At 72.7% G+C, this 55,421-nt stretch carries 59 protein-coding genes and 1 pseudogene (2 of these 60 running past the window's edge); 38 read left to right on the top strand and 22 right to left on the bottom strand.

The window, feature by feature from the left end; genetic code table 11:
- From ACWD5O_RS03490 to ACWD5O_RS03445, 10 genes are all read left to right on the top strand, one after another.
- On the top strand, window positions 1-1,549 hold the 3' portion of the coding sequence (locus ACWD5O_RS03490) for a solute symporter family protein (RefSeq protein WP_449936784.1). Its footprint begins 143 nt before the window's first position; 1,549 of the gene's 1,692 nt are visible here — the last part of the coding sequence; the start codon falls outside the window, past its left edge; the stop codon is at window positions 1,547-1,549.
- A gap of 92 nt (window positions 1,550-1,641) precedes the next feature.
- Window positions 1,642-2,619, top strand: a complete 978-nt coding sequence (locus ACWD5O_RS03485) for an NAD-dependent epimerase/dehydratase family protein (RefSeq protein ID WP_387325047.1) — start codon at window positions 1,642-1,644, stop codon at window positions 2,617-2,619.
- A gap of 76 nt (window positions 2,620-2,695) precedes the next feature.
- Window positions 2,696-3,931, top strand: a complete 1,236-nt coding sequence (locus tag ACWD5O_RS03480) for an LCP family protein (RefSeq protein WP_450084469.1) — start codon at window positions 2,696-2,698, stop codon at window positions 3,929-3,931.
- Window positions 3,932-4,214: 283 nt separating this feature from the next.
- Window positions 4,215-5,408 (top strand): LCP family protein, encoded by a 1,194-nt coding sequence (locus tag ACWD5O_RS03475; protein WP_387325041.1) that lies wholly within the window; start codon window positions 4,215-4,217, stop codon window positions 5,406-5,408.
- A 286-nt stretch (window positions 5,409-5,694) separates the two neighbouring features.
- Window positions 5,695-6,570: an LCP family protein gene (locus ACWD5O_RS03470; protein ID WP_449936790.1), complete on the top strand. Its 876-nt coding sequence runs from the start codon at window positions 5,695-5,697 to the stop codon at window positions 6,568-6,570.
- A 58-nt stretch (window positions 6,571-6,628) separates the two neighbouring features.
- Entirely contained in the window at window positions 6,629-6,964 is a 336-nt protein-coding gene (locus tag ACWD5O_RS03465) for a rhodanese-like domain-containing protein (protein WP_089018477.1), read from the top strand.
- Window positions 6,965-6,975: 11 nt separating this feature from the next.
- Complete coding sequence (locus ACWD5O_RS03460; protein ID WP_354967168.1) at window positions 6,976-7,764, top strand: glycerophosphodiester phosphodiesterase; 789 nt, start codon at window positions 6,976-6,978, stop codon at window positions 7,762-7,764.
- Between the two features lie 56 nt (window positions 7,765-7,820).
- Window positions 7,821-9,275 carry a PAS domain-containing sensor histidine kinase gene (locus ACWD5O_RS03455; RefSeq protein ID WP_449936796.1) on the top strand — a complete coding sequence of 485 codons (1,455 nt, stop codon included), beginning with the start codon at window positions 7,821-7,823 and terminating at the stop codon, window positions 9,273-9,275.
- Window positions 9,276-9,330: 55 nt separating this feature from the next.
- Window positions 9,331-9,747, top strand: a complete 417-nt coding sequence (locus ACWD5O_RS03450; RefSeq protein ID WP_387325183.1) for an ATP-binding protein — start codon at window positions 9,331-9,333, stop codon at window positions 9,745-9,747.
- A gap of 61 nt (window positions 9,748-9,808) precedes the next feature.
- The gene (locus ACWD5O_RS03445) at window positions 9,809-10,696 is read left to right on the top strand and encodes a DUF5926 family protein (RefSeq protein ID WP_449939848.1); all 888 of its coding nucleotides are present in this window, start codon (window positions 9,809-9,811) and stop codon (window positions 10,694-10,696) included.
- 26 nt (window positions 10,697-10,722) lie between these two features.
- On the opposite strand, the gene ACWD5O_RS03440 is transcribed toward ACWD5O_RS03445, so the two are convergent.
- Window positions 10,723-11,952, bottom strand: coding sequence for an arginine deiminase (locus ACWD5O_RS03440; protein ID WP_354967165.1), 1,230 nt, complete (start codon window positions 11,950-11,952; stop codon window positions 10,723-10,725).
- Between the two features lie 163 nt (window positions 11,953-12,115).
- Between ACWD5O_RS03440 and ACWD5O_RS03435 the strand changes: the two genes are divergently transcribed.
- The 5 genes from ACWD5O_RS03435 (at window position 12,116) to pheA (ending at window position 15,616) form a co-directional block, all read left to right on the top strand.
- Window positions 12,116-12,856: a hypothetical protein gene (locus ACWD5O_RS03435; RefSeq protein ID WP_354967164.1), complete on the top strand. Its 741-nt coding sequence runs from the start codon at window positions 12,116-12,118 to the stop codon at window positions 12,854-12,856.
- Window positions 12,857-13,022: 166 nt separating this feature from the next.
- The gene (locus ACWD5O_RS03430; protein ID WP_387325028.1) at window positions 13,023-13,481 is read left to right on the top strand and encodes a hypothetical protein; all 459 of its coding nucleotides are present in this window, start codon (window positions 13,023-13,025) and stop codon (window positions 13,479-13,481) included.
- Between the two features lie 75 nt (window positions 13,482-13,556).
- On the top strand, window positions 13,557-13,946 hold the full coding sequence (locus ACWD5O_RS03425; RefSeq protein ID WP_089018469.1) for an ACT domain-containing protein: 390 nt from the start codon (window positions 13,557-13,559) through the stop codon (window positions 13,944-13,946).
- A gap of 196 nt (window positions 13,947-14,142) precedes the next feature.
- Entirely contained in the window at window positions 14,143-14,649 is a 507-nt protein-coding gene (locus ACWD5O_RS03420) for a hypothetical protein (protein ID WP_387325180.1), read from the top strand.
- Between the two features lie 10 nt (window positions 14,650-14,659).
- Window positions 14,660-15,616 carry a prephenate dehydratase gene (pheA, locus tag ACWD5O_RS03415; protein ID WP_449939843.1) on the top strand — a complete coding sequence of 319 codons (957 nt, stop codon included), beginning with the start codon at window positions 14,660-14,662 and terminating at the stop codon, window positions 15,614-15,616.
- A gap of 48 nt (window positions 15,617-15,664) precedes the next feature.
- Here the strand turns inward: pheA and ACWD5O_RS03410 are convergent, their stop codons facing one another.
- The 3 genes from ACWD5O_RS03410 to ACWD5O_RS03400 all read right to left on the bottom strand — a co-directional run bounded on the left by ACWD5O_RS03410 (window position 15,665) and on the right by ACWD5O_RS03400 (window position 17,432).
- On the bottom strand, window positions 15,665-16,387 hold the full coding sequence (locus ACWD5O_RS03410; RefSeq protein WP_354967161.1) for an AIM24 family protein: 723 nt from the start codon (window positions 16,385-16,387) through the stop codon (window positions 15,665-15,667).
- 114 nt (window positions 16,388-16,501) lie between these two features.
- On the bottom strand, window positions 16,502-16,849 hold the full coding sequence (locus tag ACWD5O_RS03405) for a metallopeptidase family protein (protein ID WP_172899025.1): 348 nt from the start codon (window positions 16,847-16,849) through the stop codon (window positions 16,502-16,504).
- A gap of 151 nt (window positions 16,850-17,000) precedes the next feature.
- Entirely contained in the window at window positions 17,001-17,432 is a 432-nt protein-coding gene (locus ACWD5O_RS03400) for an OsmC family protein (protein ID WP_387325020.1), read from the bottom strand.
- A gap of 131 nt (window positions 17,433-17,563) precedes the next feature.
- On the opposite strand from ACWD5O_RS03400, the gene ACWD5O_RS03395 reads away from it, so the two are divergent.
- The 3 genes from ACWD5O_RS03395 to ACWD5O_RS03385 all read left to right on the top strand — a co-directional run bounded on the left by ACWD5O_RS03395 (window position 17,564) and on the right by ACWD5O_RS03385 (window position 20,152).
- Window positions 17,564-18,307: a hypothetical protein gene (locus ACWD5O_RS03395; RefSeq protein ID WP_449939837.1), complete on the top strand. Its 744-nt coding sequence runs from the start codon at window positions 17,564-17,566 to the stop codon at window positions 18,305-18,307.
- Between the two features lie 211 nt (window positions 18,308-18,518).
- On the top strand, window positions 18,519-19,340 hold the full coding sequence (locus ACWD5O_RS03390; RefSeq protein ID WP_354967158.1) for an HAD family hydrolase: 822 nt from the start codon (window positions 18,519-18,521) through the stop codon (window positions 19,338-19,340).
- Window positions 19,340-20,152: an HAD family hydrolase gene (locus ACWD5O_RS03385; protein WP_354967157.1), complete on the top strand. Its 813-nt coding sequence runs from the start codon at window positions 19,340-19,342 to the stop codon at window positions 20,150-20,152. Before ACWD5O_RS03390 ends, ACWD5O_RS03385 begins: the two co-directional genes overlap by 1 nt.
- Before the next feature lie 10 nt (window positions 20,153-20,162).
- Here the strand turns inward: ACWD5O_RS03385 and ACWD5O_RS03380 are convergent, their stop codons facing one another.
- The gene (locus ACWD5O_RS03380; protein ID WP_354967156.1) at window positions 20,163-20,765 is read right to left on the bottom strand and encodes a bacterial proteasome activator family protein; all 603 of its coding nucleotides are present in this window, start codon (window positions 20,763-20,765) and stop codon (window positions 20,163-20,165) included.
- 84 nt (window positions 20,766-20,849) lie between these two features.
- On the opposite strand from ACWD5O_RS03380, the gene ACWD5O_RS03375 reads away from it, so the two are divergent.
- A complete protein-coding gene (locus ACWD5O_RS03375; protein ID WP_354967155.1) occupies window positions 20,850-21,647 on the top strand; it encodes an alpha/beta hydrolase family protein in 798 nt (265 codons plus the stop codon).
- A gap of 80 nt (window positions 21,648-21,727) precedes the next feature.
- Complete coding sequence (locus ACWD5O_RS03370; protein WP_354967154.1) at window positions 21,728-22,915, top strand: ABC transporter substrate-binding protein; 1,188 nt, start codon at window positions 21,728-21,730, stop codon at window positions 22,913-22,915.
- Between the two features lie 78 nt (window positions 22,916-22,993).
- On the opposite strand, the gene ddaH is transcribed toward ACWD5O_RS03370, so the two are convergent.
- Window positions 22,994-23,827: a dimethylargininase gene (ddaH, locus tag ACWD5O_RS03365; protein ID WP_449939834.1), complete on the bottom strand. Its 834-nt coding sequence runs from the start codon at window positions 23,825-23,827 to the stop codon at window positions 22,994-22,996.
- A gap of 59 nt (window positions 23,828-23,886) precedes the next feature.
- On the opposite strand from ddaH, the gene ACWD5O_RS03360 reads away from it, so the two are divergent.
- Complete coding sequence (locus ACWD5O_RS03360) at window positions 23,887-24,345, top strand: Lrp/AsnC family transcriptional regulator (RefSeq protein ID WP_074315467.1); 459 nt, start codon at window positions 23,887-23,889, stop codon at window positions 24,343-24,345.
- Between the two features lie 131 nt (window positions 24,346-24,476).
- Window positions 24,477-25,433 carry a zinc-binding dehydrogenase gene (locus ACWD5O_RS03355; RefSeq protein ID WP_449939831.1) on the top strand — a complete coding sequence of 319 codons (957 nt, stop codon included), beginning with the start codon at window positions 24,477-24,479 and terminating at the stop codon, window positions 25,431-25,433.
- A gap of 8 nt (window positions 25,434-25,441) precedes the next feature.
- Here the strand turns inward: ACWD5O_RS03355 and ACWD5O_RS03350 are convergent, their stop codons facing one another.
- The 3 genes from ACWD5O_RS03350 to mobA all read right to left on the bottom strand — a co-directional run bounded on the left by ACWD5O_RS03350 (window position 25,442) and on the right by mobA (window position 27,582).
- Window positions 25,442-26,548 (bottom strand): T3SS (YopN, CesT) and YbjN peptide-binding chaperone 1, encoded by a 1,107-nt coding sequence (locus ACWD5O_RS03350; RefSeq protein ID WP_354967151.1) that lies wholly within the window; start codon window positions 26,546-26,548, stop codon window positions 25,442-25,444.
- Window positions 26,549-26,677: 129 nt separating this feature from the next.
- Window positions 26,678-26,944, bottom strand: coding sequence for a DUF6457 domain-containing protein (locus tag ACWD5O_RS03345; RefSeq protein WP_354967150.1), 267 nt, complete (start codon window positions 26,942-26,944; stop codon window positions 26,678-26,680).
- Window positions 26,941-27,582: a molybdenum cofactor guanylyltransferase gene (gene mobA, locus ACWD5O_RS03340; RefSeq protein ID WP_449939829.1), complete on the bottom strand. Its 642-nt coding sequence runs from the start codon at window positions 27,580-27,582 to the stop codon at window positions 26,941-26,943. Before mobA ends, ACWD5O_RS03345 begins: the two co-directional genes overlap by 4 nt.
- 94 nt (window positions 27,583-27,676) lie before the next feature.
- Between mobA and fdhD the strand changes: the two genes are divergently transcribed.
- The gene (gene fdhD, locus ACWD5O_RS03335) at window positions 27,677-28,531 is read left to right on the top strand and encodes a formate dehydrogenase accessory sulfurtransferase FdhD (protein ID WP_450004801.1); all 855 of its coding nucleotides are present in this window, start codon (window positions 27,677-27,679) and stop codon (window positions 28,529-28,531) included.
- Window positions 28,532-28,539: 8 nt separating this feature from the next.
- Here the strand turns inward: fdhD and ACWD5O_RS03330 are convergent, their stop codons facing one another.
- The 4 genes from ACWD5O_RS03330 to ACWD5O_RS03315 form a co-directional block, all read right to left on the bottom strand.
- Window positions 28,540-29,235, bottom strand: a complete 696-nt coding sequence (locus ACWD5O_RS03330) for a GAP family protein (RefSeq protein ID WP_449939824.1) — start codon at window positions 29,233-29,235, stop codon at window positions 28,540-28,542.
- A 155-nt stretch (window positions 29,236-29,390) separates the two neighbouring features.
- A complete protein-coding gene (locus tag ACWD5O_RS03325; protein ID WP_387324994.1) occupies window positions 29,391-29,789 on the bottom strand; it encodes a hypothetical protein in 399 nt (132 codons plus the stop codon).
- Window positions 29,786-30,037 carry a hypothetical protein gene (locus ACWD5O_RS03320; protein ID WP_354967145.1) on the bottom strand — a complete coding sequence of 84 codons (252 nt, stop codon included), beginning with the start codon at window positions 30,035-30,037 and terminating at the stop codon, window positions 29,786-29,788. Before ACWD5O_RS03320 ends, ACWD5O_RS03325 begins: the two co-directional genes overlap by 4 nt.
- 61 nt (window positions 30,038-30,098) lie before the next feature.
- Window positions 30,099-31,145, bottom strand: a complete 1,047-nt coding sequence (locus tag ACWD5O_RS03315; protein WP_450084468.1) for a DUF4192 domain-containing protein — start codon at window positions 31,143-31,145, stop codon at window positions 30,099-30,101.
- Between the two features lie 194 nt (window positions 31,146-31,339).
- Between ACWD5O_RS03315 and ACWD5O_RS03310 the strand changes: the two genes are divergently transcribed.
- The 5 genes from ACWD5O_RS03310 (at window position 31,340) to ACWD5O_RS03290 (ending at window position 38,034) form a co-directional block, all read left to right on the top strand.
- Entirely contained in the window at window positions 31,340-32,254 is a 915-nt protein-coding gene (locus tag ACWD5O_RS03310) for a fructosamine kinase family protein (RefSeq protein ID WP_387324986.1), read from the top strand.
- The gene (gene moaA / locus ACWD5O_RS03305) at window positions 32,251-33,264 is read left to right on the top strand and encodes a GTP 3',8-cyclase MoaA (protein WP_387324983.1); all 1,014 of its coding nucleotides are present in this window, start codon (window positions 32,251-32,253) and stop codon (window positions 33,262-33,264) included. Before ACWD5O_RS03310 ends, moaA begins: the two co-directional genes overlap by 4 nt.
- Before the next feature lie 3 nt (window positions 33,265-33,267).
- On the top strand, window positions 33,268-33,522 hold the full coding sequence (locus tag ACWD5O_RS03300; RefSeq protein ID WP_354967141.1) for a MoaD/ThiS family protein: 255 nt from the start codon (window positions 33,268-33,270) through the stop codon (window positions 33,520-33,522).
- A gap of 14 nt (window positions 33,523-33,536) precedes the next feature.
- Entirely contained in the window at window positions 33,537-34,781 is a 1,245-nt protein-coding gene (locus tag ACWD5O_RS03295) for a metallophosphoesterase (RefSeq protein ID WP_354967140.1), read from the top strand.
- 61 nt (window positions 34,782-34,842) lie between these two features.
- On the top strand, window positions 34,843-38,034 hold the full coding sequence (locus ACWD5O_RS03290; protein ID WP_450084467.1) for a UvrD-helicase domain-containing protein: 3,192 nt from the start codon (window positions 34,843-34,845) through the stop codon (window positions 38,032-38,034).
- Window positions 38,035-38,122: 88 nt separating this feature from the next.
- Here the strand turns inward: ACWD5O_RS03290 and ACWD5O_RS03285 are convergent, their stop codons facing one another.
- Window positions 38,123-38,770: a prepilin peptidase gene (locus ACWD5O_RS03285; RefSeq protein ID WP_450084466.1), complete on the bottom strand. Its 648-nt coding sequence runs from the start codon at window positions 38,768-38,770 to the stop codon at window positions 38,123-38,125.
- A 10-nt stretch (window positions 38,771-38,780) separates the two neighbouring features.
- Window positions 38,781-39,785 (bottom strand): EamA family transporter, encoded by a 1,005-nt coding sequence (locus ACWD5O_RS03280; protein ID WP_450084465.1) that lies wholly within the window; start codon window positions 39,783-39,785, stop codon window positions 38,781-38,783.
- 384 nt (window positions 39,786-40,169) lie between these two features.
- On the opposite strand from ACWD5O_RS03280, the pseudogene ACWD5O_RS03275 reads away from it, so the two are divergent.
- The 3 genes and pseudogenes from ACWD5O_RS03275 to ACWD5O_RS03265 all read left to right on the top strand — a co-directional run.
- Window positions 40,170-40,676: pseudogene (locus ACWD5O_RS03275) on the top strand (LppU/SCO3897 family protein); the annotation flags it as partial.
- 358 nt (window positions 40,677-41,034) lie between these two features.
- Window positions 41,035-41,442, top strand: a complete 408-nt coding sequence (locus ACWD5O_RS03270; RefSeq protein WP_387325177.1) for an LppU/SCO3897 family protein — start codon at window positions 41,035-41,037, stop codon at window positions 41,440-41,442.
- 134 nt (window positions 41,443-41,576) lie between these two features.
- Window positions 41,577-42,818 (top strand): AAA family ATPase, encoded by a 1,242-nt coding sequence (locus ACWD5O_RS03265; protein WP_387324970.1) that lies wholly within the window; start codon window positions 41,577-41,579, stop codon window positions 42,816-42,818.
- A 26-nt stretch (window positions 42,819-42,844) separates the two neighbouring features.
- Here ACWD5O_RS03265 and ACWD5O_RS03260 read toward each other — a convergent pair whose 3' ends face one another.
- On the bottom strand, window positions 42,845-43,393 hold the full coding sequence (locus tag ACWD5O_RS03260) for a GNAT family N-acetyltransferase (protein ID WP_450084464.1): 549 nt from the start codon (window positions 43,391-43,393) through the stop codon (window positions 42,845-42,847).
- 134 nt (window positions 43,394-43,527) lie between these two features.
- Between ACWD5O_RS03260 and ACWD5O_RS03255 the strand changes: the two genes are divergently transcribed.
- Window positions 43,528-44,073: a DoxX family protein gene (locus ACWD5O_RS03255; RefSeq protein ID WP_387324967.1), complete on the top strand. Its 546-nt coding sequence runs from the start codon at window positions 43,528-43,530 to the stop codon at window positions 44,071-44,073.
- A gap of 214 nt (window positions 44,074-44,287) precedes the next feature.
- Complete coding sequence (locus tag ACWD5O_RS03250; protein ID WP_354967133.1) at window positions 44,288-45,733, top strand: glycosyltransferase 87 family protein; 1,446 nt, start codon at window positions 44,288-44,290, stop codon at window positions 45,731-45,733.
- A gap of 4 nt (window positions 45,734-45,737) precedes the next feature.
- Here ACWD5O_RS03250 and ACWD5O_RS03245 read toward each other — a convergent pair whose 3' ends face one another.
- From ACWD5O_RS03245 to ACWD5O_RS03225, 5 genes are all read right to left on the bottom strand, one after another.
- Window positions 45,738-46,166, bottom strand: coding sequence for a molybdenum cofactor biosynthesis protein MoaE (locus ACWD5O_RS03245; RefSeq protein WP_089018440.1), 429 nt, complete (start codon window positions 46,164-46,166; stop codon window positions 45,738-45,740).
- Entirely contained in the window at window positions 46,163-47,422 is a 1,260-nt protein-coding gene (locus ACWD5O_RS03240; protein ID WP_450084463.1) for a molybdopterin molybdotransferase MoeA, read from the bottom strand. Before ACWD5O_RS03240 ends, ACWD5O_RS03245 begins: the two co-directional genes overlap by 4 nt.
- A gap of 53 nt (window positions 47,423-47,475) precedes the next feature.
- The gene (locus tag ACWD5O_RS03235; RefSeq protein WP_450084462.1) at window positions 47,476-47,946 is read right to left on the bottom strand and encodes a MogA/MoaB family molybdenum cofactor biosynthesis protein; all 471 of its coding nucleotides are present in this window, start codon (window positions 47,944-47,946) and stop codon (window positions 47,476-47,478) included.
- On the bottom strand, window positions 47,943-48,434 hold the full coding sequence (gene moaC, locus ACWD5O_RS03230; RefSeq protein ID WP_089018438.1) for a cyclic pyranopterin monophosphate synthase MoaC: 492 nt from the start codon (window positions 48,432-48,434) through the stop codon (window positions 47,943-47,945). Before moaC ends, ACWD5O_RS03235 begins: the two co-directional genes overlap by 4 nt.
- A gap of 113 nt (window positions 48,435-48,547) precedes the next feature.
- Window positions 48,548-48,952 carry a hypothetical protein gene (locus ACWD5O_RS03225; RefSeq protein WP_450084461.1) on the bottom strand — a complete coding sequence of 135 codons (405 nt, stop codon included), beginning with the start codon at window positions 48,950-48,952 and terminating at the stop codon, window positions 48,548-48,550.
- Between the two features lie 465 nt (window positions 48,953-49,417).
- Here ACWD5O_RS03225 and ACWD5O_RS03220 point away from each other — a divergent pair, with 465 nt between their 5' ends.
- The 5 genes from ACWD5O_RS03220 to ACWD5O_RS03200 all read left to right on the top strand — a co-directional run bounded on the left by ACWD5O_RS03220 (window position 49,418) and on the right by ACWD5O_RS03200 (window position 55,186).
- Complete coding sequence (locus tag ACWD5O_RS03220) at window positions 49,418-51,949, top strand: putative bifunctional diguanylate cyclase/phosphodiesterase (RefSeq protein WP_450084460.1); 2,532 nt, start codon at window positions 49,418-49,420, stop codon at window positions 51,947-51,949.
- Between the two features lie 47 nt (window positions 51,950-51,996).
- Window positions 51,997-53,331 carry a glycosyltransferase 87 family protein gene (locus tag ACWD5O_RS03215; protein ID WP_450084459.1) on the top strand — a complete coding sequence of 445 codons (1,335 nt, stop codon included), beginning with the start codon at window positions 51,997-51,999 and terminating at the stop codon, window positions 53,329-53,331.
- Window positions 53,332-53,372: 41 nt separating this feature from the next.
- The gene (locus ACWD5O_RS03210) at window positions 53,373-54,005 is read left to right on the top strand and encodes a phosphoribosyltransferase (RefSeq protein ID WP_387324950.1); all 633 of its coding nucleotides are present in this window, start codon (window positions 53,373-53,375) and stop codon (window positions 54,003-54,005) included.
- A gap of 19 nt (window positions 54,006-54,024) precedes the next feature.
- Window positions 54,025-54,396 carry a TFIIB-type zinc ribbon-containing protein gene (locus ACWD5O_RS03205; RefSeq protein WP_354967126.1) on the top strand — a complete coding sequence of 124 codons (372 nt, stop codon included), beginning with the start codon at window positions 54,025-54,027 and terminating at the stop codon, window positions 54,394-54,396.
- Window positions 54,397-54,508: 112 nt separating this feature from the next.
- Complete coding sequence (locus ACWD5O_RS03200) at window positions 54,509-55,186, top strand: maleylpyruvate isomerase N-terminal domain-containing protein (protein ID WP_450004796.1); 678 nt, start codon at window positions 54,509-54,511, stop codon at window positions 55,184-55,186.
- Window positions 55,187-55,205: 19 nt separating this feature from the next.
- Here ACWD5O_RS03200 and ACWD5O_RS03195 read toward each other — a convergent pair whose 3' ends face one another.
- Window positions 55,206-55,421, bottom strand: partial view of a replicative DNA helicase gene (locus ACWD5O_RS03195; RefSeq protein WP_449936177.1) — the end only. Its footprint extends 2,478 nt past the window's final position; 216 of the gene's 2,694 nt are visible here — the last part of the coding sequence; the start codon falls outside the window, past its right edge — the gene reads right to left on this strand; the stop codon is at window positions 55,206-55,208.

Raw genomic sequence — 55,421 nt, 5'->3', positions numbered from 1 at the left:
CGCGACCGACTTCTACGCGGGCGGCCGGTCCTTCTCCGGCTTCCAGAACGGTATGGCGATCGGTGGCGACTACATGTCGGCCGCCTCGTTCCTCGGCATCGCCGGCATCATCGCGCTCTACGGCTACGACGGCTTCCTCTATTCCATCGGCTTCCTGGTCGCCTGGCTGGTCGCCCTCCTGCTGGTCGCGGAGCTGCTGCGCAACTCCGGCCGGTACACGATGGCCGACGTGCTGGCGTTCCGGATGCGCCAGCGTCCGGTGCGTACAGCGGCGGCGGTCTCGACCATCACGGTGTCGATCTTCTACCTGCTGGCCCAGATGGTGGGCGCCGGCGCGCTGGTCGCACTGCTGCTCGGCATCAAGCCGGGGACCACCTTCCTCGGCATGGACGCGGACGCCGCGAAGATCGCCACCATCATCATGGTCGGCGCCCTGATGATCATCTACGTCACCGTGGGTGGCATGAAGGGCACCACCTACGTGCAGATCGTCAAGGCGTTCCTGCTGATGAGCGGCGCGCTGGTGATGACCCTGCTGGTGCTGGCGAAGTACAAGTTCAACCTCTCCTCGCTGCTCGGCGACGCCGCGGACGCCTCCGGCAAGGGAGCCGCCTTCCTGGAACCCGGACTCCGCTACGGGGTGGAGACACCCGGCGACGCGCTGAAGACCTTCTACAGCAAGATGGACCTGCTCTCGCTCGGCATCGCCCTGGTGCTCGGCACCGCCGGCCTGCCGCACATCCTGATCCGCTTCTACACCGTGCCGACCGCGAAGGCGGCCCGCAAGAGCGTGCTCTGGGCGATCGGCATCATCGGCACGTTCTACCTGCTCACCCTGGCCCTGGGCTTCGGCGCCGCCGCGCTGGTAGGCAGCGAGGCGATCACCGCACAGGACAAGGCGGGCAACACGGCCGCGCCACAGCTGGCCGAGGCGCTCGGCATCGACTTCCTCGGCGGCGACGTGGGTGGGGCCGCTCTGCTGGCGATCATCGCGGCGGTCGCCTTCGCCACGATCCTGGCGGTGGTCGCCGGGTTGACTCTGGCCTCCTCGTCCAGCCTGGCGCACGACTTCTACGCAAACGTCATGCGGAGGGGCGAGGCGTCGGAGCGGCAGGAGGTACGGGTCGCCCGGATCTCCGCCCTGGTGATCGGCGCGGTCTCGATCGCCTTGTCGATCTTCGCGCAGAACCTGAACGTGGCATTCCTGGTGGCGCTGGCGTTCGCCGTGGCCGCCTCGGGCAACCTGCCGGCGATCCTCTACAGCCTGTTCTGGCGGCGGTTCAACACCTCCGGCGCGGTGTGGGCGATCTACGGCGGGCTGATCTCGGCCGTACTGCTGGTGTTCTTCTCGCCGGTGGTCTCCGGGGCGCCGACGTCGATGTTCCCGGAGCACGACTGGCAGTGGTTCCCGCTGTCCAACCCGGGCATCCTCTCCATCCCGTTCGGCTTCCTGTGCGGATGGATCGGCACCCTCGTTTCCAAGGAGCACGACGAGGACAAGTACGCGGAGCTGGAGGTCCGCGCCCTCACCGGCGCCGGCGCCCACTAACCGCGGCACCTTGTTAAGAAGGGCCCCCTGTACAACGCCAGGCGTTAACAGGGGGCCCTTCCTTAATTCCGGGGGTCGGTAGGCTGATCGGCATGAAGGTTGCTGAGCGCTTCGGTTCCGGTCACCGCATTCTCGTCACCGGCGGCGCCGGTTTCGTCCCGTCGCACCTGGTGGACGCCCTGATCGCCCGGGGTTGCACGGTGGTGGCGCTGGACAACTTCGTCACCGGGTCCAAGGAGAACGTCGCCCACCTGCTGGACCGGCCGACCTTCACCCTGGTCGAGGCGGACATCTCCGACGGTCTGCCGACGCACCACCCGGCGCTGGCCGAGCGGTTCGACGCGATCCTGCACATGGCGTCGCCGGCCAGCCCCACCGACTTCGCCCACCTGCCGGTGGAGATCCTGCGGGTCGGCTCGGTGGGCACCCTGCACCTGCTCGACCGCGCGGTCGCCGATGGCGCCCGGTTCCTGATGGCCTCCACCTCCGAGGCGTACGGGGACCCGAAGGAGCACCCGCAGCGCGAGACCTACTGGGGCAACGTCAACCCGATCGGGGTACGCAGCGTCTACGACGAGGCGAAGCGCTTCTCCGAGGCGGCCACCATGGCGTACCACCGCCACCGCGGGCTCGACGCGGCGATCGTCCGGATCTTCAACACGTACGGCCCGCGGATGCGCCCGGACGACGGCCGCGCCATCCCGACCTTCATCTCCCAGGCGCTGCGCGGCGAGCCGCTCACCGTGCACGGCACCGGTAACCAGACCCGGTCCATCTGTTTCGTCGAGGACCTGGTGCGAGGCATCCTGCTGCTGCTCGACTCGACCGAGACCGGTCCGATCAACTGCGGCACCGAGCACGAGCTCACCATGCGGCAACTGGCTGAGTTGATCGTGTCGCTCTCCGACAGCAACTCGGAAGTGACGTACATCACTCGGAGCTCGGATGACCCGGAGATGCGCCGCCCGGACCTGACCCTCGCCCGCGAACTGCTCGGATATGAGCCGGCCGTGGCGCCCGAAGACGGCCTGCGACGCACGATCGAGCACTTCCGGGCGCGGCTAGGGTAACCGGCCGGCGACGCACGACAGCTGGCTGAGTGTCGCCTGAGGGCGGTAGTGGCTCGTCCTACGTACCCTGAGTTACATGTCAGCGACCTCGTCTGCCGGCGTTCCGCACCCGTACCTGCACCGCAGCGCCGGGCGTGCCTCCGTGCCCGGCCCCGACCGGGGCGCCTCCGGACGTGCCCGTCCGAGCGAGACGCGCTGGTACCCGTCGCCCGATGAGGAGCTGCCTCGGCCGGGCGGCCCGGCGGGGCCGCGGGGGCCCGGCGGACCGGGTGGGCCGGGTGGCGCCGGCGGGCCGGGCCGGCGCGGCCCACGGCCGCGCTGGGGTCGGATCGGCCTGGTCGCCGGGATCGCGGTGCTGGTGCTGGCGCTGCTCGGCGGCATCGGCGCCTGGCTGTACGCGCGCAACCTCGACGGCGACCTGGCCCGGACCGATCCGTTCGCGGAGATCACCGGTGGCCGGCCGGCCAAGACCGTCGACGGCGCGCTGAACATCCTGCTGGTCGGCAGCGACTCCCGGGACCCGGACGCTCCGGTCGACACGAAGAACCAGTGGCGGGCCGACACGATCATCGTGATGCACATCCCGGCCGACCACCAGGAGGCGTACCTGGTCTCCATCCCTCGTGACCTCTACGTGCCGATCCCGCAGAGTGCCGGCGCGGACTGCGGCTCCGGCCAGCGCGCGAAGATCAATGCGGCGTTCGCGTTCGGCGGGCTGCCGCTCGCGGTCCGCACCGTGGAGTGCTTCACCGACGTCCGGATCGATCACGTGATGGCGATCGACTTCGCCGGCTTCAAGCAGGTCACCGACGCCCTCGGCGGGGTCGACCTGAAGGTGGAGCGGACCATCACCTCGATCCACAAGCCGTACCGGACGTTCACCAAGGGCACCAACCACATGGACGGCGCGGAGGCGCTGGACTGGATCCGCCAGCGCAAGCAGTTCCCGGACGGCGACTTCGCCCGGATGCGGCACCAGCAGGAGTTCCTCCGGGCGCTGCTGGACAAGGCGGCGAGCACGGGCACGCTGGCGAACCCGAAGAAGCTCAACGGCTTCCTCCAGTCGGTGACCGCGGCCGCCACCGTCGACGAGGGTTTCTCGGTGACGGACATGGCCCTGCAGTTCCGCAACCTGCGCGGCCAGAACCTCACCTTCGTGACCAGCCCGAACTCGGGCAGCCAGACGATCAACGGCGAGTCGGTGGTGGTCTCCGACCGGGAGAAGGCGCTGGCGATGTACCGGGCCATGTCGGCGGACACCATGGCGGACTGGGTCAAGGCCAACCAGCCCAACGGCACCGAGGGCGGCTGACCCGCGGGACGGCCGACGATGGGTACGACCCGTGGCGACCGGGCCGGCTGCCCGAAAGGCAGCCGCCCGTTCGGGTCATCAGGTGTCGATGATCGACCGACCTCGGCGAAATCGGCGTCCGGATTGACCCGGGATGAACTCGCCAAGTCGAATCGATGTACGTACAGTGGTGCCGCCCCCCTCCTGATCACGAGCTGGAGCACGCATGCCGGTTCAGGCCAGCCGTCGCCCTTCGTCTACCGGGTCCGCCGTCCCCAGCGGCCGGATCGCCTCGTCCATTCCGATGCAGCCGGGCCCCGCGGGCGGCGGCCCGGGTGGTCGCCCGCCCGGCGGCGGTGGCCGCTCCAGCGGCGGTGGCCGCTCGGGCGGCGGGCCGGCGAAGAAGCGCCCGAAGCGCAGGGACCCGCTCTGGGCCCGACTGACGGTGATCTTCGGTGCCGTGCTGATGCTCAGCAGCGGAGTGGGCATCGTCGGCAGCAAGGTGCTGATCAGCCAGGCGACCGGGGACATCGCCCAGCGGAACCTGCTCGGTGACGCCAGCAAGTCCGACGCCGAGGGCGGCGCGAGCCTGGACGGCCCGATCGACATGCTGCTGCTCGGCGTGGACGCGCGGGAGCGCTGGGCCGCGGACGACGTCCGGTCGGACAGCATCATCATCCTGCACATCCCGGCCTCACACGACCAGGCGTACCTGATCTCCATCCCCCGGGATACCGAGGCGCAGATCCCGGCGTTCCCGACGAGCGGGTTCGACGGTGGCACCGACAAGATCAACGCCGCTTTCCAGGCGGGCGCCCGCAACGGCGGCGGCTGGGAGGGTGGCGCCCAGCTGATGGCGCAGACGATCAAGCGGCTCACCGGAGTCAGCTTCGACGGTGCGGCGATCATCAACTTCGGTGGCTTCAAGAACGTCATCGACACCCTCGGCACCGTGAAGATCTGCGTGAGTCACGAGGTCAAGTCGAAGCACATGTCGTTCGTCGACGGCGAGCCGATGTGGAACGCCGACGCCAAGAAGACCGGCAAGCAGATGACCACGGTGGTGCACAAGAAGGGCTGCCAGCAGATGGAGGGCTGGGCGGCCCTGGACTACGCCCGGCAACGCTACGGGCTGCCCGGTGGCGACTACGACCGCCAGCAGAACCAGCAGCAGCTGATCAAGGCGATGGCCCGCAAGGCCACCGACGGCGGCATGCTGACCAACCCGGCGAAGCTCCAGCAGCTGACCAAGGCGGCCGGCAAGGCGTTGGTGCTGGACACCGGCGGTGTGCCGATCGAGAAGTTCATCTTCACCCTGCGCGGGGTGGCCGCGAACGACCTGACCATGCTCAAGACCAACAACGGCACGTTCAACGGCAACGCCAACAAGCGCGAGGCGTTGAACGAGGAGACCATGGAGATGTTCCGGGCGATGAAGCAGGACAAGCTGGGCGAATTCGTCTTCGCCCACCCGGAGATGATCTCCAGCCGGAAGTGACGGGTCCTTCCGCAGGCGGCGGCCGACCGAAAGTCCCGGAAAGCCGGCGACCGTCCCGTCACCGCCCGTAGCCTGACGTGAGCAGGTTTCACGTATCGGCTGCGGGGAGGCGGTCACGTCCAGGTCGGGGCGGAACGAGGCGGACCGGGCCGACGAGGCCGGAGCCGCCCGTCGGCGCCGCGCCCGTGGGTCGCGGATCCTGCTCGGCATCGGCCTGGCCCTCGTCCTGCTGGCCGGGCTCGCCGTGGTCGGGCTCAAGACGCTCAGCCACCGGTACGACCGAGCGGTGGCCAAGGAGATCCTGCTCGACCTCGACGCCCGCACCGACCGGACCGATCTGCACGGGCCACTGAACTACCTGCTGGTCGGCTCCGACCGCCGGCCCGGCGGCAGCGGGCCGGACCAACGTTCGGACACCATCCTCATCGTGCACGTACCCGCCGGGCGCAGGGAGGCGTACCTGGTCTCCATCCCGCGTGACCTGCTGGTGGCCATCCCGCCGACGAACGGCTTCCCCGGCGGCCAGGACAAGATCAATGCGGCGTACGAGCACGGCGGAGGCGGGCAGGCCGGCACACGGTTGCTCTCCGCCACCCTGACCCGACTCACCGGGATCCGGTTCGACGGTGCCGCGCTGATCGACTTCTCCGGCTTCCGGAAGGTGATCGACCTGCTCGGTGGGGTGCGGATGTGCGTGGACACCGAAGTCCGCTCGATCCACACCAACCGGGTCTTCCCCACCGGCTGTCAGCAGATGGACGGCGCGCAGGCGCTGGACTACGTACGGCAGCGCTACGACCTGCCCGGCGGCGACTACGACCGGCAGCACCACCAGCAGCAACTGCTCAAGGCGATGCTGGACCGGGCCGGCCAGGCGGACCTGCGCAGCAACCCGGTCAAGCTGGACCAGGTGCTCCGGGCGGTCGGCGGCTCGTTGACCGTCGACACCAACGGCGTACCCCTGGAGGACCTGCTCCTCGCGCTGCGCGCGCTGCCGGCCGACGGGTTGCGGGGTGTCCAGGTGCCCTCGTCTCCGCAGACCATCGGCGAGGTCTCGTACGTGATGCTGGACAACGGCGGCAGCGGGCTCTTCGAGGCCGTACGCGGCACCAGGGTGCCGGCCTGGACTCAGGCCAACCCACGGTGGGTGACCCGGTTGTGATGGTGCCGACGGCCGGGTCGATGCCGATCCGGCCGACGAGGATCTAGTGTTGGTACCTGTGTTCGGACCCCAGGTTCCCACCGTGCCCGTGACCGAGATCGCCGACGACACCTACCTGCTCGATGTGCGGGAAGACGACGAGTGGGCGGCCGGCCACGCTCCCGGCGCCCACCACCTGCCGATGATGGAGCTGCCGGCGCGGCTGGCCGAGGTGCCGACCGACCGGGACGTGGCGGTCATCTGCCGCTCCGGCGGGCGCTCCGCCCAGGTCGTCGCCTACCTGGTCAACAACGGCTGGGAGCAGGTGCGCAACGCCGACGGCGGGATGCGCCAGTGGGCCGCCGTCGGCCGCCCGGTGGTCGACGCCAACGGGCAGCCCGGCCAGGTCATCTGAAGGCGGCCGGGATGGGCGGGCCTCTGGTCTTCGCGCACCGCGGCGCCTCATACGACCTTCCGGAACACACCCTCGCCGCCTACCTGCGTGCCCTCGACGAGGGCGCCGACGGTCTGGAGTGCGACGTCCGGCTGACCCGGGACGGGCATCTGGTCTGCGTGCACGACCGCCGACTGGACCGCACCAGCAACGGTCGCGGCCTGGTCAGCGCGCGTACGCTCGCCGAGCTGGATGCGCTGGACTTCGGCTCGTGGCATCCCGGCGGCACGCCGAGCGGTGACGTGCCGCCCGACGAGTCGCACACCCGGCTGCTGACCCTGGCCCGGCTGCTGGACGCGGTGCTGGCCGCCGGCCGTCCGGTCCGGCTGCTGGTGGAGACGAAGCACCCGTCCCGTTACGGCTCGAACGTGGAGCGGCGGCTGGTCGCCCTGCTGCGCCGGTACGGGCTGACCGACCCGGCGCCGGACGACCCGGTCCAGGTCACCGTCATGTCGTTCTCCCCGCTGGCGGTCCGGCGGGTCCACGAGCTGGCACCGACGCTGCCCACGGTGCTGTTGCTGGAGGTGCTGCCGCGCTGGCTCCGCCTGGGGCGGCTGCCGTTCGGCACGCGCATCGCCGGGCCGGGTATCGGCCTGGTCCGGGCTCGCCCGCAACTGCTGCCCGCGCTGCGTGCGGCCGGCAACGAGGTGTACGTCTGGACGGTCAACGACCCGGCGGACCTGGAGCTGGTCCTGGCCGCCGGGGTGGACGGGATCATCACCGACCGGCCCGCGCACGCCCTGGCCCGGCTGGACCGCTGACCGGCGCCCACCCGGCAGGGGTGCCGAAATCCGGGTCGGCGGGGCACACTCGGCACATGCCGGAGCGTATCGACTTCCCCGCTCTCATCGCCGGCCACACCGTCGTGATCGAGATGATCAACTCTGGCGATGCCGGCCTGCCGGTCCTCACCCAGCTGCTACGGGTGGCCCAACCCGCGCTCGGCGCGGCCGGCATGGCGTTCGCCGAGTTCGGCCCGACCGGTGGTCGGGTGATCGCCGCGACGGGGGCGGCGGAGTGGATCCTCGGCCGCCCGCTGGCGGCCGACGACCCGGACACTGTCTGCCTGCTCTCCGGCCCCCGGGTCCGCCAGACCCGGGTCGCCCACCTCAGCGGCAAGCTCGCCGACGAGCTGGCCGGCTGCGGCCTGCGCCGGATGGTGGTGTCCCGGGCCGAGATCGGCGGTCACACCGTCGGCAGCCTGCACGCGCTCTACCCGGGCGACGAGGAGCCGAGCGCCGAGCAGCAGGGGGTCGTCGCCTACCTCGCCTCCTGCATCGCGCACATGTACGGCGACCAGACCGGGCTGCCCGTGCACGGCGACGGGCCGGTGGTGGCCGCGCTCGCCGACGGGCTGGCCGTGGTCGACCGGGACGGGCACGTCCGACTCTGGAACCCGGCCGCCGCCCAGGTCACCGGCCGGGCGGCCGAGCAGGCTCTGAGCCGCCCGCTGCCGTTCCCGCTGCCGCCGTCCGGCCAGGTCCGCGACCACCGCCTGCCGGACGGGCGCTGGCTGCGGATCACCTCCGGCGAGCTGCCCGGCCCGGGCACGCTGCGGGTGGTCACCTTCCGCGACATCACCGACCAGCAGCGTCGGGACCACGACCGCGAGCTGTTCGTCGCGGTGACCAGCCACGAGCTGCGCACCCCGGTCACCGTGATCAAGGGGTACGCGGACACCCTCACCGACCACTGGGATTCGCTGATCGAGTCGGACCGGCGGCAGGCCGCCCGGGTGATCGGGCAGCGCGCCAACGAGCTGGCCCGGCTGGTCGACCGGCTGCTCTCCTCGGCCGCCGAGGCGGGGCCGGGGGACGACCCGCCCACCCCGTTCGACCTCGGCGAGGCGCTGCGCTCCGCGGTCGTCGACCTGCCGGCGGAGCTGCGCCGCCGACTGGTGCTCCGCCTCCCGGCGGACCTGCCCAAGGCACTCGGCCACCGGCCCAGCCTGGTCACCGTGCTGACCGAGCTGACGACCAACGCCGGCAAGTATTCGGCGCCGCACGCGCCGATCGAGATCACCGCCGCGGTCGACGGTCAGCTGGTGGCCTTCCGGGTCAGCGACCGGGGCATCGGCATCCGCCCGGAGCACGTGGAGCGGGCGTTCGACCGGTTCTGGCAGGGCGAGTCCGGCGACCGGCGCGGCTACCCGGGCGCGGGGCTCGGCCTCTATCTCGTCCGCCGGATCGTTGAACAGCAGAATGGATGGGTATCCCTACGTCCGAGGGCCGGCGGCGGTACGGTCGCAGAGGTGCGGCTGCCGCGTGGTTGACCGGCGGTGGCGCGACGTGGAGGCGACGGTGGCAGCGAAGGAACGGGCATGGTGCGTGGTGGTCCCCCACCATCCCACCGGAGCGCGGCTGTCCCGGCACCGGCTTGCCGACGACCTGGCGGAGGTCGTACCCCCGACGCTCCTCGCGGACCTGATCGCAGTGCTCGCCGAGCTGGTGGGCAACGCGGTGCGGCACGCCCGACCGCTGCCCGGCGGCGTGGTCCGGGTGGCCTGGCGGTTGCGGCCCTCGGTCGACGGGCCGCGGATCCAGCTGCGGGTGACCGATGGCGGCGCGGGCACCAGGCCACGGATCCGGACGGCCAACCCCGACGCGGCGGATGGCCGGGGGCTGCACATCGTGGCCGGTCTGGCCACCCGGTGGGGCGTCGAGCGGGACGGTCTGGGCCAGCGCGTCTGGGCGGAGTTCGATCCGGCCCCGGCACCCCGGCCCGACCTGGTGCCGGCGGGCTGACTGACCGCCGGTGGCGGGTCCCGCCCACGACGAGCCGGTCGGGCCTCTAGGCTGTGACGCCGTGAGCAAGCGTCGAAAGAGCCAGCGCGCCGCCGCCGACACCGCCCCCCGTCGGGACAAGGTGCGGGACATCTTCGTGCCCCGACCGTTCGAGGGGCTGGTCGACGAGCCCGAGTGGATCGCGCTGCGCGAGCTGGTGCCCGCCGCATCCGCGCCGCTGCGGCTGTCGCCCGCCCTTGTCGAAGAGTTCGGGGACCGGCCGGTCACGCTGGCCACGGTGCTGCCGATGGCCGCCCCGGCGATCACCAAGCCGGACGGCCGGGTGCTCATCGGTATGCAACGTCACCAGCAGTCCGGTGACGTCTCCCGGGATCTGGCCGAGGCGCTGCTGTGCGCGTTGCGGACCGAGCCGGGCGGCCAGGTGGCCGTGCCGCCGCTGCCCGGGCCAGGCCCCCGACTGCAGGACGTCCTGGTGGACGGCCCACTGGAGATCACCATGCACGACGGGTTCGAGTTCTGGCTCGACCCTGGCGCCACGGACGACCCGACCGTGCAGGCGTCGCTGGAGCGGGCGAACGCGGCCATCTACCCGACGGTGCGGCTGACCGCGGCGAAGGCCGCGTACTGGTGCCAGGTCCCGGAGAAGGCGCACGTGCGCTGGGTGCTGCCGGACGAGGAGGACGCCGCCCTCGACGCGCTGGCCCGGCTCGGCGCGGCTGGCACGCTGCCGCTGGGCGAGCAGACCCGGTTCGCCGGCATGTTCCGCGCGCACGGTCGGCTGGTGCCGGTCTGGGACCTGCCGGAGGAGACTCCGGCGACCGACTGGGAGGACCCGGTGGCGCAGTTCGCCAAGCGGTACGCCGAGGCCCTCGCCGCCACCGACCCGCTGGACGCCGCCGGCCGCCGGGCCCGCCAGGGGCTGCTCGGTCGCCAGCTCACCCTCCGCTGACGTTAGGAAGGGCCCCTTGTTATGCACTAGGCGTTAACAAGGGGCCCTTCCTTCAAGGGGTCGCGGGTGATCGGGCAGGACATGCAGCGCGGCCCACCCCGCCCGGAGCCCAGCTCCGAGCCGGCGATCGGGATCACCTCGATGCCGGCCCGCTCCAACTGGGCGTTGGTTTCGGTGTTGCGCTCGTAGCCGACGCAGAGCCGGGGTGCCAGGGCGAGCGTGTTGTTGCCGTCGTCCCACTGCTCGCGTTCCGCGGTGACCGGGTCGAGCCCGGTGTCGATGACCCGGAGCTGGTCGAGGTCCATCGCGTCGGCGGCGGCCCGCAGGAAGGGCGCGGGGCCGTCCACCCGTGGGTCCTCGCCGTCCGCGCCGGCGATCACGGTGTACGCGGAGAGCGTGCTGGCGACGTTGGGATACATCAGCACGGCGTCCACGTCGACCATCGTGCAGACGGTGTCCAGGTGCATGGTGGCGCGCTCCTGGGCGATCGGCACCACCAGGATGGTGTGGGCCAGCCCGGCGGCGAAGACCTGCCGGCCGAGCCGTTCGGCACCGGCCGGGGTCGTCCGCTCACCCACCCCGACCGCCAGCACCCCGGGTGCGAGCAGCAGCACGTCCCCGCCCTCCAGGTGCTCCAGGTGCGGGCGGTAGACGAACTCGGTGCCGGCGAAGCGCGGGTGGTGGCGGTAGATGGCGTCGGTGAGGGTGGTCTCCCGGCGGCGGGCCGGCATGGCCAGGCTGGTGACTCCGACCCGGTCGCCGATCCACAGCGACGAGTCCCGGGTGAAGAGCAGGTTGGGCAGCGGGTCGATGACGAAGTCGTGCCGGTCCATCAGGGTGTAGACCAGGCCGCCGGGCCGTTCCGAGCTGATCCGCAGTTCCTCGTGGGCCAGCCCGGCGGTGAGCACGTCGGCCAGCGCGACCGGGTCCAGGTAGGAGAGGTGGTCGGCGACCCGGGCGCGCAGGGTGTCACCGAGCCGGCGTGAGCGGAGCACCTGCTCGGTGAGTTCGGCCCGGGCGTCCGCGACGGCCAACGTCTCGGCCAGCAGGGTGGCCAGGTAGAGCACCTCGACGCCGCGCTCGCGCAGCGCGGCGGCGAACGCGTCGTGCTCCTCCTGGGCCCGACCGACCCAGGGGATCGCGTCGAACAGGAGTGAGTCGTTGTTGCGGGGGGTGAGCCGGGCCAGTTCCGGGCCGGGCCGGTGCAGCAGTACGGTGCCGAGCCGGCCGACTTCGCTGTCGACGTAGTGGGTCACTCCCGCAGCGTAGGGCAGGGTTTGGCGGCATCCGAGAAAAGAACTGTGGATGAATATGGCATTCATCCACAGTCACTCCGGCGTTCCGGCTTGCCCAACACGGGGAGTGTCAACGTAGGGTAGTGGGGACATAACTTCGAGGGACCTTTTGCCGGAGGTCGCGATGACTGTCTTTCCCGCACGACGAGCCGTACCAACCGCCCGGGCACTGCCGCCCGTCGCGGTGCCCCATCCCCGCGTCGAGGCGCCGGGGGTTCTCGCACCGGTCCGTCCGACACCGCTCGAATGGGCCCGCCGTCGTCGGGCCGAGCGGGGCGCCCGGAGGCTGGAGGCGGCCGGAGCACGGGCCCTGGGCCAGCTCGACCATCTCGGGCCGGCCTGGCACGTCATCGAGTGGCCCCGCACCGATGTGGCCGACGTCCTGCTCGACCGTGGTCAGGACGAGCGCGCCGGGTTCCTCGCCATCGGGCCGAGCGGCCTGTTCGCGGTGACCATCGCCGACCACGGCCGGGCCCGTGTGCTCGTCGCGGGGGACGTCGTGCAGATCAACGGCAAGCGCCCGCCGTACGTGGCGGAGGCCCGCCGGGATGCCAAGCGGGCCAGCAAGGCTCTCTCCACCGCGGTGCGGCTGACCGTGCCGGTGACGCCGGTGCTGACCTTCGTCGGCTCCGGCGTGATCAGCGTCTACGGCCTGCCGAAGGACTGTCTGATGGCCACCCACCGGGAGCTTGACCGGCTCCTCGTGGCCGGCGGCAGCCGGATCAGCCCCGCCACGGCCGAGAAGCTGTCCCGGGTCGCGCAGCACCCGGGCACCTGGCTGAACGGCACGTACCGTCACACCGCCGACTACCGGTGGTATGACGAGGGCCGAACGGCCGCTGACAAGCCGGCCAACCGCCGGTAACGTCACCGGCGACGCCACGCGGCTCCGGTCCCCGTCCACCCCACCGGCTCTCGCGCCGTCACTTGCCGCCCCGGCTCAGGCAGTGCGGCCGGTGGCCCGGTGCGCTCGGTGGTTTCGTCGGCGACCCGCTAGCGTGGACAGTCCGTCGGTGTACATAGGAGGCTCGGTGGCCCACGTCGAACTCTCGCTCTCGGAAGTGTTCGTGCCGGCGGCGCGGGCCTCGACAGAGCCGGAGTCCGACAACTTCGGCCAGTGGTCCTCGACGGTCGGCCGGGCCGATGAGCCGTGCCTGCTGATCGACGCCGAAACCCGGGTGATCGCGATCTCCACGGCCGGCTGCGAGCTGCTCTGCCTGGGCGAGCCGGACGGCCTGATCGGGCGGCCGCTGCTCGACGGCGGCTTGCGCCTACTGGACTTCACCGCCAACCGCGGCGAGCTGACCGAGGCCGAGATCGACAAGATTCCGCCCCTGCTGGCGCTCTCGTCCGGCCGGCTCGCCCGCGGTCTGCTCCGGGTGCAGGCGGCCTCGGCGAACAGCTCCGACGCGACCGTCGACGCGATCTCCACCCCGGTGCTCGCCCACGGTGCCGTGGCCGGCTCGCTCACCTTCTTCTCCGAGGTCTGACCTGCGACGGAGTGTGTCGTTCGCCGCACGCGGCGATGCTGGGGTGGGTCCGCACCGAGGCCGTAAGGTGCCCTCATGCTCGATATCGCTCTGCTGCCGGGGGAGTACGCCGTGTGCCGGTTGGCCGCCGGCTCCACCCTGCCGGACGCGTTGTCGAGCGGGCTGGGTCGCACCGACGTGGTCACCGTGAGCTGGACGGCCGACGGGATCTCGGTGATCTGCCCGACCGAGCGGGCCCCCGCACAGGCCGTGGTGGAGACCGTCTGGCGCTGCCTGCGTGTCGCCGGCCCGGTGGACGTGGCCGGCACCGACACCCTGGCCGCGCTTGTCGACCCGCTCGCCGAGGCCCGGGTCAGCGTGGTCACGTTCTCCACCTTCGATACCGACTACCTGCTGGTGCCGGCCGTGCGGTTGACGGAGGGCACGGCCGCCCTGGAGCGTGCCGGGCACCGCGTCCTCGGCTGAGCTTCACCCGTTCGGCCGCTCCCCCTACGATGGGCTCGGCCACCCCGGCCACGACGACGTTCTCCGATGTCCCGAGGATCGGCCAGTGCCGTTCACCCCGTTTTGCCGCGTGTCCACCCCACCGCGGGCGATCACCCACGCCCCACAGGCGACCCACGATCCGGTGGCGACCCGCGCGCTACCCACGACCCGGGTCCTGCGGGCGGCGCTCGCGCTGCTCGCCTTCGGAGCGCTGACAGGCTGCGGCGCCCCGCCCGAGCTGCGGGAGCCGACCAGCACGCCGACCGGCACCGGCGCCCCGACGGCACCCGGCCCGACCGGCGCCCCGAGCACCGCGCCCGCCACCCCGCCGGTCGGCACCGCGACCGCCACCCCGGACGCGGGACTGGTCGCGACGCTTTGCCAGAACGGGCCAACCGGGCAGCGGATCGTGCAGCTGCTGCGCGGCCGGGGCGGCGTGCTTCCGGACAACGTCCGGGTCCGGGTCCGCACCGGGCCGCTCTGCGCCGCCGACTGGCAGTACACCGTGCTGGAGGTGACCGGGCACGAGGAACTCCAGGTCGTCACCCGCGGTCGGGTCGCCGCGCCGGAGCTGGTCACCGCCGGCACCGACGTGTGCACCATCGAGGTACGTGCCACCGGTCCGGTGGGGATCCGGACGCTCGCCTGCGACGCCGGGCCGGTCCTCGGACCGGGTGCGTAGGCTGGTCCGCATGCCAGGAACACCGCCGACGCGCTTCGTCTACCTCGGCCCGGAGGGCACCTTCGCCGAACAGGCGCTGCGCACCGTCCCCGCCGCCGAACGCGGCAACCGTACGCCCGCCCGCAGCGTGGGTGAGGCGCTGGACAGCGTTCGGGCCGGGGACGCCGACGCCGCGCTGGTGCCGCTGGAGAACTCGATCGGCGGCGCGGTCGGTGTCACCCTCGACGAGATGGCCGAGGGCGAGCCACTGGTGATCACCCGGGAGGTGGTCCTGCCGGTGGAGTTCCTGCTCGGTGCCCGCCCGGGCACCTCGCTGACCTCGGTCCGCACCGTGGCGGCCCACCCGCAGGCGTCCACCCAGTGCCGGGGCTGGCTGCGCGACCACCTGCCCGACGCGGTGGTGGTCGACGTGCTCTCCAACGGCGCCGCCGCCGGCGGCGCCGGGGCGGGCGAGTACGACGCCGCGATCTGCGCGCCGATCGGTGCGGCCCGGCACCGCCTCGCGGTGCTCGCCGACAAGATCGCCGACCATCCGGACGCGGTGACCCGGTTCGCGCTCGTCTCCCGCCCCGGGCCGCCCCCGCCGCCGACCGGCGACGACCTCACCTCGCTCGCGGTCTACATCGCCCACGACCGGGTCGGCGCACTGCTGTCGGTGCTGATGGAGCTGGCCGTCCGGGGGGTCAACATGACCCGGATCGAGTCCCGCCCGACCGGCGAGGCGCTGGGCCGGTACGTCTTCTTCCTGGACTGCACGGGGCACGTGGCCGACGCACGGCTGGGCGAGGCGTTGCAGGGCCTGCGCCGGGTCTGCGCCGACGTCCGCTTCCTGGGCTCGTACCCCCGGCACCGGTGGGCCGAGACGGCGGGCGAGCGGCCGGTGCCGGCGCCGGCCGGCCTCTCCGACGCCGACTACGCGGACGCGGCGGCCTGGCTGGCCCAGCTGCGCAGCGGCGAACTGAGCTGAACGCGGGTGCCGGCACGCCCTGGACCGGGAGCGCCGGCACCGGTGTGATCAGCTCAGCAGACCGCCGAGCAGGCCGCCCTCCTGCTGCTGCGCGCCACTGCCCATGATCGGCGGCTCCTCGGAGGGCTGCACCACAACGAAGCCCTGGCCGGCGAAGCTCATCGTGAAGGACTCGCCGGTGCGTCGCCCGAGGAGCGTGCCGAGGCCGAGCTGCTCGGCCCGGTGGTAGCCGGTCTGGAGGTTGGCGGACCAGCAGACCGCGGCCTGCGGGTCGACGTACGTCGGGGCGTCCACGTTCAACACCACCGGAGTGCCCCTGGTCGTGATGGCGATCCGGCCGTACCCACTGAACACGCAGTTGAACAGGCCGGAAGAGGAGGCCATCCCGGCGCCGCCGACCATCTTGATGTCGTACTGGAGGGTGGAGTCGAAGGCGAGCACACTGGAGCCGTTGATGGAGAGCGCGTCGCCCGGCTCAAGGTCGATGATGTGCACGTCCTTGGCCAGCTCGGCGAGGAAGACGTCACCCTGACCGGAGACCTTCATCAGCGGGACGCCCTCGCCGGTGAGCTTCTGCTTGAGGAACTTGCCGAGCCCGCCCGAGCCCAGCGCCTGGAACTGCACCTGCCCCTGGTAGGCGACCATCGACCCGACCCGGGCCATCGCCTCGCCGTTGAGCTCGATCTTCAACATCTTGGAGTTCTGCAGCCGCATGCCGGGCTGTGCGGACTCCTTCTCCAGATTCTCCGTGGAGAACAGCTCGCTGCGCATGAAAGGTGCCTCCTGAAAAGGTCGCGGTCGCTGCACCGACGGTAGGCGACCAGGGCAACCACGGGCCATCGGCCGAGCGGCGCGGCGGATCGGTCAGGCGGCGATCGGTCGCGCTCAGCCCCAGCCCAGCGCGTGCAGCCGCGCGTCGTCGATGCCGAAGTGGTGGGCGATCTCGTGCACCACGGTCACCGCCACCTCGTCGACGACGTCCTCGTCGTTGTCGCAGATCCGCAGGATCGGGCGGCGGTAGATGAAGATCCGGTCCGGCAGCACACCCGAGTAGTCCCAGCCCCGGTCGGTGAGCGCGTGCCCCTCGTAGAGGCCCAGCAGGTCGGGCTCGCCCGGGGGCGGGTCGTCCTCGACCAGGATCACCACGTTGCTCATCAGGCCGAGCAGTTCCTCGGGCACCTCGTCGAGGGCGTCGCCGACCAGCTCCTCGAAGCGTTCGCGAGTCATCTCCACCGGCACCCCACCCATTCTGCCCGACCTCGTGCCAACCGACGGGTCACGATCAGCGGCGCTGGGCCGGGATCCGCGCGTTCACGGAGAGAGCGGCCGCCCGACTGCGGGCGGAGACCCTGTCCGTGAACGCGCGGCGTACGGGTCGACCGGCTCAGGAGGCCAGGCGGGCGGTGAGGGTGATCTCGGCGCCCGGCGAGAGCAGGCGTGAGATCGGGCAGTTGGCCTTGGCGGTCTCGGCGAGCTTCTGGAACTCCGCGTCGTCGATGCCCGGCACCTGGCCGACGGTCTCCAGCTCGATCCGGGTCACGGTCATCCCGGCGTCGGTCTTGTCCAGGTGGACCTTGGCGGTGGTGTCGACCGAGGTGGGCGTCGAGCCGGCGTCGGCGAGGGCCTTCGAGAACGCCATCGAGAAGCAGCCGGAGTGCGCGGCGGCGATCAGCTCCTCGGGATTGGTGCCCTCGCCCTCCTCGAAGCGTGACTTGAAGGAGTAGGTGCCCGACAGGCCGCCCTTACTGGTGCGGACGGTGCCCGAACCCTCGGTGAGATTGCCCTGCCATTGTGCGGAAGCGGTACGGATAGGCATGACCAGAACGCTAGCGGATAGGCGACCACCGGGCGACCGACCGGCACGGACGCCGGCCCTGCGATTCCCGTCACCACCCGTCGGCTGTGCCATGATTCGACGCAGGCCCGTGACCGGCGGAAGGATGGCCGATGTCCGAGGAGCTGCCGATCCCCCGGCAAGGCGAGCGGTCCGACGGCCCCGCCGTGGTCGAGTGGGGTGCCGACGATCCGACGCGGCGGCGCGCGTTGGGCCGAACCCTGGCCAGTTTCGCCCGGGACCCCCGGCTGCCTCTGCTGCTCGCGGGGCTCGGCGCGGTGGCCGGGGTCGCCTCGCTGGTCGGGGAGTGGCTGGTGATGACCATGCCGAACGGCGGCCCGGAGGGGAACACCACGATCGAGGTGCCCGTCGGGGTTTCCGAGGTCGGCGGCCTGGGAGTCGGTTACCTGGTCGGGCTGCTCGGCCTGGTCTGCACCGTCGCGCTGGCGCTGCGGGGCACGGCGACTGTCCGGCCGAACGCCCGGTTGGCCGGGCTTACGCTCGCCGGCGCCCTGCTGGCGCTGCTGGCCGTCGCAACGGGCACTCTCGACGACCCCAGTGAGCGCAGCCTCTACTACTCACCGCAGGACGGTTTCGGGGTCGAGTACGGTCGCGGCCTGGTGATGGCGTTCATCGCGTGCGTGCTGCTCGGTCTCGCGCTGCGGCTGCCAGCGGCCGCTGCGATCGGCGCACCGGCGGGGCCGGCGGAGGACGACCGGGCCGGGGACGGTGCGGCGGGACGAGGCTGGCGCCGCCGTCGGGACCGCGGCCCGATCGACGAGGACGGCCCGCCCCCGCCGGCCGACCTGACGGTCACCTCGGCCGCTCCGTTCGCCCGCCCCGAACCCCCGGCCTGAGCCGCGTCAGGGGCGCGGTCCGACGCTCTGCCCGCACCGCCTGACCTGCGATTCGTGGACACCGGCGGTGCGCCGTGCGTTGGTGCCCGATTCGCCTGGAAGCCATGGTTGCGACCTGTTCCGCGAGGTACGGTTGCTGCCCGCCGTAACGCCGGGTCTCGGCACCAGTACCGCACGGCAGGCTGCGACGGCGGCGGGCGAAGGAGGAACGATGACCCGCCCGGGACTGCCCAAGCTGATCGCGACCGACCTTGACGGGACGCTGGTTCGCAGCGACGACACCGTCTCCGCGTACACCCATGGGGTGCTCGACCGGGTGCGGGCCGCCGGCATTCCGGTGGTCGGCGCGACCGGGCGCGGACCGCGGCTGACCGAGCTGAGCCGCAACGACATCCGGGCCGCCGACTTTCTGGTGATGGCTGGCGGCGGGTGGGTGGTCGACCAGAGCGACCCGACCGGCCCGGTGGTGCTCCGCGAGGAGCGACTGGCCGGCGAGGTGCTGGCCCGGCTGCTCGCCGACCTGGAGGCCGAGGTGGGCCCGTTGACCGTCATGGTCGAGGCCTCCGACGAGCACGACGCCCCGCTCTGGGGCGACTATCACGCGAGCTGGCCCTACCAGGACAGGTTCGAGGCGCGTACCCGCGCGGAGTGCCTCTCCTGCGACGTGATCAAGGCCTTCGCCCGGACCGCCGACCACCACGTGGACGAGCTGCTGGCCGTGGCCCGCCGGATCGTCCCGCCGCAGGTCGCCACACTCACCCAGGCCGGGCTCGGGTTCATCGAGATCTGCCCGCCAGGGGTGGACAAGGCGACGGGGCTGACCGTGGTCGCGCAGACGCTCGGGGTCGACCCCGCCGACGTGCTGGTCTTCGGTGACATGCCCAACGACCTGCCGATGTTCGAATGGGCCGGCTGGTCCCGGGTGGCGGTGGCCAACGCGCACCCCGCCGTCCGTGCCGCCGCCGACGAGGTGACCCTCCGCAACGACGACGACGGGGTGGCGGTGTATCTGGACCGGCTACTGTCCCGGTGATGGGAGAGACGCCCCGACTGATCGCCACCGACATCGACGGCACGCTGATCCGCGACGACCACACCGTCAGCCCGCACACCGCCGACGTGCTGGCCCGGATCTCCGCGCGGGGCACGCCGGTCGTGCTGGTCACCGGCCGTCCCGTCCGCTGGCTGAAGATGGTGTACGACCAGCTGGCCGAGCCGCTGCCGGCGGTCTGCGCCAACGGCGCCGTGGTCTACGACCCGTTCGAGGACGAGGTGCTGCGGGCGGACCCGCTCGCGCCGCAGCACCTGGCCGAGGTGGCCCGACGGCTGCGCGCCGAGGTGCCCGGGATCAGCTTCGCGGTGGAGATCCTCGACAGCCGGCAGATGCGGCACGAGGCCGACTACCCGCTGCGCTGGGACACCGACCCGGAAATGATCCGCCCGGTCGAGACGCCGGAGGAGCTGCTCTCGGCCCCGGCGGTGAAGCTGCTCGCCCGCGCCGGCGAGCAGGACCCGGACGCGTTCGTCGCGCTGGTCGCCGCGGCGGTGGCCGGGCTGGCCGAGGCGACGCACTCGTCGTCCTCGGGGCTGGTGGAGATCTCCGCAGCCGGGGTGACCAAGGCTGCCGGGCTGGACTGGTACTGCGACCGGCTCGGGGTGCGCGCGGCGGATGTGCTGGCCTTCGGCGACATGCCCAACGACGTGCCGATGCTGAGCTGGGCCGGGAGGGGCGTGGCGGTGGCCAACGCACACCGCGCCGTCCTGGCGGTCGCCGACGAGGTGACCGCGGCGAACTCCGAGGACGGCGTGGCGGCGTACCTGGAGAAGATCTTCGGGTTGGACTGAGCCGGCCGGGTCAGAGGTACTGGCCGGTGTTGTGCCCCTCGCCACCGCTCGGCTGGCCGATGCCCGGCATCCCCGGCACCATCCCGCCGGGACCGCTGGGCAGCGCCTGCCGGCCGGAGCGCATCTGCTCCAGCTGCACCCGGGCGGCCATCTGCTGAGCGACCAGGGCCGCCTGGATGCCGTGGAACAGACCCTCCAGCCAGCCGACGAGCTGGGCGTGCGCGATCCGCAGTTCGCTCTCGCTCGGGGCCTTGTCCTCGGTGAACGGCAGCGAGATCCGCTCCAACTCGTCGCGCAGCTCGGGGGCGAGGCCCTCCTTCAGCTCGACGATGGACCGCTCGTGGATCTCACGCATCCGGCTGCGGCTGGCGTCGTCGAGCGGGGCCGCCTTGACCTCCTCCAGCAACTGCTTGATCATGCTGCCGATCCGCATGACCTTGGCCGGCTGCTCGACCAGGCGGGTCGGGTCCTCGCCCTGCCCCTCCTCGGTCTGCACCGTGCCGATCGGCCGACCGTCCGGGCCGACCACCACCACGGTGCCGGAGTGGCCGGAATCGTCGCGGTCGGTCTCGTCGTCTTGTGCGTCGGAGTGCGCTTCGGTCATGGGGTCCATCTTTACCCAGCGGGCGCAACCCATGCCCCCCGGGACCGACTCCCGGGGCCGAACCACCCGGGCGGGGCGCGCTACCGTCGCGCCATGCCTGCCGACCCGCGCGCCGTGCTGACCCGGCCCGCTCCGGAGCCCGACCGGACCGTGGCGTACGGCGACCACCCCGACCAGGTGGCCGACCTGCGGCAACCGGCCGGCGCCGGCCCGGCACGACCACTGGTCGTCGTGGTGCACGGTGGCTTCTGGCGGGCCGAGTACGACCGGCGGCACACCGGGCCGCTGGCCGCCGCGCTCGCCTCGGCCGGCCACCCGGTGGCGCAACTGGAGTACCGGCGCACCGGGCAGCCGGGCGGCGGCTGGCCGGGGACCATGACCGACGTGCTGACCGGGGTCGCCGAACTGCCCGGGCTGGCCGCCGAGGCGCTGCCCGGCCAGGTGTCCCGGGCCGCCCCGATCCTGATCGGCCACTCCGCCGGTGGCCACCTGGCGCTGTACGTGGCGGCCACCGCGCCCGCGACGGTGGGCGGCGTGCTCGCCCTGGCCCCGGTGGCCGACCTGGTTGAGGCGTACCGGCAGGACCTGGACTCGGGCGCGGTGGCGGCGCTGCTCGGCGGCGGCCCGGCGCAGGTCCCGGACCGGTACGCGGCGACTGATCCACGGTCATTGGTGCCGACTCAGACACGCACAGTAGTCATGCATGGTTCGGCCGACCAGCAGGTGCCGGTGACGATGAGCCGGGAGTTCGTGGCGGCGGCGCGTGCCGCGGGATCCGACATCTCCCTTGTCGAACTGCCCGGATGCGAGCATTTCGGGCTGATCGACCCGGAGTCCCCGGCCTGGCCCCGGGTCCTGGTTATGTTGCGGTCCCTGCACGATGATCACTAGCCATTGACGCAGCGTCGCGGAGCAGGTAGAACGCCGGAGGGGCGGTGTTCTGCCCTGCAACGCTTCTGGGAAGGAACTCGGTGTCGCAGATGAATCGCAGGCGGGCGCTCCAGCTGTTGGCCGCGCTCGGTACCACCGGATTCGCCGCCGCGTGCGGCTCCGACACCGACGACCCGTCGACCGCCAGCCGGGGCCCGATCAAGATCGGTCTGATCACGCCGGAGGCCGGCGGTTTCAAGAGCATCGGTGAGGACATCACCAACGGCTTCCAGCTCTTCCTCGACCTGCACGACCAGCGGCTGGGCGGGCACCCGGTGGAGCTGCTGACCGCCGACGAGGGCGACACCGCCAAGACCGGCAAGGCCGCCGTCGAGGACCTGCTCAAGAAGGGCGTGCTGGCGCTCACCGGTGTGGTCAACTCGGCGGTGATGGTCGGCATCCGGGACACCGTCGAGCAGGCCCGGGTCCCGCTGATCGGCTCCAACGCCTCGCCGAGCAGCCTGCAGAGTGTCTTCTACATCTGGCGGACGTCCTACGTGCTGGACGAGGCCGGCCGGGCGCTCGGCCGCTACCTGCGCGACCAGCTGCCGTCGAACGGCCGCATCGCGATGATCATGCCGGAGAACGTCGGCAGCCCGGACGTGGTGCGGGGCTTCCGGCAGGAGTTCGGTGCCAGCGACCCGCGGATCGCCGACCCGGTGACCAACACCAACCCCACCCCGAACCCCGGGAAGAACACGTACGGCGCGGACATCCGCAAGGCGCTGACCAAGAAGCCGACCGCGGTCGTCTGCTTCTACGCCGGCGCGGCGGCGGTGGAGTTCATCAAGCAGCTGCGTGACCAGTTCTCCGGGCCGGTGTACGCACCCGGCTTCCTCACCGAGGGCAGCGTGCTGGAGAGCATGGACAGGGACGCGCTCGGCATCCAGACCGCCCTGAACTACTCGGCCGACCTGAACAACACGTCCAACCGGGTCTTCGCCTCGGCCTACCGCAAGAAGTACCAGGTCACGCCGACCACCTACGCGATGGCCTCGTACGACGCGGCGCAGGTGCTCGACCAGGCGATCCAGCTGACCGGCGGGTCACCCACCCCCCAGCAGGTCAACCTGGCACTGGGCAAGATCGGCCAGATCGACAGCCCGCGCGGCATCTGGCAGTTCAACCAGCCGCGCACCCCGCAGCAGAAGTGGTACCTGCGGGAGGTGCAGCGCGACGGTCAGGTCATGTCGAACGTGCTGATCAACGAGCTGGCCACGCTGGGCTGACCGCCCACCACGAGCACGGCCCGGGGCCGGCCTCCCCCAACGGGAGGCCAGCCCCGGACGTACGCGGCGGTGTTCCGGTCAGTGCCGGAGTTCCCCGATGCAGCACTTCACGCTGCCGCCGCCCTTCTTCAGCTCGGCCAGATCGACCGGGACCGGGGTGTAGCCGGCGGCCTTGAGCTTGCCGGCCAACCGGGTGGCCTCGCTGCTGAGCACCACGTTCGCGCCGTCGCTGACCAGGTTGATCCCGAAGGCCATCGCGTCCTCGTCGTCCGCGATCACGGCGTCCGGGAAGAGCTGGGTGAGCACCCGCTGGCTGGCCGCGGAGAACGCCCCGGGGAAGTAGACGATGTTCGAGTCGTCGATGGCGGCGAGCGCCACGTCCAGGTGGTAGAAGCGCGGGTCGATCAGACGCAGCGACACCACCGGCCGGCCCAGCGCCTCCTGCGCCTCGGCGTGCGCCGGAATCTCGGTGCGGAAGCCGTGCCCGGCCAGGATGAGCCCGCCGTGCGCCTCCGGCACGTACGCGAAGTCACCCTCGCCCTCGTTGGTCTCGCTCGGGGCGATGAACCGCCAGCCCTGCGACTCGTAGAAGGCATGGTGCAGGGCGGCCTCGGCGGCCCGCTGCTCGTGTTTGAACCGCGCGCCGTAGACACTGCCGTCCACCGCGAAGCCGCCGTTGGCGGCGTACACCATGTCGGGCAGGCCCCGCTCGGGCGTGAGCAGGTGCACCTCGTGGCCGAGACCGACCAGCGTCTCGCGCAGCCGGTCCCACTGCTTGACGGCCAGTTTCCGGTCAACGGGAGTGGTCACGTCCATCCACGGATTGATCGCGTATTCCACCGCGAAGTGCTCGGGCGAGCACATGAGATATGTCCGCTTTCGCGGGACTCGCTGCTGGTTCACGGTCACCAAGAGTAGGTACCGTTGAACTTTGGTAACAGCCACAACCATTGCTTCCCAGAGGCGGAACGTTGCAGATAGACGCGGTAGACCAGCGGATCATTGCGTTGCTCGTCGCCGACGCCCGCGCGTCGTACGCCGACATCGGCACCCGGGTGTCACTCTCCGCCCCGGCGGTCAAGCGCCGGGTCGACAGACTGCGCGCCACCGGCGTGATCAGGGGATTCACGGCCGTGGTTGATCCGGCGGCCGTCGGCTGGACCACCGAGGCGTTCGTCGAGCTGTTCTGTGCCGGCCGGACCACCCCGGCGCAGATCGGCGTGGCGGCCCGCCGGCACCCGGAGGTGGTCGGCGCGTACACCGTCTCCGGTGAGGCAGACGCGCTGGTGCACCTGCGCGCCGCCGACATCGCCCACCTGGAGGCGGCGTTGGAGCGGCTACGCGCCGAGTCCTTCGTGACCTCCACCCGCAGCACCATCGTGCTCTCCCGGCTGGTCGAATCCCCCGGCGTCGGCCCCTCCACCCGCTGACCGGATCCGCCCGCCGCACCGGCCGACCTCGGGGTTTCCGGGCCCCACCCGCCCTTGACCTCAAGCCCGGTTCAACAGATGAACTGGCGGCGGAGTGTGGGCAGAACGCCCACCACGGTCGAGGGGGTTCCGTGCGGGCGGTCTGGATACGTGCATTCGGTGGGCCCGAGGTGCTGGTGCCTGGCCCGGCACCCGACCCGGCACCCGGCCCAGGTCAGGTGCTGATCGACGTCGCGCACGCGAACATCACCTTCGTCGAGACGCAGCAGCGCTCCGGTCGCCCCGGGCCGTTCCGGGTCACCCCGCCGCTGATCCCCGGCAACGGCGTCGGCGGGGTGATCGCCGCCGTCGGGCCGGGCGTCGACCCCGGGCTGACCGGGCGGCGGGTGGTCAGCGCCACGGGCGGCTCCGGCGGATACGCCGAACGGGTGGCGGTGCACGCGACCGCGCCGATCGAGGTTCCGGCCGGGCTGGCGCTGGACGCGGCGGTCGCGCTGCTGGCCGACGGACGTACCGCCACGATGCTGACCGAGGCGGTCGGCGTCCAGCCGGGGGACCGGGTGCTGGTGGAGGCCGCGGCGGGCGGGGTGGGCAGTCTGCTGGTGCAGCTCGCGGCCCGGGCCGGTGCCCGGGTGATCGGCGTGGCCGGTGGGCAACGCAAGGTGGACCTGCTACCCGGACTGGGTGCCGAGCTGTCCGTTGACTACCGCGCGCCGGGCTGGGCCGCCCGGATCCGGGACGCGGTGGGCGGGGTCGACGCGGTGTTCGACGGTGTCGGCGGACCGGTCGCCCAGACGGCCTTCGAGCTGCTGGCCCCGGGCGGCCGCATGGTCAGCTTCGGGCTGGCCAGCGGCGAGTGGTCACCGGTGTCCGTGGAGGCCGCCACCGCACGGCAGGTCGCGTTGATCCGGCCGGACGTGCCGCCCGCGCGGCTGCGGGCGTACACCGGTCGGGCGCTGGCGGAGGCGGCGGCCGGCCGGCTGCGGCCAGTGATCGGGCAGCGTTTCCCGCTGGAGCGCGCCGCCGACGCGCACGCCGCCATCGAGGCCCGCTCGACGGTCGGCAAGACCCTGCTCGACGTCTCCTGAAACCACGCTCAGAGATACATGCCGGTGCGGTGCTCGGACTCGTCACGCCGGACCGGCTTGTCGCCCTCGCCGAAGAACCGCTTGCCGCCGAACTCGCCGTGCAGCCGGTCGTCCAGCTCGTCGGCGAGCCCGGTCATCACCTGCACCGCCAGCATCAGGTGGGTGGCCTGGAAGTTGCGGCCGAAGACCGGAATGGACGCCCAGACCGTGTCCTCCGCGCAGTAGAGGCGGCCGATCGGCATCCGGTTGGTCAACTCGGAGAGCTTGACGTAGAGCCGCTCGGTCGGCTCCACCTCGGTGAGCACCGGGGAGAAGACGTCCACCAGGGGCGGGTTGTCCCGCACCCGGACGAAGACCATCGCCGAACCGGCGCGGATGTTGATGTCGCCGTCCGAGTCGACCTGCAACCGGTCGGTGTCGGACTTCAGCATGGTGGAGACCACGGTGCGGACCCGATCCGCCAGGTCGAGCACGTCGTCCCGCTCGACCTGCGCGGCGGCCGCCTCGGCCAGTGCCTCCTCCAGGTCGGCCTCGACGTCGGCGTCCGGGCCGAACTCGCTACGCGCGGTGCCCAGCGGCTCCACGGTCAGCGGCTCACCCTCGGCGTCCTGTACCAGGTAGACGAGGAACGCCGGGTGCGGGGCGCCGTAGACGTCGCGCAGCGTCCGGGAGAGCAGCGCGGCGATCCGGGTCGCCTCCGCTGTCGTGCCGTCCAACCCGAAGAAACCACCGGAGCCGGCCACCACCCCCGGCGGGGACCAGCCGAGCGCGACCATGTCCGCCACCGCGGCGCGATCCAGGCGGTAGCCCGCCGGCAGGGTGGCGTTGCCGACCGCCCGGGCGGAGAACCGGCCGTCGCCGTCCACGTCGACGCTGATCGAGTAGACGGCGTCCCCGGTGCCGGAGGCGGTGGGGTCCAGGGTCAGTTCGAGGTGCGCGCCAGCGGGCAGCTCCCGCAGCCGGACGGCGAGCGCGCGGGCGAACTCCTGCCACGCCTCCGTCACCTTGGCCCGCAGATCCGTGGTGCTCGGCTCGTCGAGCAGGATCGACTCCGCCGGCTCGGCCGTACCGCCGGGCAGCTCATTGTTCGGCGCCGAGGGGTGGTCAGCCGTCATGATCGCCTCCGTCCGTCACGATCACCCTACCCACGCCGTCCGGGCGTCGAATCAGCCCCGACCGGGATCGGACACCGGCATGGCCCGCCACGGATCCGCGGCGGTTCTCATCGGCGCGGAAGCCGCCGGTCAGACCGCTGACGGACCGGCGGGATCGGAGCCCAGCTCGACCGGCCAGGTGGCCGCGAGGGCGCTGAGCCGGGCGGCGGCGTCCGCCGGGTCGGCGCCCCGGCCCACCGCCAGCCCGAGCAGGTACGCCGTGACCGGCGCGCCGGGTCGCAACACCTGGTGGGCGACGTCGCGGGCCAGGTCCAGCACCACCGGCACGGGCACCTGGGCCGGGCCCAGGTCCAGCTCGGTACAGGCCGCCGTCACCCAGTCGTCCATCACCGTCATCGCGCCCACTCTTCCGCCCGGCGTACGTCCTCGTCAGTGTCGCAGTCGAACCAGGGCGGCGGGCCGTCACCGGACCACGGCACCTCGCGGACGACGAGGCCGGCCAGCAGCGCCCGGACCGGAGCCCCGGCGAGGCTGCCGCCCCGCTCGGCCGCCAGCCGGTCCATCCCGGCACGCAGCGCGGTGACCTGCCACACCCCGCAGAGCGACTGCCGCCGCCCATCCGCGTCGACGAAGCACGCCCCGTCGGGTAGCCGCTCCAGCCCGACGGTGCCGCCGCCCGCCGGTCCGGTGTGCGACGCGGCCAGGTGGGTCAGCAGCTCGCCGATCGCGGCGCGGGTGAGCAGCGGCAGGTCGGCGGCGAGCAGCGCGACCAGGTTCGCTGCCGGGTCGAGCAGTGCCAGCCCGGCCGCCGCCGCGGCGACCGGTCCCCCGCCGGGCGGATCCTCCCGGGTCACCCGTACGCCGGGCGGGACCGCGCCCGCCGGACCGACCAGCACCCTCGGCGCGGCATCGGCGACGGCGGCCAGCACCCGGTCGCGCATCGACCGGCCGCCGACCGGGAGCGCGGGCTTGTCCACCCCGCCCATCCGTCGGGCCGCCCCACCGGCGAGCACCACCGCGGCGTACGTCCCCATCCGGCCACGGTAGCCGTGCCACCATCCGGTCGGCGGCCGGCGCCGATGCCCGGTGGCCGTGCGGGCGTACCGGCGCGGGGTGCAGGATGGCGGGATGGGACGGGCGACTGACCGACGGGGCGTACTCCGGATCGACCTGGACGCGGCGACCGACGGGCGTGGACCCGTCCGCCGGCCGGACAGCCTGGCGGTGGAGGAGCCGCTGGAGATCCGGGTGGGCCCGGCCGGCCCCGGCCGGCGACGGCCGCTCGCGGTCACCATGCGCACCCCCGGGGACGACCTGGACCTGGCCATCGGCTTCCTGCTGACCGAGGGGCTGATCCGGTCGACCGACGACGTGCAGACCGCGCAGCTCTGCGCCGGCGCGGAGACGCCGAACACGTACAACGTGGTGGACGTGGTGCTCGCCCCCGGGGTGCCGGAACCGACCACCGACCCGACCCGGAACTTCTACACGACCAGCTCCTGCGGGGTCTGCGGCAAGGCCAGCATCGACGCCGTCCGAACCCGTTCGCTGTTCCCGGTGGCGGCGGACCCGCTCACCGTGCCGGCCGCCCTGCTCGCCGAGCTGCCCGACCGGCTGCGTGCCGGCCAACGCGGCTTCGACCGGACCGGCGGGCTCCACGCGGCGGGGCTTTTCTCGCCCGCCGGAGAGCTGGTGGTGCTCCGGGAGGACGTGGGTCGACACAATGCCGTGGACAAGGTGATCGGCTGGGCGGTGCGGGAACGACGGCTGCCGCTGGCCGGGCACCTGCTGCTGGTTTCCGGCCGCGCCAGCTTCGAGCTGACCCAGAAGGCGTGGATGGCCGGAGTGCCACTGCTGGCCGCGGTCTCCGCGCCGAGCACCCTCGCCGCCGAGCTGGCCGAGGAGGCGGGAATGACGCTGGTCGGCTTCCTGCGTGGCACCACGATGAACGTCTACACCCGTACCGAGCGGGTCACCATCTGATCGGCCAGCTACTCGAACAGCCCCAGCCGGATGCCGGCGTCACGGGCCAGCAGGAAACCGGCGATGCCGAGGATCCAGCCGAGCATGCCGCCGGAGTGCCGCACGATCCAGGCGTTGAGCCGGACCAGCACCGGCTCGACCAGGCTCGGCCACGCCATCCGCGCCCCCAGCAGCACCACCGCCGGCAGCACCATGACCAGGCAATAGCCGGCGAGCAGCCCCACGATCTCCGCCGCGCCGAGCCCGGAGGTGGTCAGCAGGCCGACCGCGCCGAGGTACGGCAGCATCGTCGCCACCTCCGCGAGCGCGGCGAGCAGCGCCAGCCCCACCAGCCATCGCGCCGAGGAGTCGCCGGCGGTGACCCGGTCCCGCCAGCGCAGCACACCGCCGCCGCGCGGGCGTCGTTTGCCGTCGTAGCGGAAGCTGAGCGCGAACAGCCCGACCCCGAGGACGAGCTGCGCCCAGAGCACCGGCCGGTTGTCCAGCGCCCCGCCGAGTACGTCGGCCAGCCGGCTGCCGCCCACGGCGAGCAGCAGCCCGACGGCGAAGTAGAAGACGGCGATCGTGCCGAGGTAGACGAGGATCCGCCGGGCGTTGACCGTCCCGGGCGCGAGCAGCAACCAGACCGGGATGAAGAGAGTCCCGATGCTGGTGCTGTCGACCAGGGCCAGGCCTGCGAGCGACAGCAGCAGTCCGACGCTCATCTGGGGCATTCGTTTGGCAGGGGCACCTGATGATTGTCCGGTGGCGTCTGCTCTGCCGAGTCGACCGCTGACAGGAGAAACGCGTACATCGTTCGGACCACACCGAACACGCCGATCGCCTGCCGGCCCTCCTGGCGCCGGAATGCAGCCGCTCGTCAGTCCAGGTCGAGGATGCTCCAGTTGGTCGGTAGCACCTTCGCCGCCAGCCTGGGTTGCGCGGTCGCGTAGTGCGCCTCGTGGGTGAGTGCCGCGCTGGCGGCATGGCCGAGTGAGATGTCTCCATCCGCGGCGCGGGCCAGCGTGCCGGCGTCTCGCACGTCGTCCGCATCGAGCGGCAGCAGGCGTATGACCGGGGCACTCATCATCAGGGCCAGCAGCGCGGCACCAACCTCGTCGCCCGCGCCCGCGAAGGCAACCGCCAGACAGGCGGCCGGGACGGCCACCTGACGTCCCTCATCGGCGACCTGGAGCATCAACTCCCCCACCGAGACGTTGCCCTCGATGTAGGCCGTCAACGCCGACGCGTCGAACACGGCCGCGATCCGATCGCTCATCCGGCGTCGCCCAACATCCGGCGCCCCTCGGCCAGGGCGTCCGCCGGAATGGGTGCCGCCAGGCGCTCACGCCACCGCGCCTTGCCCGCCTCGGTCACCTCAATGCCGGCACGCCGCAGCACCTCGTCGAGGTGCGCGCGGGCCATCTGAGCCCGGACCGCCGCGGTGATCGCCGCCGAGACGTTGGGCTGCCGGTCGAGCCACTCTGCCACGTCGTCGGGGAGGCTCACGGAGCGCTTCGCGGTCATGCTCGCCAGCCTACCAAACCTGGTAGCACCCACGGTATTACCAGATGCTGGAGGGGATCGGTCACCGGCGGCCACGTCGGCTCCGCCTGCGGGGGCGGACCACGCCGGGCAGACCGACCGACGGCCAGCCGTCCAGCTCGGACGGGGGGACGCCGCGCCGGAGCAGGTCGTCCAGGAGCAGGGCGAGCGAGTAGTCGGGGTGCAGGCTCAGCGTCCGCTCCAGCGCGACCGCCGCCAGTGCCCCCTGCCCCGCCCGCCAGGCCGCGAACGCCAGCAGCGCGCCCGGAGCGGCGGTCAGCTCCGACTCGGCCCGGCGCAGCACGTCGGTCCAGCGGGCGATGTCCCGGTCCCGACCGTCGGTGCGTTCCCAGGCGTGGTCGCGGATCGGCAGGTGCGTCAACAGGAGGCTCAGCCAGGCCACCTCGTCGTCGTCGAGCCGTTCGCCGCGCCGTTGCCGGCGTTGCGCCTCGCGGACCGCCGCCACCCCGGCGGAGCGCAGCGCCCGGCCGCCGAGCAGATCGCTCGCGGGCGCCTCCTCGACCAGGTCGGTCAGTCGCCGCTCGGCCCGGGCGGTGGCCTCGCGCAGCGCGTCCCGCGCCGGGCCGTCCACCGGTGCCACCTGCGCCACGAGGGCGGCCCGGTCGGGGAGCGCGACCTGGCCGGCGAAGACCGCCGAGGCGGTCACCTGGTTGGCCGCCGGGTCGTAGGGCCGGCCCTCGGGCGGGCAGCAGTCGACCTCGGCGCAGAGGTAGGACCACCACCGGCCGTCGGTCACCCGCAGCGCGTCCAGCACCTCCAGCCCGGCCCCGGTCAGGGCGGCGCGCGCGGCGTCCACGCTCGGCGTCACCCGGTCGGGCGGTCCGTAGCCCACCACGGTCGCGGCCTCGGCGCCCTGGCGGTGGATCACCCCGGCCAGGTGCCGGGCCGGCTCGACCGGATCGGCCGACGGATCGGGCAGGTCGGCGCGGGCGGCGAAGATGATCCGCCGCCCGCGCAGCGCCACCGCGACCACGCTGTCGGCGGGGTGGAAGCCGAGCAGGTACGGCACGGCGGCGAGCAGGTCGGCGGGTGAGCGGACGGCGAGCCGGGGGCGTTCGGTCGAGGTCATGCCGGGAGCCTGCGACGGGCTGGCCCGGCTTCGCCGCCCCTGTGGACGACACGCGGCTTATCCACAGTCACTCTCCGTGTTGCCCCTGGTCAACGCGCATCCTCGGGTGCTGGGACGGAACGGGTGGCACCGGTGGCCGACCTGATGTGTTCGGGCGGTGCCGTTGTGTCGTGGGGAGCGGTTACCGTGCGCTGATGGACCTGGCGTATCTGCGCGCGCACCCGGCACACCTGCCGACGTTCCTGACCCACCAGCGGATCAGGGAGACGCCGGTCGCCGGTGGGGACATCTGCGCCGCCGCCCGACTCACCCTGGACGACGGCCACTCGGTCTTCGCCAAGTCCTGGCCCGAGCGGGCAGGCCGGCCGGTGCCGGAGGGCTTCTTCGCCGCCGAGGCCGCCGGGTTGCGCTGGCTGCGGGAGGCCGGCGCGGTCGCCGTACCCGAGGTGATCGTGGCGCTGCCCGACATGCTGGCGCTCGACTGGGTGGAGCCCGGCGAGCCGACGTCGGAGGCGGCCGAGCGCTTCGGCCGGGAGTTGGCCGACCTGCACCGGGCCGGCGCACCGGCCTTCGGTGCGACCTGGCCCGGCTTCATCGGTGCGCTCGAGCAGGACAACAATCCCGACGACGGCCCCTGGTCGACGTGGTTCGCCCAGCGGCGGCTCGCTCCCTACCTGCGGCGATCGGTCGACGCCGGCGCGCTGAGCAGCGACGACGCCAGCCTGGTCGAGCAGGTGATCGGTCGGGTCGGCGAGTTCGGCGGGGAGGAGCCGCCGGCCCGCATCCACGGCGACCTGTGGCCGGGCAACGTGCTCTGGGGCGCCGACGACCGGGCCTGGCTGGTCGACCCGGCGGCGCACGGCGGGCACCGGGAGACGGATCTCGCCCAGCTGGCACTCTTCGGCGGCATCCCGCACCTCGCCCGGGCCCTGGCCGCCTATCGGGAGAGCTGGCCGCTTCCCGACGGCTGGCCCGACCGGGTGCCGCTGCACCAACTACACCTGCTGCTGGTGCACACCGCGCTGTTCGGCGGCGGTTACCGAGATGCCGTCGTCCAGACTGCCCGTGCCGCCCTGGGCCGGCCCGAGCGCGCTACGGTCGACAGGTGAGCGTCGCCCCGCGGACCGACGGCGTCCTCGTCGACCGGTTCGGCCGGGTCGCCCGGGACCTGCGCGTGTCCCTCACCGACAAGTGCAACCTTCGGTGCACCTACTGCATGCCGGCCGAGGGGCTGCCCTGGCTGGCCGGTCCCGAGCTGCTCACCGACGCGGAGATCGTCCGGCTGGTCCGGGTGGCCGTCGAGCGGCTCGGCGTGACCGAGGTGCGGTTCACCGGCGGCGAGCCACTGATCCGACCCGGGCTGGTTGGCATCGTGGCCGCGGTCGCCGCGCTGGAGCCCCGCCCGCGGATCTCGCTCACCACCAACGGCATCGGCCTCGACCGGCTCGCCCCGGCGCTGCGCACGGCCGGCCTCGACCGGGTGAACGTCTCGCTGGACACCCTGGACCCGGGCCGGTTCGCCCAGCTCACCCGTCGCGCCCGGCTGGACGCGGTGCTCGCCGGGCTCGCCGGGGCCGCCGCCGCCGGCCTCAACCCCGTCAAGATCAATACTGTGTTGATGCGGGGCGTCAACGAGGACGAGGCACCGGCCCTGCTGCGCTTCGCCGTCGACCACGACTACCAGCTGCGGATCATCGAGCAGATGCCACTGGACGCCCAGCACGGCTGGGACCGCAGCACGATGGTCACCGCCGAGGAGATCCTCACCTCCCTGCGTACCCGCTTCGACCTCAGCCCCGACCCGGCCGAACGCGGCGCGGCGCCGGCCGAGACCTGGCTGGTCGACGGCGGTCCGGCCCGGGTCGGCGTGATCGCCAGCGTCACCCGCCCCTTCTGCGGCGACTGCGACCGCACCCGGCTGACCGCCGACGGCCAGGTCCGCGCCTGCCTCTTCGCCACCGAGGAGTCCGACCTCCGCGCCGCCCTGCGCGCCGACGCGGACGACGACGACCTGGCCCGACGCTGGCGCACCGCGATGTGGGGCAAGCGCGCCGGGCACGGCATCGACGACCCCACCTTCCTCCAGCCGACCCGGCCGATGTCCGCGATCGGAGGCTGAGACGTGGACCCGAGGCCGCTGACCATCCGCTACTTCGCCGGCGCGCGCGCCGCCGCCGGCCGCCCCGAGGAGGCCGTCGCCGCCGGCCGGTCGCTCGACGACCTCACCGTCGAGCTGGCCCAGCGGCACGGTGACCGGCTGGCCGCCGTGCTGCGGGTGGCGAGTTTCCTCGTGGACGGCGTCACCTGTCATGATCGGCAGGCACCCCTGCCAGGCGGGGCCACGATCGATGTTCTGCCACCGTTCGCGGGCGGCTGAGGGAGGCACAGCAGATGTTGGCGGTTCTGGGGTTCGTGGCCGTCCTGGCGCTGGTCATCGGCCTCATCCACCTCTACCTGTGGAAGCGGCTGATCCGGGACACCACCGGGCCGGGCCGCTGGCGGCGCATCGGCGGTGTCGCGGGCCTGGTGCTGGCGCTGCTCGTGCCGGCCACCCTCGTCGGGACCCAGGCCGGGCTCTACTGGCTCGCCTGGCCGGGCTACCTCTGGCTCGCGTTGATGTTCTACCTGCTGGTCCTGCTCGTCGTGCTGGAAGTGCCGATGCTGGTCACCCGGCTGGTGCTGCGCCGCCGGGTCACCGCCGCCGATGCGACGACCGCCGCACCGGAGCCGGTGCTGGTCGGCGCCGCCGGGCCGACCGATCCACCGGCCGCCAGCGCGGTCCGTGCGCCCGACCACGACCCGGCACGCCGGCTGCTGCTGGCCCGCGGGGCAGCCATCTTCGCCGGTCTCACCGCCACCGGCATCACGGGGTACGGGGTACGCACCGCGCTCGGCCCGCCGCAGCTGGACCGGGTGCAGATCCCGCTCGGCAAGCTTCCGCGCAGCATGGACGGCCTGCGCATCGCCACCGTCTCCGACATCCACCTCGGGCCGCTGCGCGGCCGGGCGCACACCGAGCGCATCGTCGCCGCGATCAACCGCCTCGACGCGGACCTGGTCGCGGTCGTCGGTGACCTGGTCGACGGCTCGGTCGCCGAGCTGGGGTCGGCCGCCGCGCCGCTGCGCGACCTGCGCTCCCGCTACGGCAGCTTCTTCGTCACCGGCAACCACGAGTACTACTCGGGCGTGGAGGAGTGGGTGCAGGAGGTGGACCGGCTCGGCCTGCGGGTGCTGCAGAACCAGCGGCAGGAGATCCAGGCCCGGGGCGGCGTACTCGACCTGGCCGGCGTCAACGACCTTTCGGGCACGGGCACCGGCCTCGCCGCCGGGCCGGACTTCGCCGCCGCCCTCGGTGACCGCGACCCGAACCGCCCGGTGGTGCTGCTCGCGCACCAGCCGGTGGCGGCGAAGGAGGCGGCCCGGTATGGCGTCGACCTGCAACTGTCCGGGCACACCCACGGCGGGCAGGTGGTGCCGTTCAACCTGGCCGTCCGGCTCGAACAGCCGGTGGTCAGTGGGCTCGGGGAGGTCGACGGCACCAAGGTCTACGTGACCAACGGCGCTGGTTTCTGGGGTCCGCCGGTCCGGGTCGGGGCCGAACCGCAGATCACCCTGGTCGAGCTGCGCTCGGCATAGCGGACGTCACGTCCGCGCGTGGCGGCGGGCGGCCGGCGCGGCGGGCGTGACAGGATGCGGCGTGCCCCCGTTCAGCGCCGTACCCCCCGGTGGCCTCCCGCCATTCGTCGCGGACCTGCACATCCACTCGAAGTACTCGCGCGCGTGCAGCCGTGACCTCACCACGCCGAACCTCGCGTGGTGGGCCCGGCGTAAGGGCATCGCCCTGCTCGGCACCGGCGACTTCACCCACCCCGCCTGGTACGACCATCTCCGGGAGACGCTGCGCCCGGCCGAACCGGGGCTGTACCGGCTCGACCCGGAGGCGGAGCGGGACGTCGCCCGCCGGCTGCCGCCTCGACTCGCCGGCACGGCGGAGGCAGACCCGGTCCGGTTCATGCTGAGCGTGGAGATCTCCACGATCTACAAGCGGGACGACCGGACCCGCAAGGTGCACCACCTGATCTACCTGCCCGACCTGGACGCGGTGGCCCGGTTCAACGCCGCGCTCGGCCGGATCGGCAACCTCGGCTCCGACGGCCGGCCGATCCTCGGGCTGGACTCCCGCGACCTGCTGGAGATCACCCTGGAGGCGAGCCCGGACGGGTATCTGGTTCCGGCGCACATCTGGACGCCGTGGTTTTCGGCGCTGGGCTCGAAGTCCGGCTTCGACGCGATCGCCGACTGCTACGCCGACCTGGCCGAGCACATCTTCGCCGTGGAGACCGGCCTCTCCTCCGACCCGGCGATGAACTGGCGGGTCGGCAGCCTGGACGGCTACCAGTTGGTGTCCAACTCGGACGCGCACTCCCCGCCGGCGCTGGGCCGGGAGGCGACCGTGCTGACCGCCGAGCGGAACTACTTCGCCGTCCGGGAGGCGCTGCGGACCGGTGATGGCCTGGCCGGCACCGTCGAGTTCTTCCCCGAGGAGGGCAAGTACCACGCGGACGGGCACCGGCTGTGCGGGATCAACTGGACGCCGGAGCGCACCCGCGCCGCGGACGGGCGCTGCCCCGAGTGCGGCAAGCCGCTCACCGTGGGCGTGCTCAGCCGGATCGAGGAGCTGGCGGACCGCCCGGAGGGGCACCGGCCGGCGCACGCCCGGGAGGTCACCCACCTGGTGCCGCTGGCCGAGATCCTCGGCGAGATCAACAGGGTGGGTGCCCGGTCGAAGAAGGTCGAGGGGCGACTCAACGAGCTGCTCGCCGCGCTCGGCCCCGAGCTGGAGATCCTGACCACGACGCCGCTGACCGACATCGCCCGGGCGGGCGGTGAGCTGCTCGCCGAGGGCATCGGACGGTTGCGGCGCGGCGACGTACGCCGGGTGCCGGGCTACGACGGCGAGTACGGAGTGATCACCCTCTTCGACCCGGTGGAGCTGGGCGTCAACGCCGGTGCGGCGCAGGAGACGCTGTTCGAGGTACCGGTGCCGGCGCAGCGGAAGCGCGCGGAGCCGGCAGCTCAGGCGGCGGCCAAGCGCCCCGCGGCGGCGAAGGCGGAGCCGAAGCGCAAGACCGCTCCGCCGCCGGCCCCCCCGATCGCATCGCCGCCGTCGCCGCACGAGCCGTTCGAGCCGATGCTCGCGGGCATGGAGGAGGTCGGCACCGGCCTGCTGGACCGGCTGGACGCGATGCAACGGGTGGCCGCGTCCGCGCCCGGCGGGCCGCTGCTGATCGTGGCCGGCCCGGGCACCGGCAAGACCCGGACGCTGACGCACCGGATCGCGTACCTCTGCGCGGAGCTGAACATCTTTCCCGAGCACTGTCTGGCCATCACCTTCACCCGCCGGGCCGCCGAGGAGCTGCGGCACCGCCTCGACGGGCTGCTCGGCCCGGTCGCCGAGGACGTCACCGTGGGCACCTTCCACGCGTTGGGGCTGACCATCCTGCGGGAGAACGCCGACGCGGCGGGCCTGCCGGTGGACTTCCGGATCGCCGACGACGCCGAGCGGGCGGCGGCCCGGTCGGAGGCCGGCGACGACCAGGCCGGCTACACCGCGCTGCTGCGCAAGCAGGATCTGGTCGACCTGGACGAGCTGGTGAGCCTGCCGGTGGAGCTGCTGCGGGCCGACCGGAAGCTGGTCGGACGCTACCGGGACCGCTGGCGGTGGATCTTCGTCGACGAGTACCAGGACGTCGACGCGGTGCAGTACGAGCTGCTGCGGTTGCTCAGCCCGGCCGACGGCAACCTGTGCGCGATCGGCGACCCGGACCAGGCGATCTACTCGTTCCGGGGTGCCGACGTCGGCTACTTCCTGCGCTTCTCCCAGGACTTCACCGACGCCCGGCTGGTCCGGCTCAACCGCAACTACCGCTCCTCGGCTCCCATCCTCGCCGCCGCCGTGCAGGCCATCGCGCCGTCCTCGCTGGTCCGGGGCCGACGGCTGGACCCGGCCCGGCTCGATCCGGAGGCACCGCTGGTCGGCCGCTACCCCGCGGCCTCCGTCGCCGAGGAGGCCGACTTCGTGGTCCGTACCGTGGACGAGCTGGTCGGCGGGCTGTCCCACCGGTCGCTGGACTCCGGTCGGATCGACGGGCGGTCCACCTCGCTGTCGTTCTCCGACATCGCCGTGCTGTACCGCACCGACGCGCAGGCCGCGCCGATCGTGGACGCCCTGACCCGGGCCAACATTCCGGTGCAGAAACGCTCACACGACCGGCTGCGGGACCGACCTGGGGTGGCCGCCATCGCCCGCGAGCTGCGACACGCCGACGGGTTGGCCGGCTCGCTGGCCGCCCGGGTGCGACTGGCCGGCCAGGTGGTCGCGGAGCGCTTCGCCGTGCCCACCCTGGACGGTGCCGGCGTGGGCCGTCCCGAGGACGTCCGCTCGGCGGTGGATCTGCTGACCCCGCTGGCCCGACGCTGCGGTGACGACCTGGAGACGTTCCTGTCGCAGCTGGCCACTGGAGCCGAGGTGGACGCGCTCGACCCGCGGGCGGAGGCGGTCACCCTGCTGACGCTGCACGCCGCGAAGGGCCTCGAGTTCCCGGTGGTCTTCCTGGTCGGCGCCGAGGACGGGCTGCTGCCGCTGCGGTGGCCGGGCTCGACACCCGATGAGGACGCGGTCGCCGAGGAGCGACGGCTCTTCTTCGTCGGCCTGACCCGCGCGCAGGACCGGCTGTACGTCACGCACGCCGCCCGCCGTACCCGTCACGGGGTCGAGCGCGACTGTGCGCCGTCGCCATTCCTCGGCTCGATCGACCCGGGGCTGTTCGAGCGGTTCGGCGAGGCCGAGCCGCGCCGGCCGAAGGACCGCCAGCTCCGCCTCATCTGAGACCCCTGCCGTGACGGCGATGCGCGGCAACGGACGTCCCGCGACGATGCGCCCGGCGCGTCGGTCCGGTGAGCGCTGTCGGGGCGGCTCAGGCGAGGACCACGGCGAGCCAGGTGCCCGCGAGCAGGGCCGGGCCGAGTGGCAGCAGGGTGTCCCGGCGCACCCGCCGCGCGGCGAGCAGGCCGAGCACCACGCCGCCGTGTAACAGGTGCGGCAGGAGCAACCCGGTCAGCAGGGCGTCCCGACCCAGCCAGCCGAGCGGCAGGCCGAGGACCGCGGCGAGCTTCACGTCCCCGAAACCCAGCCGCGAGTCGGGCAGCAGGGCCAGCAGCACGTGCGCCGTGCCGGCGACCGCCGCGCCGGCCAGCGCGCCGAGCAGCCGCATGGGGTCACCGGCGAGCAGTGCCGCACCGGACAGGCCACCCAGGGCGAGCAGCGCGATGGCCAGGACCAGCGGGTCGGGCAGCCGCAGGCAGGCCAGGTCGACCGCGGCCAGCACCAGCCCCACCGACGCCACCGCGAGGAAGACCGGCAGCGCCGGGTCGTCACGCAGTGCCACGGCGAGCCCGCCGAACACCACGCCCGCCACCGCCGGGCTCAGCCACGCCCACCGGCAGGGTCGGGACGTCGACGGGGAGTGCGCCGGCGACGTGGTGAATCGTCGGGCCAGCGGAGGAACGGCGAGGCCGACCAGCACGCCGAGCGACGCCACCGGCACCAGCACAGCGGCCCACATGCGCCGGAGGCTACCGCCGGTCGTCCTCGCCCGCGCTCCCCGATCGCGATTCCTTGCGGGGCCGGCGGGGACGTTCCGTGGTCACCACCAGGGCCACCCCGGCCACGATGACCGCTCCGCCGAGCAGCACCTGCGGGGTGACCGGCTCGGCCACCAGCAACGCGCCGAGCGCCACCGCGACCGCCGGGTTGACGTAGGCGTACGTCGAGACCAGCGAGATCGGCGCGTTGTGCAGCAGCCAGACGTACGCGGTGAAGGCCACCAGCGAGCCGGCCACCATGAGGTAGCCCAACGCCAGCCAGGACCGGGTGCTGACCTCGGCCGGGTGGAAGTCGCGCAGCTCGCCCCGCCCGGCGGCGACGACGGCCAGCACCAGCGCTCCGGCCATCATCTCGTACACCGTGGCGACGAACGGGTCAGCGGGCATCCGGATCCGCCCGGACAGGAACGATCCGACCGACCAGGAGGCGGCCCCCGCGACGATGGTCAACGCCCCGACCAGCGGCACGGCGTCCGCGCTGCCGGCGGGCAGCACCAGCAGGACCAGACCGACGAAGCCGAGGCTGACCCCGGCGAACGTCCAGACGGGAGGTCGGTCCCCGGTGGCGGAACGCAGCAGCACCACGAGCAACGGCACGGTCGCCACCAGCAGCGCGGCGATCCCGGACGGCACCGCCACTCCGGGCGGCCCGGACTCGGCGAGCACCACCAGGCCGTTGCCGCCGGCGAGCAGGAGCACCCCGACCAGGGCGGCGCCGCCGAGCTGTCGGCGCTCCACCCGCAGCGCGCCCGGCCCTCGGCGCAGGCGCAGCACCACCGCCAGCACCGCGCCGGCGACGGCGAACCGCAGGGCGGCCGACGTCAGCGGGGGCAGCGTCTCCACGGCGATGCGGATGCCCAGATAGGTGGAGCCCCAGAGCAGGTAGACCACGATCAACGCGGTCCAGATCAAGGTCGGCGCGGTGCCAGCGCGGCGGGTGGCCAGGGCCGCGGCACTCGGTGGAGGTGAGCTCATCGGTGGACCACGCTACGGTGACCACGGAGTCGGCGTCGCGCATTGGTGGCCGGCCTCTCACCACTTGTGCAGGAGGGCGGCATGACGAACTACGGACCACCGGGTGGTGGCGTCCCGGGACCGTGGCGTGGGCAACGACCCGACGAGACGCCCGGACGGCCGCCCCAGCAGTCCTACCCGCCCTCGCACGAGCCCTACCCGCCGGTGGTGCAGTCGTACCCGCCGGCGCCCCAGGGGCGACCTGGGCCCTACGGCGACACACCCTACGGCGGCGGGGTCGCCGCGCCCTACGGCGGCGGACCCGAGCCGCGCTACGGCGATTCGGAGGGCGCCTATCGTGGCGGGTCGTACAGCCCGGCCCCGGCGTACGGCGGCGGGGAGTCGTACCGGCCCGACGACGGTCCGTACGGCGGAGACCCCGCGCCGGCTCCGGGTGGGCGTGGTCGAGGTCCGCTGATCGCGGTGCTGGCCGTCGTGCTGCTGCTGGTGGTGGCCGGTGGCGGGGCGTTCTGGTTCCTCAGCCATCCGAGCGATCCCGCCCCCGCGACCGCTCCGACCGGCTCGGCCGTCGCCGAGGATCCCAGCGCGGACGCCGTCGACCCGGCCGGGCCGGCACCGAGCGCCGCAGCGCCCGAGTCGTCGGCCGACCCGCGGTTCGTGAAGGTGGGCCAGTGCGTCCGCAACGACGGCGCGGCCGGCGGCAAGCCCAAGCTGCTGATCAGCGGCTGCGCCCCGAAGTCGTACGAGGTGCTGCGCCGGATCGACGGCGCGACCAGCGGTGAGCGGGACGCCGAAGCCAAGTGCGCCAAGGTCGAGGGCTACACCAACTGGTACTTCTTCGACAGCGAGCTGGACACCCTCGACTTCGTCCTCTGCCTGAAGCAGCGCTGAGGCCACCCACCCTGGGGATGACATGACAACCTACGGACCATCGGGTGCCGGGCAGCCGGACGACCCGTACCAGCGCCCGGCGGCCGGCGCCGACGGCCCGCCACCGGACGACCCGACCCGGCAGCAGTGGGGCCCACCGCCGGAGCCGCCCACCGCGCCCATGTGGGCTCCGCCGCCGACCTCGGGCCCGGGCTACCCGCCGCCCACCCCCGGGGCGGGCTACCCGCCGCCGCCCGGTCCGTTCCCGCCGGCCGGTCCACCGCCCGGGCAGCCTGGCGGGCCGTGGGGCCCGCCGGTGCCGGGCGGGTACGGGATGCCGCCCGCCCCACCGGCGAACAGGACCGGCCGGAAGGTCGCCCTGATCATCGCGCTGGTGGTGCTGCTCCTGCTCTGCCCGTGCCTCGGCCTGGCGGGTTGGGCGGTCTGGAGTGCCGTGGACGACGACAGCAACGCCGCGTCCGCGCCGTCGGTGAGCGCGCCGGTCGTTCCGCCCGTCCTGCCCAGCGACGCGCCGACCTCGGCCGCGCCCAGCCCGAGCGAGGACGAGTTCGCCAAGGGTGACTGCGTGGTCAACGACGGCACCGAGGACGACGCGGAGCTGCGCAAGGTGCCGTGCGGCCCCAACACCTACCAGGTGCTGCTGCGGATTCCGGCGACGAGCGACGGGGACCGGTGCGAGACGCTCGCGCCGCAGGCCACCGCGAACTACGTGCACGACAACTCGATCGACCTGTTCGACTACGTGCTCTGCCTGAAGAAGCGGTAGCCGGTAGCCAAAACTAGGGCTATCTAGCGTGGACGCTAGACAGCCCTAGTTTGTTGTCGACGGCCCCGACACGCCGGTAGCCCCATCTATCCATGTCTAGCCCCTCAGCTAGAGGGCCCGATACTGTGCGATGCGTGGATCCGGTCCGCAACCCGTACGCACCGGGCGCCGGTCAGCGCCCGCCCGAACTCGCCGGGCGGGGGCGGGAGCTGGACGTCTTCGACATCGTGCTGGAGCGCATCGCCCGAGGTCGCCCCGAACGCAGCCTGATGCTCACCGGGCTGCGCGGTGTCGGCAAGACCGTCCTGCTCAACACCCTCCGATCGCAGGCGATCAACCGGCTCTGGGGCAGCGGCAAGATCGAGGCACGGCCGGATCAGTCCCTGCGCCGCCCGGTCGCCGCCGCGCTGCACATGGCGGTCCGGGAGCTCGCGCCCCGGCACCGCGCGCCCGACCGGATCGACGCCTTCCTCGGAGTCCTCAAGGCGTTCGCCCAACGGTCCGCCCCGACCGGCCGGGGTGGGGCCGCCCCGAAGCTGCGCGACCGGTGGCAGCCCGGGATCGACGTGCCGGCGGCGAGTGGTCGGGCCGACTCCGGTGACATCGAGATCGACCTGGTCGAGTTGCTCACTGACGCCGCCGCCGTGGCCAGCGACGTGGGCACCGGCATCGCCGTCTTCATCGACGAGATGCAGGACCTCGGCCCGGAGGACGTGTCAGCCCTCTGCGCCGCCTGCCACGAGCTGTCCCAGCTCGGCGCGCCGCTGATCGTCGTCGGCGCCGGCCTGCCGCACCTGCCGGCCGTGCTCAGCGCCGCGAAGTCGTACTCCGAGCGGCTGTTCCGTTACCAGCGCATCGACCGGCTCGACCGGATCGCCGCCGACCAGGCGCTGTGCGCGCCGGCCGAGCGCGAGGAGGTGGAGTACGAGCAGAAGGCGCTCGACCTTCTCTACGAGAAGTCCGGCGGCTACCCCTACTTCGTCCAGGCGTACGGGAAGGCGACCTGGGACCATGCTCCGCGCTCGCCGATCACCGCCGCCGACGTCCGGGTCGCCGCGCCCGAGGCGGAGGCCGAGCTGGCGGTCGGCTTCTTCGGCTCCCGGTTCGAGCGGGCGACGCCCGCCGAGCGCGAGTACATGCGGGCGATGGCCACGCTGTCCCTGGTGGAGGTCGAGTCCGGAGGTCCGGTCCGTGACGACATGGACGCCGCGGTGCCAACCGCGGAGATCGCCCGGGCCCTCGGCCGCAAGCCGGCCAGCCTCTCCCCGGCGCGCGACGCGCTCATCAAGAAGGGGCTGATCTACTCCGGTGAGCGGGGCACGGTGGCCTTCACCGTTCCGCACTTCGGCCGGTACCTGCGCACCCAGCCAGCCTGACGGGCACCCGCGTTGGCCCGACCGGGTCAGACCCGGGACCAGGGCACCGGAAACAGTACCTCGCCGGCGGGCGGCGGCCCTTCCTCGCTGGTGGACGGCGGCAGCACCAACGCCTGCCACGGCTCCCCGAGACCGGCCCACGGGCTGGTCAGGCCCAGCTCGCCGGCCGGGCCGAAGCCGAACCGGCGGTAGAAGGCGGGATCGCCCAGGACCACGACCAGCCGCTCGCCCAGCTCGGTGGCGGCGTCCAGAGCGGCCTGCACCACCGCCGTGCCGTGCCCCAGCCGCTGCCGGTGCGGAGCGACCGCCACCGGGCCGAACGCGAGGGCGGACGCGTCGCTGCCCTGCTCCGGTCGTACCCGCACCCGGGTGAGCAGCGCGTATCCGACCACCTCGCCGCCGTACTCGGCGACCATGGCCAGCTCCGGCAACCAGGCGTCGGTGCCGCGCAGGTCCTCGACCAGGCCCACCTCCGGCGGTGTCGCCACGTCGGGCCGGGCGAACGCGCCAGCCAGCACCCGACGCACCGGGCCGGTGTCGGCCGGGTCCTCGGGTCGTAGCCGCAGCGTGGTCACCCGCGCGACGTTACCCGTGACGGCCGTTCCATCAGCGATGGTCGCTCGAATCGGCGTGGCGGATGTGTACGGCCACCGATTCGGATCCGGCGGTTGCCGGGGTAGCAAACGCCGTGACGGGGTATGACTGATCCATGAAGCCCGTACGCTCCCTTGCCCGCGCCATGCTGAGCGGCATCTTCGTGGTCAGCGGGTACCGCAACTTCCGCAACCCGGACCGGCTGGCGGTGGCGGCCAAGCCGGTGACCGACAAGGTCGCGCCGATGCTGAAGAAGGCACACCCGAACTTCCCCACCGACACCAAGACGCTGATCCGGCTCAACGCCGCGGCGCAGGTCGGCGCCGGGCTGATGCTGGCCACCGGTCGGTTCAGCCGACCCGCCGCGCTGGTCCTCGCCGGCACGCTGGTGCCGGTCACCATCGCCGGGCATCCCTTCTGGAACAACGACGACCCGGTGGCCCGGAACAACAACCAGGTTCACGCTCTGAAGAACCTGGGCCTCTTCGGCGGCCTGCTGCTCGCCGCGGCCGACACCGGGGGCAAGCCGGGTCTACGGTGGCGGACCGGTCATCGCATCGGCCACTCTCGACGTTCGATGCAGCGCGCGGTCCGCACCGCCCGACGGGAGGCCCGGATCGCCGTCCGGTCCGCCTCCACCGCGCGTCGGCTTCCGGGCTGACCTGCCTCGATCCGTTCCTTCGTCACCCCCACCCCCGCTAAGCCGACGAATTACCTGAACCGCCCGGTAGGCGTTAACGCGGTGGAAATGTCAAAAACATGTGTGGGATCGGACACGGTCGCATAACGCGGGAGGCACTGACGTGAGGCGCCGTTCTAGGCTCCGTGCAGGACCTGGACGGGTAGGACGATCTTGGTACGGGGGTGGCCACGCCATGCCGACGACTGTCGGTAGACGGGCGGACCGCCTCGCCCAAATCCAACGCGTGGCGCGCGGGATCGATCGCGCGAAAGTCGTACGGGGTGCCGTCGTGGTCGCCGTCGCCTACGCCGCATGGCTGGCCATCGGTGCGTTCGGGCGGCCGTACAACTTCTTCGACATGAAGATCTACCACGGCGCGGTGGTGTGGTGGGCGAGCGGTCATGAGCTCTACGAGTTCATCGCGCCGGGCACAACTCTCGGCTTCACCTACCCGCCGTTCGCCGGGCTGGCCATGCTGCCGATGGCGCAGTTGCCGATCGGCGCCGCCGGGATGGTCAACGCTCTGGCCAGCATCGCCGCGCTGGCGCTGGTGCTGGCGGGGCTGCTCCGCCCCATCGTGGACCGGCTGGCCTGGCCGCTGTGGTTCACCGTGGCCGTGGCGGTGCCGCTCGCGGTGGCGATCGAGCCGGGCCGGGAGACCCTCGGCTACGGCCAGGTCAACATCCTGCTGTTCGCGCTGATCATGGCTGACCTGATCGGGCTGCGGTGGCGCTCCCGCCGGGGCACCCACTACGCGGCGACCGACGGCCCCCTGCTGCGCTTCGTCTACGGCGGCGCCTGGGCCGGCGCGGGCATCGGCCTGGCCACCGCGGTCAAGCTCACCCCTGCGCTGTTCATCGCCTACCTGCTGATCACCCGCCAGTGGCGGGTGGCGGCCACCGCGATCGGCACCACGATCGGCGTGACGGTGGGGTCCTTCGCGATCGTCGGCGACGAGTCGCGGGCCTACTTCGGCAGCGTCCTCTGGCAGACCGAGCGGGTCGGTGCGGCGGACATGACGCCCAACCAGTCGCTCGCCGGTCTGCTGGCCCGGCTGTACGACTCGATCGAGACCCCCGGTCTGCTCTGGTTCTCCTTCTCGGTGCTGATCCTGGCGCTGGGCCTGTCCCGGGCGGCCAGTTCCCGCGCCGACGGTGACGAGCTGACCGCGTTCACGCTGGTCGGTCTGACCGCCAACGTGATCAGTCCGATCTCCTGGACGCACCACCTGGTCTGGGTGATCCCGGCGATCATCGTGCTGGCCGACGCGGCGGTGCGCCGTCGGGAGGCGAGCCGGGGGTTGACCCAGCGCAGTGGTCAGGGCCTGGCGTTCGGCGGCCTGCCCGGGGTCAACGGGCTCCGCCCGCCGATCTGGTACCCGACGTTGACCGGGCTCCGGCACGGCGTCGCCGCGATCGGGCTCTACCTGCTCTTCCTGATCTCCCCGATCTGGCCGTACGAGCACCAGCTGCCCGAGATGTCGCACTATCAGGACGGTCTCTTCGGCGCCCTGATGGAGAACTCGCTCGCACTCGCGCTGATCGTGCTGGTCGCCGCGCTGCCCTGGCGCCCGGGCGCCGAGCCGGCGTTCTACGGCGATCGGCTGGCGCGTGCCGTGCTGGTCAACGGCCGACGTTGAGCGGTCAGGGGCAGTTGACCCATTCCTCGGTGCCGTCGCCGAAGACCTGCCGTTTCCAGATCGGCAGCCGCGCCTTGGCCTCGTCCACCAGACGGGCGCAGGCCTCGAATGCCGCCGCACGGTGGGCGGTGCTCACGGCGGCGACCAGCGCCACGTCACCGATCGCCAGCGGACCGACCCGGTGCGAGACCGCCACCGCGTAGACGTCGGGCTCGGCCGCGATCTCGGCGGCCACCTCGCGTAGCACCTGCTCGGCACTCGGGTGCCCCTCGTACTCCAGGCTCACCACGGCGCGCCCGTGGTCGTGGTCGCGGACCACACCCTGGAAGGAGACCACCGCGCCGGCCCGCCGGTCGGCAACCGCCGCCTCGTGCGCGGCCAGATCCAGCGGCTGGTCGGTGACCTGACCGAAGGTGAGCGCCGGCGCCGTCACGACGCACGCTCCCCGGTCAGCAGCGGCAGTGGCACGATCGGCACCCGTTCACCGGGATCGCCGTTGGTGCCCGGCCGAATGACCGCGAACCCGTCCGCACCGGCCAGCCCACGCAGCATCGCCGAGCCGACATGCCGCACCGGGAACGCGGTGCCGGCGGCCCGGTCCAGCCGGACCAGCGCCAGGTGGGTGTGGTCGCCACGACCGGGCACCGCCTCGGCCAAGGTGGCCTGCGGCAGAACCGGCATCGGACGACTCTGGAGGCCGGCGAGCAGCGGGGCGACCAGCGACACCAGCGCGACGATGGCGGACTGCGGGTTGCCAGGCAGCCCGGCGACGAACCGGACCCGCCCGTCGGCGCCGGCCACCCGGGCCAGCAGCATCGGGAAGCCGGGCCGGACCGCCACCGTGTTGACCACGTAGTCGGCGCCGAGCGCCTCGAGCGCCGGGTGCAGGTGGTCGACCGGGCCGTGCATCGTGCCGCCCGTCGTGCAGACCAGGTCGGCGTTGGCCAGCGCCGCGCGCAGGGCAGCCACGTGCGCGGGCAGCGTGTCGGCCACGGGGCCGACCACGTCGGATGGACGGATCTGGCAGCCGTACCGGCGCAGCCACGCGGGCACCGCCGGCCCCAGCGCGTCCCGGACCCGGCCGGCCGCGGGCGGACCCGCGGTGAGCAGTTCGTCGCCGAAGACCAGGAGCGCGGCGCGCGGCGCCCGCCGGACCCGCAGGGTGTCGTGCCCGCAGGACGCCGCCAGGCCGATCACCGCCGGGTCGACCGGCGTGCCGACCGGGAGCAGCTCCTCGTCGGCGTACGCCTCCTCGCCCGGTTGCCGCCACTCCGGTGTCTGGCGGGGCGTGCCGCTGACCAGGCCGTCGGTGGTGGTGGACTCCTCGACCCGCAGCACGGCGGTCGCGCCTTCGGGCACCATGGCGCCGGTCGCGATCTCGACGGTCGTGCCGTCCTCGCTGAGTGGCGCGGGGGTGTTGCCGGCCAGCACCCGGCCGACGACGCGCCACGGGCCGGCGCCGCGCACCGCCCAGCCGTCCACGCTGGAGGTGGGGAAGGCGGGAAGGTCGGTGCGGGCGGTCAACGGCTCGGCCAGGGTCAGCCCGTCAGTGTCGATCAGCGGCCGGGAGAGGGTGGGAAGCGCGGCGGCCAGGCCGACCGCGTAGACGCGGGAGCGCGCCTCCTCCCACCCGGCCGGCGGGGGCGCGGCGACCCGGTCGTCCGCGGTTGGTGCGGTTTCCGTGCTCACCCGCCGAGCCTATCGGGGCGGACCGACACCCGCCGGGCCTGGGCGCGGACCGGTCAGTGGTCTCCGCCGCGCAGTTGGTCGACGGTGTGCGCGAGGATCGGCCCGAGCACGGCCAGCCCGTCCCGGGCGCCGCCGGTCGAGCCGGGCAGGTTGACCACCAGCATCCGACCGGTCACCCCGGCCAGGCCTCGGGACAGCACCGACGTGGGCACCCGGTCGCGACTGTGCGCGCGGATCGCCTCGGCGATGCCGGGGATCTCGTAATCCAGCAGACCCCGGGTCACGTCCGGCGTCCGGTCCGTCGGGGTGACCCCGGTGCCCCCGCTGGTCAACACCACGTCGATGCCGTCGGCGAGGGCGTCTCGCAGGGCCGCGCCGACCGGCTCGCCGTCGGGCACCACCACCGGATCGTCGACCTCGCAGCCCAGGTCGCGCAGGCCGGCGGCGAGCAGGGGACCGCTGGTGTCGGCGTAGACGCCGGCCGCGGCCCGGTTCGACGCGACGATCACCCGGGCCCGGATCACGGCCGGTCCTCCGGTCGGACCCACTCGCCGGTCTTGCCGCCCTCCTTGCGAAGCACCCGGACCGCCTCCACCGAGGCCGCCGGGTCAACGGCCTTGACCATGTCGACCAGGGCGAGACCGGCGACGGCGACGGCGGTGAGTGCCTCCATCTCGACCCCCGTCCGGTCCGCGGTGCGGGCGGTGGCGGTGATCTCGACGGTGTCGACCGTGAGCCGCAGGTCGACGGTGACGCCGTGCAGGGCGATCGGGTGGCAGAGCGGGATCAGCTCCGGGGTGCGCTTGGCGCCCATGATCCCGGCCAGCCGACCGACCGCCAGCGCGTCACCCTTGGGCAGGCCGTCGCGGTGCAGCAGGTCGACGACCTCGGGTGTGGTCCGAAGGCGGCCCGCGGCGACGGCCAGCCGGCCGGTCACCGGCTTGGCGGAGACGTCGACCATGCGGGCCGCACCGGCGCGGTCGACGTGGCTGAGCTGCGCGGGTTCGGTCACGGCGGTGAGCCTATCGGTGCGGTGCGACCGGATGGCGTTCGGAAGGAGCGCCGCCCCGAGGTGCCGGCCGGGCGCGGGTGCCGTCCGTTGGGATGGTGGCGGCCTGCTCACCGTCACACATCCGGGTGCGGAAGGCTACCCAGCGGGTCAATGCGTGGCGATGTATGAAATGGTCGCCGGTCGACCACCGGGAACAGGTGGAGTCGGCGGCCCTTCAGATCCTCGTCGCGTAGCCCGGACCTGCAAGGTGAGACCGAATCGAGTTGCAATGGGTAACCATTCGCTGCCGGTTCGGCACCTTCCCGGAATCCAGCTTCGAACATACGTCGGAGAATCGCTGTCGACTGCGGACGTTGGGCGCAGCAGAACTGGCGGGCCGCGCACACCGTCTGTTGCTTCGGCGTTTCGAACTGCAACTTGAGTTCGGCAAGCCGCACGGCAGGGCGGCCAGGATCGGGATCGATGGTGTTCGGACGCTCACTGCGCGAGAATTGGTGATGTCCGGAATTTGAACCCATGCCCCCTTCACCGCAAACTGTGGACCGGCGGCACTAAGGCATGGGGCGCAGATTCATCCGACCGGATCTACCCTGAGACCGAACTCCGGATGAGGCTGGGGAGTCTGCTCGTCAGACTGAGGAGGAACCGTCGGGGCAGGCCCCGCGCACATCCTCCGACGGTGGTTGGCAACATGCGAGCTGCAGGCCGAACAAGTCGACCGCGCTCCGCTCACAGGCCATGGACACAACGTCACAAAACCCTCCAGCTTGGCTAATGTTGCGCATACCGACATTTATTACTGCTAACTGCATCGACTTCGCTTTAGGCTCTCGTCACGAAGTTCCCCGGGGGATACCGAACCCGGGCCGGATGGGTGGAGGGGAGCGTGCAATGCGCGGCAGCGACTGGCACTGACATCGGAGTGACACTCAGCGGTAAGCTCCCGTCGTCAACATGTAACTGTCGGCGACGACAGGAGCTTCATGAGTCGGGTCACCCCAGAGAACACCACCAGGACAGACCGACAACTGCTGTTGCTCGTCGGTCTCGTCGTCATACTGGCCATCGGCCCGACACTTCTTGCCGTCACGGACGTGCTGGCCCACCCGCCCGACGCGGTGGGCCACGGCGCGACCTTCGTCGCGCTGACGTTCATGACAGCCCTCGGGACGATCGTCAAGTCGCCGATCCGTATCCGCTCGACCACGCATGCCATCACCTGGATCGAGGCGGCAATCGTGATCGGGCTCGCGGTGGCCCCACCCGCCTGGGTGGTGTTGGCGACCGGCACCGGTGTCGGCATCGCATCGGCCGTCATGAAGCTCCCGCCGATCAAGACGGCGTTCGGCGTCAGCAAGAACATCCTGGTCGCCGGTGGAGCGAGCGCCGTCGCCCTGGCCGTCCACTGGCAGTGGCCACCGGTGGGCATGGCAGAGCTCGTCACTCTGCTGGGCGCGATCTACCTGGTCGCCGCTCTCCTGGACGACCTGCTGGCGATCCCGGTGATCGCGCTCGCGACCGGCACCCGGGTCTCCCGGCAATTCCTGAACAACCTTGACCTCCGGCTCGCCGGCTTCGGTGTGCGCTTCGTCGTAGCCCTCTGCACGCTGCTCATCCTCCAGGTCGACCCGCGATTGCTGCTCGCCGTCCCACCGCTCATGTTGAGCCTGCACCTGGCCTACTCCGCGCGTATCCGGGGTCGGACCGAGCAGCAGGCGTGGCAGCGGCTCGCCCGCACCACGGACGCGCTCAACGTGGTGGACCTGGACAACGTCCTCACCACCGCCGTCACCCAGGCCGCCGAGTTGTTCTCCGCCGACGAGGTCGAGATCGAGCTGCGCGACGGAGCCCGCACGGTGCGCGGCGGCACCAGCGGCATCACCTTCGACGGACTGGCCGGCACGCTCACCGACGTGGACGGCACGGTCGTCGCCACGCCGCTGGAGGGCCACGACCGGTCCGTCGATGTCGGCGCGCTGCGGCTGCGCTTCCGCGGCCCCGTGCAGCTCTCCGAACGGGAGCAGTACACCCTGCGTACCTTCGCCTCCGCGCTCTGCACGGCGGTACGCAACGCCCAGGCGTACGCCGAGCTGGCACGGGTGGCCGACGAGCACGCGTACGCCGCGGCGCACGACGCGCTGACCGGCCTGGCCAACCGTCGACACCTGCTCGACAAGGGCACCGAGCAGTTGAGCGGACGGCACGCGGACGGGGTGACCGCGTTGGTACTGATCGACCTCAATCACTTCAAGGAGGTCAACGACACGCTCGGGCACGCCGCCGGCGACCAGGTACTGGTGCAGGTGGCCGAACGTCTGCAGGGTGCCGCCCAGGCCAGTGACCTGGTGGCCCGCCTCGGCGGCGACGAGTTCGCCGTACTCCTGCGCGGGCTGCCGGCCCCGGCGGTCGCCGCGCACCGGGCGGAGACGCTGCTCGCCGCGTTGCACGAACCGTTCGAGCTGGACGGCATGCGGATCAGCGTCGAAGCCAGCGGCGGGATCTCCGTCGCCCCGGCCAGTGGCGGCATGGCGGAGCTGCTGCGCCGCGCCGACGTGGCGATGTACCAGGCGAAGCGGGCCGGTCAACGGATCTCCACGTACGCCCCGGCGCGGGACACCGCCGACCTCGGCCGGCTCACCCTCGGCGGTGACCTGCCACGTGCGGTCGCCGACCACGAGTTCGTCGTCAACTTCCAACCGATCGTCGACCTGGGCACCGGCGAGGTGACCAGCGCGGAGGCGCTGGCCCGCTGGCATCACCCCACCCACGGCATGATCGATCCGCTGCGTTTCCTGGAGGCGGTGGAGCGCTCCGGGCTGCTACCGGCGTTCGCCGAGGCGATCCTCGACCAGGCGTTGATCGCGGCGGCCGGCTGGCGCGACGCCGGCTTCGACGTGCCGGTCGCGGTCAACGTGTCCCCGCGCAGCCTGCTCGACGCGCGCTTCCCCGGCTCGGTGCTGGCCCGCCTGCGTGCCCACGACCTGCCGCCGGACCGGCTGGTGCTGGAGTTGACCGAGACGCTGACGCTCAGCCAGCTCGACGTGGTGGACCGGGTGCTGAGCCGGCTGCGCGACGAGGGCATCCGGCTGGCACTGGACGACTTCGGCACCGGCTACTCCTCGCTCTCACTGCTCTCCCGGATCCCCGTGCACGAGCTGAAGATCGATCGCAGCTTCGTGACGACGATGGAGAGTTCGGCGGAGGCCGCCGCCGTCATCCGTTCCACCCTCGACCTGGGCCGCAGCCTCGACCTTGACGTGGTGGCCGAGGGGGTGGAGAGCGAGCCGCAGCGACGGGCCCTCTGGGAGCTGGGTTGCACCGCCGGCCAGGGGCACCTGTTCGCCCGGCCGATGCCCGCCGGCACTCTCCTCGCGGCGTTGCAGCGCGGCTCGGGCGGCCGCCCGGGCGCCCTCGCAACGCCGCTGCACGACGCCGGCGCGGTGATCCGGCTGACCCAGAACCGCCGCCAGGGCGGGCGGTCCCGCCCGGACCGACTTCCCCACCTCCCCGCCTGAACGACGCGGAACATCGAGCTGGCCGGGGGTCTGCCAGACTGGCGCGCGTGACCGCCGACCACCCGACCGCCCTTCGCCGTCGCTGGCGGACGCTCGACACCGCCGCCGGCGGCCTCGCCCTCGACCTCGGTCTCTACGCCGTCTCGGCCGTCTTCGCCGCGATCACCGCGGTCACCTCGACGCTGCTGCCGCATCGGGCCTGGGGCGCGGTCGCCACCGTCGGCTACCTGATCGCCACACTGGCGGTGGTCGTCCAGCTCCACCTTCGCCGACGCGGCTCGGCCTCCCGGCTGGTCGGCCTGCCAGCCCGGTGGGCGGTCACCGGATTCGTCTGGGCGAGCACCGCCCTGCTGCCCGTGCTCTGGCAGAGCGTCGAGCGGGCCACCGGACGCACCGACCGGGCCCAGGAGGAGGTGCTGGTCGTGGAGCAGGCCGGGGCGCGCCTACTGGAGCACGGCACGCCGTACCTCGGACGCGACGCCATAGCCGCCCTGCCGCCCGCCGAGCAGCTGCTCGGCTACACGCCGTACCAGCCGGGCATGGCGATGTTCGGCCTGCCCAGAGCCCTGGTCGACGCCGCCTGGACCGATGCCCGGGTCTGGCTCGCGGTGGGCACCGCGCTGGCGCTCGCCCTGGCCGTGGCCGCCCTGCGCGCCGCCCACCGCGCACACCCCGCCGGCACGGACGACCGTCCGGGCGCCGCCCTGCTGCGGGGCGTACAGGCGGCCACCGTACTGCCGATCTGCACGCTCACCCTCGCCACCGGCGGCGACGACCTGCCCGTACTCGCGCTCTGCCTGCTCGCCCTCGCGCTCGCCGCCGCCGACCGGCCCGGCCGGGCCGGCCTCGCGGTCGGGCTCGCCGGCGCGCTGAAGTTGTTCGCCTGGCCGGTCGCCCTGGTCCTGATCGCGTGGGGGCTGACCCGGCGGGCCGGCACCCGGGTCGCCGCCGGCGCGATCGGGCTACCCGTGGCGACCCTGCTCCCGGCCCTGCTGGTCGACCGCGACGCGCTGACCGAGAACGTACTGCGCTTTCCGCTCGGCCACGGTCTGGTCACCAGCCCCGCGCAGTCCCCGTTCCCCGGCTATCTGATCGCCACCGCGCTGCCCGCCGGCCGGCTGATCGCCGCCGCGCTGCTGGTCGCGGCCGGCCTGGCCATCGCCGTCCGACTCGCCCGCCGCCCGCCGCGCACCGCCGTCGCCACCGCGCTGATCTGCGGGTACGGGCTGCTCGCCGCGATCGTCCTGATGCCCTCGACCCGCTTCGGCTACCTGCTGTACCCGCTGGCCCTGCTCACCTGGGCGCCCGCCCTGCACCGCACCACCGACTCGTCGACCGTCCCGGTGCCCGGCGAGCTGTCCGGTCGGACCACTTCGGCGTAACTGCCGGGCGGAGCGACGCGACAGGGCGTACACCTGAAGGCATGACCACGTACCGCGACCGGGCCGAGGCGGGCCAGGTGCTCGCCGATCGGCTCACCGCACTCATCGGCGAGCCGGACGTCGTCGTCCTCGGCCTGGTCCGCGGCGGCGTGCCGGTGGCCCGGGTCGTCGCCGAACGACTCGGCGCGCCACTGGACGTGCTGGTGGTCCGCAAACTCGGCATGCCGTGGGCCCGGGAGGTCGCCTTCGGCGCGCTCGGCCCGGGCGGCGTGCAGGTGCTCAACGAGGCGGTGGCCAGCCGGCTCAGCAGCGACGACATCGCCGAGGTCAACCACCGGGAGCAGACCGAGTTGGAGCGCCGGGAGCGGCTCTACCGGGGCGGCCGCCCTCCGCTGGACCTCGCCGGGCGGATCACGGTGATCGTCGACGACGGCCTGGCCACCGGCGCGACCGCGCGCGCCGCCGTCGAGGTCGTCCGCCGACTCGGCGCACGCCGGGTGGTGGTCGCGGTGCCGGTCGGCGCGCAGGAGGCGTACGAGCTACTGGCCGCCGAGGCCGACCAGGTCGTCTGCGCCCAGCGCCCGCAGGATTTCGGCGCGGTCAGCGTCTACTACGAGGACTTCCACGAGGTCCCCGACGAGGAGGTGATCGAGGCGCTTACGGCGACCGCGTGACTCGACCGGGTACCTTCGGATGATGAGTCTCACCTGTCCCAAGTGTCACGGAGAAATGCGTCAGTACGAGCGCAGCGGCGTCGTCATCGACCAGTGCGGGGAGTGCCGAGGCATTTTCCTCGACCGCGGCGAGCTTGAGAAGCTCTTCGAGGCGGAGGCCAACTGGAGCCGCCAGCAGGCCGGCACGCCGCCGCAGCCCGCTCAGCAGCCCGGGGGCTACCCACCGCCGCAGCACCAGCCCGGCTACGGTGCGGTCCCCCCGCCGCCACCGCCCCCGCCCGCCCACGGCTACCCGCCGGCGCCGGCTTACGGCGGCCAGCAGCACCACGGCTACCACGGCCACTACCGGCACAAGAAGCGCAAGGGCTTCCTCGACGAGATGTTCGGCTGAGCCGAGGTCAGCATCCCGCCCGGGCCGACCCGCGCGTCGGCCCGGGCGCTTCGCCCACCGCAACTGTCGCCGATGGTTGGCGGGCGGGAAGGTCCGTGCGAGGCTGCATCGCATGAGCGCGATTCGGCCGGCCGAGGCGCTGGCCCAGGCGTACGACGCGATCACCGGCGTGGTCGACGGCCGGGACGACGCGGACCTGCAACGACCCACCCGCTGCCAGGGCTGGCTCGTCGCGGACGTGCTCTTCCACGTGCTCGGCGACGCCCAGCGGGCCCTGGTCGCGCTGGCCAGCCCCGCCGACGGCCCCGCCGACGTGGACGACGTCAGCTACTGGCGCGGCTTTCCCTCCGGCGGCGGTGACGACGCCCGGCACGCCTGGTGGGTCCGCCGGTCGGCCGCCGCGTTCGACCGGCCGTCCGGCATCGTCCGGCTCTGGCGGGACACCGCCCCGGCGGCGGTCCGGGCCGCCGCCGCAGCCGACCCGACGGGGTACGTGACCACGCAGGGCCACGTGCTGCGGGTACCGGACTTCCTCGCCACCCTGACCACCGAGGCCATGGTGCATCACCTGGACCTGACGCTGGAACTGCCCGACGCGCCGCCGCCCGGCCCACTGGCGGTACGGGTCGCGGTGGCGACCATGGACGGCCTGATGAGCGACGACGCGGTCCGCCCCACGGCGTGGGACGACGAGGAGTTCCTGCTGAAGGCCACCGGGCGTCTCCCGCTCACCGACCGGGACCGGTTGGAGCTGGGCGAGTCGGCCGGCTGGTTCCCGCTGCTGGGCTGAGCGTCGGTGCTCGCGCCGGTCAGACGATGGCCATGTCGACGAAGCGCGAGAGGTGCAGCTGGGCCGCGACCGTCACCGTGTCGGTGGGGCCATTTCGGTGCTTGGCAATGATGAAATCCGCCTCGCCCGCGCGCGGCGACTCCTTGTCGTAGTAGTCGTCGCGGTGCAGCAGGATGACAACGTCGGCATCCTGCTCGATGGAGTTGTGGGTGGCGATCCCGTTCGCGATGAAGTT

Source organism: Micromonospora sp. NPDC005161, assembly GCF_053599855.1.
This window is presented reverse-complemented; position numbering and strand designations above follow the sequence as displayed.

Coding starts and splice junctions, on each gene's coding strand:
- ACWD5O_RS03280 (WP_450084465.1), bottom strand. CDS start 39,785: ATGAGCTCACCTCCACCGAGTGCCGCGGCCCTGGCCACCCGCCGCGCT.
- mobA (WP_449939829.1), bottom strand. CDS start 27,582: ATGGGGACGTACGCCGCGGTGGTGCTCGCCGGTGGGGCGGCCCGACGG.
- ACWD5O_RS03475 (WP_387325041.1), top strand. CDS start 4,215: ATGCAGCCGGGCCCCGCGGGCGGCGGCCCGGGTGGTCGCCCGCCCGGC.
- ACWD5O_RS03255 (WP_387324967.1), top strand. CDS start 43,528: ATGAAGCCCGTACGCTCCCTTGCCCGCGCCATGCTGAGCGGCATCTTC.
- ACWD5O_RS03395 (WP_449939837.1), top strand. CDS start 17,564: ATGTCCGAGGAGCTGCCGATCCCCCGGCAAGGCGAGCGGTCCGACGGC.
- ACWD5O_RS03210 (WP_387324950.1), top strand. CDS start 53,373: ATGACCACGTACCGCGACCGGGCCGAGGCGGGCCAGGTGCTCGCCGAT.
- ACWD5O_RS03225 (WP_450084461.1), bottom strand. CDS start 48,952: ATGGGTTCAAATTCCGGACATCACCAATTCTCGCGCAGTGAGCGTCCG.
- ACWD5O_RS03250 (WP_354967133.1), top strand. CDS start 44,288: ATGCCGACGACTGTCGGTAGACGGGCGGACCGCCTCGCCCAAATCCAA.
- ACWD5O_RS03400 (WP_387325020.1), bottom strand. CDS start 17,432: ATGCCTATCCGTACCGCTTCCGCACAATGGCAGGGCAATCTCACCGAG.
- ACWD5O_RS03220 (WP_450084460.1), top strand. CDS start 49,418: ATGAGTCGGGTCACCCCAGAGAACACCACCAGGACAGACCGACAACTG.
- pheA (WP_449939843.1), top strand. CDS start 14,660: ATGCCAGGAACACCGCCGACGCGCTTCGTCTACCTCGGCCCGGAGGGC.
- ACWD5O_RS03385 (WP_354967157.1), top strand. CDS start 19,340: ATGGGAGAGACGCCCCGACTGATCGCCACCGACATCGACGGCACGCTG.
- ACWD5O_RS03345 (WP_354967150.1), bottom strand. CDS start 26,944: ATGACGGTGATGGACGACTGGGTGACGGCGGCCTGTACCGAGCTGGAC.
- ACWD5O_RS03435 (WP_354967164.1), top strand. CDS start 12,116: ATGACTGTCTTTCCCGCACGACGAGCCGTACCAACCGCCCGGGCACTG.
- ACWD5O_RS03485 (WP_387325047.1), top strand. CDS start 1,642: ATGAAGGTTGCTGAGCGCTTCGGTTCCGGTCACCGCATTCTCGTCACC.
- ACWD5O_RS03460 (WP_354967168.1), top strand. CDS start 6,976: ATGGGCGGGCCTCTGGTCTTCGCGCACCGCGGCGCCTCATACGACCTT.
- ACWD5O_RS03310 (WP_387324986.1), top strand. CDS start 31,340: ATGGACCTGGCGTATCTGCGCGCGCACCCGGCACACCTGCCGACGTTC.
- ACWD5O_RS03375 (WP_354967155.1), top strand. CDS start 20,850: ATGCCTGCCGACCCGCGCGCCGTGCTGACCCGGCCCGCTCCGGAGCCC.
- ACWD5O_RS03480 (WP_450084469.1), top strand. CDS start 2,696: ATGTCAGCGACCTCGTCTGCCGGCGTTCCGCACCCGTACCTGCACCGC.
- ACWD5O_RS03330 (WP_449939824.1), bottom strand. CDS start 29,235: ATGAGCGTCGGACTGCTGCTGTCGCTCGCAGGCCTGGCCCTGGTCGAC.
- ACWD5O_RS03320 (WP_354967145.1), bottom strand. CDS start 30,037: ATGACCGCGAAGCGCTCCGTGAGCCTCCCCGACGACGTGGCAGAGTGG.
- ACWD5O_RS03325 (WP_387324994.1), bottom strand. CDS start 29,789: ATGAGCGATCGGATCGCGGCCGTGTTCGACGCGTCGGCGTTGACGGCC.
- ACWD5O_RS03285 (WP_450084466.1), bottom strand. CDS start 38,770: ATGTGGGCCGCTGTGCTGGTGCCGGTGGCGTCGCTCGGCGTGCTGGTC.
- ACWD5O_RS03205 (WP_354967126.1), top strand. CDS start 54,025: ATGATGAGTCTCACCTGTCCCAAGTGTCACGGAGAAATGCGTCAGTAC.
- ACWD5O_RS03455 (WP_449936796.1), top strand. CDS start 7,821: ATGCCGGAGCGTATCGACTTCCCCGCTCTCATCGCCGGCCACACCGTC.
- ACWD5O_RS03350 (WP_354967151.1), bottom strand. CDS start 26,548: ATGACGGCTGACCACCCCTCGGCGCCGAACAATGAGCTGCCCGGCGGT.
- ACWD5O_RS03390 (WP_354967158.1), top strand. CDS start 18,519: ATGACCCGCCCGGGACTGCCCAAGCTGATCGCGACCGACCTTGACGGG.
- fdhD (WP_450004801.1), top strand. CDS start 27,677: ATGGGACGGGCGACTGACCGACGGGGCGTACTCCGGATCGACCTGGAC.
- ACWD5O_RS03410 (WP_354967161.1), bottom strand. CDS start 16,387: ATGCGCAGCGAGCTGTTCTCCACGGAGAATCTGGAGAAGGAGTCCGCA.
- ACWD5O_RS03380 (WP_354967156.1), bottom strand. CDS start 20,765: ATGGACCCCATGACCGAAGCGCACTCCGACGCACAAGACGACGAGACC.
- ACWD5O_RS03200 (WP_450004796.1), top strand. CDS start 54,509: ATGAGCGCGATTCGGCCGGCCGAGGCGCTGGCCCAGGCGTACGACGCG.
- ACWD5O_RS03295 (WP_354967140.1), top strand. CDS start 33,537: ATGTTGGCGGTTCTGGGGTTCGTGGCCGTCCTGGCGCTGGTCATCGGC.
- ACWD5O_RS03425 (WP_089018469.1), top strand. CDS start 13,557: ATGCTCGATATCGCTCTGCTGCCGGGGGAGTACGCCGTGTGCCGGTTG.
- ACWD5O_RS03315 (WP_450084468.1), bottom strand. CDS start 31,145: ATGACCTCGACCGAACGCCCCCGGCTCGCCGTCCGCTCACCCGCCGAC.